Raw genomic sequence first — 57,671 nt, 5'->3', positions numbered from 1 at the left:
AACAGGTAGGGTCGCCAAACAAACAATATGGGCGTGCTGGGAATTGACCAGACTGATACCCATTTTGAATACTGGCGTAAACATTAAGGTCATTTTCAAGTCTGTAGCTTACCGATAAATCGTAACTTAGTTCGTTCCAAGCATCATGCGCTGAAAAAGGGCCGATACCGACATTAGCGGTAGCTGATTTTTTATCTTTGGTATAACGTAAGCCGCCTGAAACTCTTAGTTCATCAGAGACATCATAGCCCACGTTTACAAATACCGCGCGACTAGTGGTTTCTTGATCAAGGGCTAATAAATTAGGGCCACCATTAAAACTTGAATCTTCACCTTGGTAGTTACTACCCGTTTCATTAAACCAATAAAGGCCCGAAACAAAGTCAAACTCGTCGAAATAACCGTTTAACTGCAATTCTACAGAGGTTTGATCCGCATCACCTTCTTCAGGGTAATGATCTAAAGCGAAAATTGTGCTGTCATCATCCAAGCCTGCTTTATATTCTGAGGTACGGTGACTTACAACAAGTTTAGTTGAATAAGTATCTGACAAGTTGTAATCAGCAGTGATAGAGACACCATTAGCACTGTTACTTACCGTTGAAATTTCTTCAGTGCCAGTAGCATTATTGTATGGGTTGGCGGCTACATCAGAATTTCTTAGTGGGCCTGAGGGCGTTGGAGAACCAAAACGCTCACCGGTATAATATGCACCCGTTGGTATTTCATCAATTAACGTCGTGTAAGGTCTTAAACCCCCTTCACCATCATTAATATCTGCAGTAAGTACAACATTAAAATCTTCATTTGGCTCATACTTTACTGATAAGCGGCCATATAATTCTTTAGTTTCACCAACATCGTATTCTGCATTAGGCAAGTTAATGAATGTACCTAAACCATCACGATGGTTATAACCTGCATTTAAATTGAATGAAACAGTATCGCTAATTGCTCTATTGATAAACGCATCAGCTTTCAATCTACCGCGCGTACCTACATCTAAACCCAGTTTTGTTACTGCTTCAGCATCAGGCTCTTTAGTTATAATATTTATTGCACCACCGATAGAATTTCGGCCATATAGCGTACCTTGTGGACCACGTAAAACCTCAATTCTTTCAATGTTATTTAGGTTCCAGTTTTGGCCAACTTGTCTGCCTAGATAAACACCATCTACATAAACGCTAACGCCAGGATCTGTGGTTATCAAATGGTCTTGTAAACCAATACCACGAATAAAAGGGTTAGCTGAAGAAGTATGCCCGGCTGAAAAGCCTGTAACATTTAGGTTTGGTACAAATTTACCAACATCAGTTAAATCTGAAATTCCTTGTTTACCTAGTGCTTCACCACTAAAAGCACTAATTGCAACGGGTACTTCATAAATCACTTGTGAACGTTTTGTTGCCGTTACGGTAATACTTTCAATTTTACTCTCTACTTTTGTCTCTGTAGCTTGTTCATTTGCATATAAAGGTGTAGCAATTGCTAGTGAAACGGCTGCAGTTATTAGGTTGTAGCGAGAAAATAAACGCGCATTGGCATTTTTATTTTGCTTATTATTCAAGGTTGTTCTCCAGTGGTGATTTTCTTTGTAGTTTTGAAATTTTTAGCTGTACATTTATGTATGCACACTTAGCACATGCATACAGTGCTGTAAAAATCTACCCAACGTACATTATTTAACAAATTTTTGTTATTATAGTGGAATCATTAGCTTATGTATAATCTAGATTGACTTTAGATTAGTTCATAGCAATTTTAGGCACGCCGCTGTGGAATTTAAAGTCTGAGTCTTCACTTGTAATTAAGCTGGCCTCAATATCTGCAAAATAAGCAACGCGGCTCTCTACTTTGTCACTTTGATCTGGACCTGCAATTTCTTTCGCCAAGGTTAAATAATCTTGATAATGACGAGCTTCAGACCTTAATAATGATAAATAAAAGTCACCTAAGCGTTTATCTAAATGGGGTGCTAGCATTGCAAATCGTTCGCATGATCTTGCTTCGATAAAAGCACCGACAATCAACTTGTCTATTAGCGCATCAGGTTCGAAGGTTTTAACATGTGTTAACATCCCTTTTGCATAACGACAAGGCGTAATACTTCGATACTCAACACCATATTCATCCATGACTTCTAGTACTTGATAAAAATGATGAAGCTCTTCTTTAATCAACAATACCATTTTATCAATTAAATTTTGTCCATAGGGCGAGCTAGATTTCGGCACGACTGATTTAGTCAGTTTATTTTTCGCCGCTAATAACCGCCAGTCGCCTTCTCGTTTATATATAAAGGCTTCAAAAGGTTGTAACCACGCTAACAATGCATCACTACCCGCTTTATCAACTGCATATTTTCGGATCATGAACATCGCTGATTGTGCGGCCTTTAGCTCACAAACATATTGAGTGTGCAAACTGCTATTAAAGCAGGTTCTTCATAGAACCTCAATTCGTTTAACCTATATTTCTAAATAAAATTTCTAAGTTAATTTCAATCTTTATTAGGTATACCACTGTGGAATTTAAAATCAGTGTCAGGAGTAGAGATCAACTCAGCTTCCACTTCACCAAAGAACTTGATTCTTTCGGAAATATCTTCGCCAGCGACTTGTTCAGCTAGTGCCAAGTAATCTTGATAATGCCTTGCCTCTGAACGCAGTAAAGAAACGTAGAACTTATTAAGTTCATCATCTAAATGTGGGGCTAATTTTGCAAATCGTTCACAAGAACGAGCTTCGATATAAGCACCGCAAATTAACTTATCAATTAAAATTGCTGGCTCATGAGTCCTCACATGCTTCATCATGCCTTTAGCATAACGACTAGCAGTAATATTATCGTAAGGTATACCTCGTGTAACCATGATTTCTAGAACTTGGTAAAAATGGTGTAACTCTTCTTTAATAAGAAGCACCATCTTATCTATCAAATCCTGTCCGAAGTCAGAATCACTCTTAGGAACAATATCCTTTGTTAATTTGTAATGCTCTGCCAAAGACTCTAAAGAACCCTCTTTTTTATAAACAAATTTCTCATAAGGTTGAAACCACTCAAGCAGTGCTTCACCACTTTTTTTATCAGCAGCATATTTACGAATTAACCACATCGCTGTTTGTCCAGCTTTCAATTCACATATCAAATGGTCCAAGAGAAGAACTGGCAAGTTTTCAGCCTTTTTAGCTTCTATAACCCATTCGTCAGGGGTCTCGCATTGTAAAAAAGATCTAATAGGGGCTAATAATTCTGTATACGGCACGTTGCTGAATCTCGATATTCAAACTAAATAAAAGAGATTTTACCATATATAGAATAAAAGGGATGTTGTTATAGATTAAACTATCAAGTTATCGCACGTTGATGTGTATTGAATTTTTTAAAACTATCACCATATATATGCTGCTTTTTGTACCTAGCACCAAAACCACCAGATAAAAAACCATGCATTTTTAAGTATTCAAAATAAGCCATTAGCATTTTGTAAGGAGTAACAAATGGCATTTCAATTCCTTTGGCTTTTAGAAGTTTTGACTTGTACATTAAGTCCTTATATGGACTTACTAGATCTACGCCTAGTTGTCCTAGCCTTTTAGCTGAAAAACCAACTTCAACACCATCATTGTTAACCCAACAAATATCCCTAATCAATATCATCTGCCATAGTTTAGGTTGGCAACCATAAATCCAGTTAGGATCTATATCTTCCCAAATAAGCAAATTTAAATATTCTTGTTCAAAGCCTTTATTGACTAGATCTTTAAAGTATCTCACAGATAAATTTTTAATTTTATCGTAGTCCTGACTAATAACCTTTTCAGAAGTCGATATTAATACTTCAGCACGCTCTAAACTTTGATCTAACCGCTTCTGTTCAAATTGCTTTCTCTTAGCTAATTCTCCTTCGATAATGCCATTACACTTTTCTATATAGTCTAAAGCAATTTTGTTTTTACCCCATTTGGCTCTAATAAGCTCTGGCGGTTGATTCAAGCTTTCAATATCAAATACCAATAAATTTGGGGTATTCGTCAAATTCTCAGTGTCAGTCACATTATCAAATTGTTCATCAATTAAAACACCAATAGGCTTTAGCTCACTTCCTGATTGAGCAACCAATTCAAAGTTCATACCCTTGGTATGCTGAAAGCCTTTGACTCTAATCCGTTTATCTAATTGAGGAGGGCTAGGAAGCTTAGATTTTATTATTTCACCAAACTTGTTTGTTGGTATTTTTTGAAAGATGAATTCATAGCAAGGTAGTTTAAAGCCACTTTGTAAAAAGTACCGCTCTACTAGATTAATCCATTGTCTTAACCCATTATTAATACAGTCAACCTTCCGATCTAGTTGCTCTGTAAGGTGCCGATTTACATGATTAATGAATTGGTTTGTTAAGTTAATAATTTTTTGATTATAGGCTTGTTCAAGTTCTTGTTTTACTTCTTTAAAACCTATATCCCTCTCTTGGAGTAAATTCGAGATATCAATTTCAACCGTATTTAGCTCAAGTACCTTAAGCTTATCTTCTTTGGCATCATCTACTTTATGCCAAACCTTTATTTCAAAATTAATATCAAGATCAACACCTTCATAAACCGCAGAAACAAAAACATCAGACCTAACTGTACCGATTGTTTTTTCTACTTCTGCGCTTTTGAGTTCAATCTTTTTTTTACCGAATAATGATTTATTTTCTGTACTGTAACTTCTACCTAATATGTCTTTACGCGAATAGGTTTGGTTATCAAAGTCAATAAGAGGGATTGTTTTAAGCTTTGATAAGACATACTTTCCTAACAAATGAAGAGCTGTTTCTTGGCACGACTCACTTTCATTTCCTCTATAGTGAGCAAAATGCCAGACAGTCTTGTCCCCCATTCGTGCCACAAGTTCAGATTTACACTCAGGGCATATACAGTTGCTCTTTAACCCCCTTTGTTCCTCAGTTAAATCTTCGATTAAGATTAGCTCAGAGGTGTCTTTATCTATCCCAATTGGAATTTTCATTACATAACATCCTTGTTAGTAAAAGTTAGATGGATAACTGAAAGTGGGTTAAGACAAAATCTTTCATCATCTCTTCACGCTGTTTTATGTAGCTTTTTATGCTTTCTACATTCCCCCAATCACAAGGGACACCATCTATTTCATTTTGTGACATCAAAGGCGCTAATTTAAAGGCTTCTAACTTATCTGCTGTATTCTTATTTCCTTTGCTTGAATTAGAAGCGGCATAATCAATGACTAAGTTTCCGATATTATGCTTGTAGGACTCATGAAACTCATCATCATACTTAACATTTTTAGCCCTTTGGGCTGATATATGCTCAATACTCAGTTTTTCCCTTTCTCTTGTTGTGAAATACTCTTTCAAGGTGAGTTGAGGAAAACCTTTAGCGTGACGCAATTTGTTCTCATAAGAAAACAAAACATAACGTACAGAGTTTTTGCTTAACCATTCATAATGGTTTTCATAATGAACTGCTTCTAATGCTCTACTATTTATATTCCACCAATTACTTTGAGTAAAATCTTGTACAAGCCCTATTACATCTTCATTTCTTCTTAGTCGTGTATATAGGTAACTTTCACCGTTGCTACGAAGCCCTACCAAAGATGCCCTAAACGTAAACTGGTTTATCGCTTGCAATAACCTATCTAAATCTTCTTTTTTGTCTCTGTAGATTTTCATCAGTACAGGGTAAAAAGGGGCAACTCGTCCAATCATGAATAACTGCGCTAAATTACGATTGATTTGTTTTTCATCTTGAATACTTGAGTAAATTTTAAAACTATTTTTAAGGCGTGTTGCATAAGATCTAATTTCTTTCAGCGCTTCACTTTTAGTTTCTGGGTTATTAACCAATTTGGCTATTTTTAGTTTGATATACTCTTTTGGCTTTTCTTGAAAATCTGCGGGACAATTCTCAAAAGCAATATTATGATAACGAAGTACGTCCCTATCGCTAATCTCATACTCTTCAGCTAGTCTATAAATTTCAGCGAATTCGAGTTGAATATTTCTGATGATTTGATCTGGGTTTTGAGATACTAATCCAGCGTTATACATCAAAAAGCTCTTAATTGATTCAAGATCAGTTAGCTTTCTTCCCCTATCATTTAACAATTCAAATATTTGTGTTGCCGTATTGATTTGATCAACGACATAGAGCAAAACATCTGCATTAGTTGCTGTGTTATATATTTTCTCTAAATTTACAATATCAAGTTTATCTAATTCGGTATTGAAGTAATTTTTTGCTTCTAACAAAAGTCTTTGAGAATTAGTTTTAATGTCAATTATTGATACTTTCTGATCATCCAATATAACGCTATGCAAAAATACAGAGTCTTCATTATCTGTTTGAAGTTTATAGAACTCTTCATCTTTGATGAATTTTCTAATTGTTCTACTGGAAACCAAACTAGATGAGTTGGAAATTAACTTTTCTATGAGTGCATTTATAAAAATTATAAAGGTTGTGAGCCTTTGCTGCCCATCAACAATATCAACGATTGAAAACTCGTTTTTATTCCCATTTATATGAAAAAGAAATGAGCCTAAGAAGTAACTCCGATCTTCATGTTGATTAACAATATCTGATAAAAAATCTTTTAAGTTTTCTTCAACTTCCCAAGAATAAGCCCTTTGGTAGACGGGTATATTAAATATTCTGGTGTCACCAAAAATATCTTTTATCGTGGATTTCCCTGTTTGCATTAATTTCTTCCAATCTATTTGAAATGTAAAGTAATGTACGACTGTAAGCAAGTTACAGTCGTATTAAGTACTTTTAAACTATTTGATTAGCAAAACTGTCATAATCTTTAGCTTTTAAGAATTCAGCATTATCCCCAATCGCTTTAAAGTGCTCTTTACCACACTTTATTTTCTTATTTTCAGCTTCTCTAAGATCAGAGCTGAGCATTGAACTCTTGGTTTCAACAACAAAATATAAGTGTTCAGAACCATCCTTTTCAATGAGTACAGCCCAATCAGGGTTATAAGTACCTAAAGGTGTATCTATCTTAAACCAACGGCTAGGTAGTTTTGCATATAGCTTAACTTCATCACGCTTTTCTAACTCTTTAGCAAATAACTCTTCCGTTTCAGAGTCATAAACAACGTAATCATGTACACAACGTTTGGCTTCAATCATATTTTTATTCAAGTAACCAAATAATTCGTTATTCTCAAACAGTTTTTGATCAAAGAAAGCATGATCACCTATTTTTTCATACTTAATACCATTAACAATAAACAACTGTTTTTTCTTAATAATAATATCGCAAGCTTGCTCTATAAACTTTTGAGGATTCTTTTTAAAGTGGTCTAATTTACCACTTTTTTGAAGGATTTCGACAACAGCTCGTCTAGTTAAATTAGTCTCTTCTTGGAGATAAGAAACGATATCAGGTAGTGGAAAATCACGATATTCATAAACGTAAGATGCTATTTTTTCATCAGTAATATTTACGCCGCTACGTTCAATGGCGGTAAGAGCTTTCTTATATTCAAATTTAGAAAAGCCACAAACTAAATTATCTTTAATTTCTTCAGCACATTCATCAATCAGTTTTGCTTCATCAAAATTAAGTTTAAAGTTAGTTTTGTACTTAATTCTTTCCCAAAGTTCTTTAAATTCATTACTTAAATAGACTTCCTTATTAAGTTTTACTTGTTCTTTTTTATCAGCAGGCTTAATTTTTAAATTACGTCCAACAACCTGTTTTAGTTTGTCAAAAACAACGTTTTGAACATCTTTAAATTCTTCTGGTAATGGTAAATTATTATCCTGTATTGCAGATTTTAATTTATCTTCAACTTTACCTTTTTCAGTTATATAGCCTTGCTCTTGTATATATTGAAATAGCTGCGCTGACTTTTCGGTTCCTAAGTATTCGGTTGGTTTACCATCTTCAGCAACATTAATATTGGCAAACAAATGATCTTCAACAATACCAAATTGAACATTTTCTTCTTCTTCAATTTCTTTTTGCAAACCAGACACAAACTCATCATAAGATTCATTTGCCATAACGGTTAACGTATTAACATCAAAACCATGTACTCGTTCCCCATTCTGATCAACACAGATGCGTAAACCGCGACCAATTTCTTGTCGTTTTTTAATGGTTGAGCCACTTTCGTTTAAAGTACAAATTTGGAAAACGTTTGGATTATCCCAACCTTCTTTTAATGCAGAATGTGAAAAAATAAAGCGTAAAGGTTCTTTCAAATCAAGTAGCTTTTCTTTATCAGTCATTATCAGTTTATATGCATCAATATCAGCGGCTGACTTTGCTGAAGCACCTTGGGTTGATGTTGATTCTTTATATACATCAACCAAGTCACCATTAGAGTTTTTCTTTTTATCAGCAGCGAAATAACCGTTATGAACCTGAGCAATTAACTCATCTAAAGCAACAGTATTAATTTGACCATTTTCTAAATATATTGAAGGATATATTTTTTTATACTTAGGACTTTTAGTTAATATATCTCTGAACTCTTCTTCAAAATATGTACAGAAAACACCAGCAGAACGGTTATTATTTTTGTCATAAATTCTATAGTTAGAAACTTTATCTATAAAGAATAAGCTCAATACCTTTATACCTTTAGAGGTTAAACGCATTTCTTTATCTAGGTGCTCTTCAATCGTTTTTCTTATTTGAATACGTTTCTGTAAAAGCTCATCAACTTGACCAATTGCTTGTCCTAAAGAAATGACATCACTTTTAGAATGAAAGTTAATGTATTCACCACCTTCTTCAGTATAAATATCAAGAACATCATACCCTTCATAAACAGGGTTCTTAGTTTTTTCAAAAAGATCTTGGTTTGGCGTAATGGTTACTTTTTTTCTAGTAACTTTACCTTTACTCATAACATCCACTTCAATTGATGCAGACCTTGGCTGAGGTTTCACAGAAACTAACTTGATATACGCTTGGTTATGATCGTTTTTAATACCAACACTAGCGACTTCAATTTGCTTAACTAACTTTTGTTCGTATGCGTCAATAGAATCTAACTTATAAAGCATATTGAGTTTGTCTATATGCGTTGCTGAATAGCGCAAAGTGCAAAGAGGGTTTAAGGATTTAATTGCGTCTTTTGACTTGTCTGTAGTTGCTACAGATTGAGGTTCGTCAATGATAACTATAGGGTTGGTTTCTTGAATTAATTCAATAGGTTTTGCATCATTTAGGTCATTCCTACGGGTATGCATTCTTACTTGACCTGCTTCACCTTCTTTTTTAGTGGTTTTTTCTTTAAATGCATCAATATTAATAACCATAATCGAAAGGTTGTCATTAGTTGCAAAGTCACGAACAGCGGTAGGTTTGGCGGAGTTATAGACAAACCAATCGGCATCTATGCCATAGATTTTTTTAAAGTGCTCTTGAGTTATATCAAGAGATTTAGCAACACCTTCACGTATAGCAACAGACGGAACAACTATAACAAACTTAGTAAAACCGTAATTTTTATTAAGTTCAAAAGCAGAACGTAAGTAAACATAGGTTTTACCTGTTCCCGTTTCCATTTCTATGGTGAAGTCAAAATCAGACAATTTATCTGATTGTTTTAAGCCGTTTTTAAGTTGAACCTTTTTAACGTTATCTAAAACTTCATCATTTAATAAAAATAGTCGATTTCCAACCCCTGTGTCTGAAAACGTAGAAGTCGAAAATAAATTACCTTGTTGTGCTATTTGGCCTTTAACCTGTTTGTAGGTGTTCACAACTGTAAATTCACTTTTACAGACTTCCTGACCTTCAAAAAGGTTTACTACTGCCGATATAGCCTCTGACTGATGTTGTAAGTCAGATTGAAATTGAATTTTCATCTAACCTCCTAAATGCACTTAACGTCAGTAATGCCATATTGTTTAAGCGTTTCAATGGCGTTTAACTTTTCACAACTATCTTCATAACCAGCATCTTTAATAACTACACGCGTAGATTCAGAGTCTAGTTCTTTTTTAAGTTCGCCAATGCCAACAATCGTTTCATTCGTAATTTTATTATCTAAACAGACAATTAACGAACCAAAGGCAACATCAAATACTCGTTTTCCTTTAATATCATGTTCAGAAATTGGATAGGTTAAATCAAGACCGTACTTCAATAAAATTTCAAATAGCACATCATATTCGGAACGTTTGGCCTTAATACTATCAACACTTTGATCAACCATATCTTCAACAGTATCGAATGTTGCATCCCAAGGTTTAATATTACTAGTGTCTAGCTTAAAGCTTTTAAATCCCGCATCAGGATAAGTTTTACAAACTTCAAAAATGCGTTTTTGTGTTAAAGATGAAATTTTTGGTGATAATCCTTTCTCTTTACAATATGAATGAGCAGCTTTTTCTGACGAGTTGATTGGTTCGGGCAGTTGAACAGTAATAAATTTTCTATTCTTCTCGTCTTCTTGGTTTTGCTTTAATACAGCATGGGCAGTAGAGCCGCTGCCAGCAAAAAAATCCATTACAATTTCATCTTCTGATACTATTTTCATTAAAAACTGAATTAAACCTGTTGGTTTAGGGTAATCAAATACGCCTTCCGAAAGGATAGCTCCTACCTCAATGCCACCTTGCTTTGTCGTATAATCATTAATGATTGTTTTAGGGTGCTCTGTTCCCCGCTCCTTGACATACTGTAATACACCATTTGTTTTAAAAAAGAACTCCGTTACCTTTTGACCTTTCGTATCATATGTTTCTTGACCACTAAGCCAGCTTTCAATTTGATTCTTCATCGTCCAGCCAGCTTTTACAGTTACATCATTAGCTAATTTACCATCTTTACATTCAAAAATACCTTGTGTAATTTCAATGACCTCTTTATCACCAAAAACACTAGGAAAAACCTTATCTTCACCTTCAAACCTAATACCTTGTTTGAATTTGATTTCTGAAGCAGGGTTTTTAACACCTATTTTTTTGATTGCTCGATCTGTAATTTTAGAGTCTGGTCCAGAATATTTAATATGGTTTAAAATATTTGTATTCTTTGCATAAGCAATGATGTACTCATGCTCTCTTGTATAAACTGAAGATGATGTTCTTCCGCTTTTCCAAATAAATTGCTCAATGAAATTCTCAACACCAAACACTTCATCACATACTTGAATTAAATTTTTTGCCTCGTGGTCATCTATAGAGATAAATATTATTCCATCGTCTTTTAATAAGTTTCGAGCAAGCTTTAAACGTGGATAAATCATATTTAACCAATCTGTATGATATTTTCCTGACGTTTCAGGATTATTTGATTTATTGAAGCCATCTTTGTCAACCTGCGATGTAATTTCTTTATAATTGGCCAAATTATTCTGAAAGTCGTCCTTATAAACAAAGTCTTTACCTGTGTTATAAGGAGGATCGATATAGATCATTTTCACTTTTTTGTTGTAAGACTTCTGGAGTAATTTAAGTACTTCAAGATTATCTCCTTCAATGAAAAGGTTTTGGGTTGTATCCCAATTTACGCTCTCTTCTTTACACGGGCGTAATGTACCTGTTGAAGGTGTTTGCGCTAATTGTCTTGCTTTATTCTTTCCATGCCAAGTAAAGTTATAACGTTCATCTGCATCTTCAATATGCTCGCCTAAAACGGCTTTCAGCACTTCAAAGTCAACTTTTCCCTCTCGAAATACATCAGGAAATAGTTGCTTTAATTGTTCAATATTTTGTGCTTCTATATCTAAGCTTTTTCCATCTTCAGGTGTTAACTTCTCTACTTGTTCTGTCATCATACATTCCTAGTTAATTCTGTTTTCATCGTAATAAAAATAACTACTACGACAATTAAAATTCTTATTCTTAATTTTCTGCCACTTGGTTATTAAGCACTTTTACCTGAGCATATAATTGATACAGGTGTTGGGCGGATAAATCTAAAATTGGTTCATACATAAATGAGTTGAGGTGAATATTTTCTGGTGTCATTAGGTTTACTTGATCTAACAGAACAATACTGTCTGTTTCGGTATCACCAAAATCATTAACGAATCGTTCAAATAACTCTTTTGTTTGTGATGTTTCAATTGCTTGCACAAATTCATGATCATTTATCATTCCTATCATAAATTTTTCAGCTTCTAACCTTATCGCTATTGATAAAATTATTTTGTCTTCTAGCTCGGCAACGTCTTTCGACTCATCAACTAGTGCATCACAAGCATCTATTAAGCTTATTAGAACTAATTTAGTGCGATTAGGTAGTACAACATCACTTTTATCGCTAAATACTTTGTGATAAATAGTTTGAAGATCTGAGATACGAATATCGCTAGTGTTTGTTTTCAAGTGAAGTAATGATGTTAAGTCTTTATATTCATCTTCTAATCCGCAGTATTCAGCTAAATTTCTAGCAAATGGAATACATGCTAAAACACATTTTTCATCCCTAGCTAACTGACTTTTCCAGTAATTTAAAACATCTTTTTGATACTTTTCTCGGATTAACTCAACTTTATTATCAGTTTTAATGGTAAATAGTCGCTTATTGCCATAAACACCTACTCGACCACATACGGTTCGGTGAAAGTCAAAATTATGGGTTAATATTAAAAGTTTGAAATAACTGGTATTAGCCAAAATTTGCAAGTATTCAACAATTGAATATTTATTTTTATAGTCAAAAGAGTCAGCAATATCATCAATGATAAATAAGGTAGGCGTTCTCTCTTTTAGCCTTACTTCGATTTCAAATAATAAATTCAAAATATAAAGTGCTCTTTTTTCTCCTTGGCTAAGTATGTCAATCAATGTCGCTCTATTAACATTACGATTTTCTCTACCATCTTTAAAATCGAAAGCTATGGTTGGTTGAGCACTTTGTAAAATTACATCTTCTTGATTATCCACTCTTAGAACAAAAGGCACGTTAAATCGTTTGTTAAAGCTGTCAACTACCTTCTCCCAAGTAGTTTGCTGCTCTTTAGCTTTACCCGTTATGTTAGCTATTAACTGCTTATTGGTTTTGTAGCTTTCTGCAAAGTCCTTTAGTATTTCAGGTTGTTCTGTTAAATAAGCTAACCATAGCTTCTTTTCAAATTCTTCATGATCTTTAAGTTCAGGTAATAACGTTTTATGATCTGTTATAAACTCCCTGAACTTTCTGGTTTCGGCATTCGAAAGCTTTTTATCAATGGCGGTAAACTGTTTCTGTAACTTAGGATCAGCAATTACTTTATTTTGTTCTTCTTCAATTAGTTCTGATAATTCTGCTTGAGAAGATATTTCTTTTTTTCCATCAGGTAATTGAATGTTAATAGTATGAGCAGCACCAAAAAAGCCAGTATCGTGAAGACTCTTGGATATTGTTGCTGCATTTTGATGATTAAATTCTCTTGATAATACTGGCGATTGAGCAACTAATTGATCATAAGTTTCAATATAGTCTTCTAACTCTTTACTTAAATCACCAGACTTTAATAACTTAAGAACTTTTTCGTTGAATATATCCCCATATTTAATCTTTGAAAAAGCTGAAAAATCACCTTCTACTTCTTGAAGCTCCACAAGTAAGTTAAATAACTCTTTGTCATTTTTTGCAAAGGCTTTACAAAGTAGCGACTCAATTGAAACATTTTTTGAATTAATACCTGATAAAGATTTTAAATGTTTTAGTAAGGCATTTTGTTTTGTGTCTATATCAGAAAGTGCTTCATCGTACTGCTTCTTAAGATCTTCATTAACCAATAATAATGACGTTTTTTCTGACGAATAAGACTCATTATAAGGTTTAATCACGAAAATGTTTTCTGGTTTTACAGCCTCGCCATCAACTGATATATCTCTAACCGTTTCGCGTTCTGGAAATACAATATCCTGACTGCTTTTACCTTGTTGAATATCTTCAAATGTCCTTGCAAATGAACTTTTCATAAAACCATTAGGTGCGTAAATCGAGTAAACCCCTTTACTTTTACCTCGAAGCTCTAAATCAAATGTGTATTCAAGTTTTTTAATGCCATAGCAGTTTTCTAGATTGACTTTTAATTCATTCACTATTCGTCCCTTATGATAGTTCTGCTGTTAACTGAGTTAACTTTTGTTTAATTTTTTGCGCCTGAATATTCAGTTCTACCTTTCGGTTAATCTGACCTTCTTGCTTTATTTTTTGCCTAATACCAGAAAGCTTGGCTTCTAGAGATGCTATTGAATCCAACACACTGGCTTGTAATTTAGCTTGTTCAATATCTACAGATTGACTTTCACTTTCAGAAAACTCGTTAGTATGTTTTGATTTTTCAAGGGCTAAAAATTGTTTTACCCAACCCATGTAGAATTCATAAAAATTCACGAATGATTGCTTTTCTACCGTCAGCGATTTCAGAAAAACCTCTTCAATTGAACCTGAAGTTAATTGCTCAAGAGTAAATGCAGGAGATTGATAAAAACGTTCAACTTTTAATTTACTATGATCAGCTTTGCTTAACCGTTTTGTAGCAAGGTTTAATGTGATACTCGGTTCATTTTCTTCCGTTACATGCTTAAGGTGTAACACGATAAAAAGTGGGTAAGGGATAGACCTTTGAATGAGTTCAGCTATTTTTTTAGCTCTTTTGGTTGAACGAATAGTTATTTCAATAACTGCGACTTCATTGTACTCAAGAACGTAAGATTCTGAGTGACTGTCTTTATCCAAATTGTTAGCACTAGATTCAACAACTTCATGATAAGGAGAAATATTTACCGTAGTATTTTTTAAGGTATTGCGCCAAATAATAGCTTCTATATCTTCTTGTACTGCCTTTTTATCAGCACTAGTTAGTTGGCTATTTTCAATTAGTTGTTTTTTGGCAACTCTTGAACCTAGATATGTTTTATCAGGTAAATTTAAATACTCATAAAATTTAGATAACAGCATGTTTAAAACTTCCTTTTATTTTCTGCGCTAATATTCTGCACTAACACTTTTATTTCCATATTTCTTCACACCTTTTTAAATCAAAACCATGTAGCTAACTACTTCAAAGTCGTTAACTGATTGTGATGATTCTTGTGAAAGTACCGTGCCGCCACGGTTAAACAAACTTTCTACGCCTTTCTCTTCACTCTTGCCTGCAATATTGGTTACAGCAATCTCTAGTAATGATTGGTAATGCTCAATTGGCTTAGTGGTTTTAGTTTGTATTGCTTCATGATTAAGCTCGGTGTTATGTAAGCCTACCGACTTAATAACATCGAGTATTTTTTTCGCCTGAGTAAAGCTAAATACAACTTCTGCGTTGTCAGCAACATAAACTAAATAAAAAGGTCTTAGCGGATAATTATCATCAACTTGAACTGTGTTATTTATATCTTTTAAACAAAATATAACGCCAGATTTCAATTTGTGTTCTGAGTCGAGTGACTGATTAATATTATTTAGTGAAATAGCACTGAATAAACCAAGGGGGCTATTTTCTAGCGTAGCTTCACCTTGTTTTTTCTTTTCTTCTTTAAGGTAAGAGGAAAGATCCATTCTAAAATCATTGAGCGTTAAATCAGTGATTGATACACCACCAGAAATATCTTCTAGATCCATTACTGAATCTTGCAATTGCTTAAGCTGCTTACGTCTATATTCCAGATCGTTCATCTGTTTAGCGTCTTGCTCAATAACGTTCTCTTCACCTGTAGCTGAAATATCTAACAGCACCATTCTGCCACTTACGCGAGCTTCAAGGTTGATGTATTCATCAAGCTCCATGTTAGGCCAGAAGTTAACTAACTGAATAACATTGTTCGTTGAACCTAAGCGATCTACTCGCCCAAAACGCTGAATAATTCGAACAGGGTTCCAATGAATATCATAGTTAACTAAGTAGTCACAATCTTGAAGGTTTTGACCTTCAGAAATACAGTCGGTGGCTATTAAAATATCTATTTGCTGTGTTGCGCTTGGTGCGACTTTATCTCGTTCTTTTGATACTGGTGAGAAGTGAGTTAATAACATATTTAACTCGTTGCCAGCATCTGGCATGGTCGATTTATTAGTGCCACTACCTGTAATTAATGCGCTGTGAATATGTAATGAATTTTGCGCCCATTGGCTAACATTTTTATATAAATATTCAGCAGTATCAGCAAACGCAGTGAAAATGATGATTTTCTTGTTTTTAGAGTCGGTTTGTCCGTCACGCAAAATTTCATTTATTGGGTTTTCAACTTTGTTGGCAATAATGCTTTTTAAATCTGCTAATTTGGCATCTTTATCCGATGTAACTTGTTGTGACTCTTCAACAATACTCTCAAGGAAAACTCTATCTGCTTCTAGGTCTTGTCTGAACCTGATTAAATCAAGATCTTGCAGTAATACTTTAACTTTGTTGCCTATTAAAAACGGCTCATATTCTGGTGATTCTAAAATCAAGTCTTCAATATTTAGCTCTTCAAATTCGCCATTTTCATGAGCTGTAATTTTCGATAATAAGCTATCAACCTGATTTAATATTTTGATTGAGGTTAATCTAAATGAATGGATAGAACTTTCCATTCGTTTTAATAGGTTAATACGCATTAAGTGAATTAAGCTGTCTTGCCGATCAACCTGCTTAAATACACCTTTACCACCACCAAGATCCATATCATAACGTCTAGCGTACTCACCTTTTTTCTCCATTCTGACGTACTTTAACGGTGCATAACCAGCTAATGATAATCGCCTAATGGTTTTGTTTATTTCTTGCAGTGGTGGAAAGCTATTGTTGATATCAATATCTGATTTGATATTCAATGGCTGTAAACGTTGAGGAAACTTTCCTAATGCGGTTGTATCATAGTATTTTTCAATGTGTTTACGAGAACGGGCAATGGTTAGCGTATCGAGCAATTTGAAGTAATCAAAGTTCATCGAGTCGATAAGTTGTTCAACTTTACGCTCATCAGCCTCTTGTTTATTCCATTGATTAAATCGTGTTTGAGCGGTTCTTAAGGTGTTTTCAATGTTATTAATACCTTCATCAACCAAAGCAGAATCATTACCTTCAGTAATAAATGCAATTTGATTTTTTAAATCATTCATTCTGTTATTAACAGGGGTTGCTGAAAGCATTAATACTTTGGTTTTAACACCAGCACGAATGACTTGTTCCATAAGCCTTTCATATCGGCTTGGTAATTTTTTATCTGACTTGTTTGGTTTATTTCTGAAGTTATGAGATTCATCAATAACGATTAAATCGTAGTTACCCCAATTTAATGTTTCTAAATTAATTTCACCTGAGTAGCCTTTAACACGGCTCATATCGGTATGGTTTAGCACATCGTAATTAAAACGATCTTTAGACAGTAAGTTTCGTTTATCATTGATGGTGTATACAGACCAGTTATCTCTTAATTTTTTAGGGCAGATTACTAAAACACGGTCATTTCTTAATTCGTAATACTTAATTACTGCTAGAGCTTCAAAGGTTTTACCTAAACCAACACTGTCAGCAATAATACAACCGTTGTATTTTTCAAGCTTTTCAATTGCGCCTAAAACACCATCTTTTTGAAAGTTATAAAGCTTGTTCCAAACCAGTGTTTCTTTAAAGCCTGTTTTAGATCTAATGATTTTTTCATCATCGAGGTCTTCTACAAAGTCTTTGAAGAGGTGGCATAAGGTTAAAAAGTAGATGTATTGCGGTTCATTGTCTCTACTGAGTTTTTCAACTTCTTTTAGTAGCAGCTCTTTAGCTTCAACAAGTTGATGATTGTTATTCCATACAGAATCAAACCAATTAAGCATTTGCTGAGTTTCGTTAACATCATTAGAACTATTGATCATGTCTAATGTTTCAGATTCTGTTAATCCTAATCCTGCGCCAGTAAACTGAGCACCTGTATAGGTTACAGGCTCATTTGAATCTAAATGGATAACGTTTTGTGCCAATGCACCTTGTTGCTTAACCAGCTTAATATCAGCTTTGTCTTCTAACCATTTAGCAAAGTCTTTTGCTAGTGATTGTTGGTTAAGTTTGTTTCTAAATCTAGTTTCAAATTTAGTGCCTGTTAGCTCACCAAATGGAGAGGTATTTACGTCTGATGTAGCTGAAAAACCTTTAAATTGAGAAAATAAAATACGGCATTGCTCTAATGAATTTAACTCAGTTTTTAATTCATCAAACGCATATAAAGAGAATAAACCCGTTAATATTGAAAGCTTGTTTCCAGCTTTAATATGTTGGTTTAAATCTTCATGTAACTTTTTTGTTTTATTATCAATAATCAATTTATAGCCCTTCCTAGCTATTAGTTCTTCTACTTCTAATGTTCTAAGTCTTTTTCATCGAAGCCTGGTGCAAGTATTAAGTTTTCAGCACCATACAGTGTGATTCTATTTCTTAACCACAATTGATACTCACCACCTTGTAACTCTGCATCTTTTGAACAATCAATATTCCAACGTCTTAACAAATAACCAACTAACGCAGCACGAACTTTTAGTTCAAGAACACCATTTTCCATACCGTAATCCATCATGATGGCTTGAGGATACTGAACGTTATTAGGGTGTGGCACTATCGAAAGATCCATCATTCGCACCCACTGGTGATCATTTATTTCTTCTTCAAATGATTCAACTTCGGTATCTTTAATAGTTACTTTAGATATGCGAGTAATTACAAAGTCTCTGAATGAACCTGACTTTCTATCAAAACCTCTAACATGCCACCGTAATCCATTATCAACGATTGTATGCGGAACGATTTCTCTCGCCTTTGATCCAGACGATAATGATGTATAAATTATTGAAATAGCTTTACCTTTCAAAATAGCCTGTACTATTTTGGCAACAATAAAAATGTCTGGCACATTCAATTGATGTGGCGCATCTACTGGAAAAGCTATTTCTAAAACACCATCAAAACCATCAGATATTTTATTCGCTAATTTGGTTAATGTTTGTTTTGAATTGTAATTAAACAGAGGAGAAAACGTTTTAGACTGCAAATAGCTTCTATCTTTGGCATCAAAATCAATATTCTCAGGCACTAATTCTCTATATAGAGCAAGATCTCTAGTGGCATTTGCCATACCCATTTCAAATTTTTCAGTTAACTCTTTTCGGTTAATAGAGCCTTTAAACAGCAAACTAAAATCAATAAAAGACAACCTTTGCTTTTGTGCAAAAGTTAACTTTTCAACTTCTTTACTGTTTTTATGCTTCTCTGAAATATTACTCATTTCAAATCCAAACCATCACTATAATCATTTTGATTATAGTAATATAACCTTTTTGAATTTCAGGTCAAGAAAATCTAATTAAAAACAGTAAGGTGTTTTTTTAATTAATAAAAAATAGCAAAAAAACGGAGTAGTTCTACTCCGTTTAATAGACTGGTTTTTATAAATTATTGCTCTTTCAATGATTCATTTACCGCTACTAATTGAGCCATCTGTTTCATTAGCTCTATTGCAAATTGACGCTCGGAACTCCCTTTCCAATGAGACATACGTACTTCATCAAATGTATAGTCTGGATGGGGATGCCCTACGAATTCAAAGTAGTTGTAGATTTTGATCGCTCTTGCATAGCCTTGATATCCTTTAGCAAAACTTCTGGCTTTTCGAATATGTCGGTTATAATTTTGCTCAATTTGATTTGACTTACTCATGATCAATGCTCCTCACCACTGTTATTTGCTTTTTCTTCGAGAACTGATTCAATAATAGTAATTGTGTTTCGTGTAGCGCCCCTCTCCCCCTCGGTTAGAGATACTTCAGGATTGTTTAAATGCAGCATGTATAAGATTTTTGTTTGTAGCAAAAATTCTTCTTCAGCCATCATCAAGGTTTCCATAATAGCTAGCGTTTTTTGGACACGACACATTGAGTAATCTGTAAGAGTGCTTTCGACTTCGCCCATTAATTTAAATGATTGCCACAAGTGCGTTGAAAGCAAGTCATTACTATGGATTTGTTCTTTGAAAATTTCTAAGTTCATTTATTCACCTCATTCATTCAATATTTAAGTTTTTACGACTGTTCTATAACACTGGTTCAAGAGAGTTCTATGACCCAGTAAACGGTTAGCGTAGACAATATAAATATTGGAATTGCAGATGCTTTCAATGTGGCGAAATACTTTTGGTTGTTGAAAAAAGAACCAAAAGTCGCTTTGTTTTCTAACAGAACTTTGTTTTCAAGCGATTCACAAACTATTTCCTTTGCTAATTTTTTAACATCACTCGATTTTATTGCTTTCTCATCCAATTGACTAATTAAAGTAAGTACTTGTTCAACGTCCTTAGTCGCTTCATATATTCGAGCAACTTGCTCTAAGCCCGTAACATTCTTTAAATTAATCTTCGCTTTGGGATAGTTAATATCTTCAATCATTCTGACTATTTTTAAGTATTTCCAAAGCGTTGAAGGTTTAGTGTCGAGCTTTTCGCTCAATGAATTAAGCCAAGAAGTGAAGCTTTTGTGGTGGCTTTGTTTGTATAATTGATCATGCTCAACGATAAATAATCGCTCACCAACAGTAAGCCAGCCTTGGCGAAGCATTTCAGACATTTGATTGATCTCACTTTCGATAGTTGTGAGATTTGCAGGGGGGTGGACTAATTGTAAATTCATATAGATCTCCAAATTTTTTAAATAAAAGGAGGCTATAGATCACAATATTAAGTGTTGTAACACCTCCTACTCAGGACTAATTTCACTAAGATTTTGCTTTTCATATTTTTTCCATAATTGGAATTATTTATTAAGGTGCTATAGCACCTATTAGAATCAAATTAAGGCAGGGTTAGTACCTCTATTTCACCACCAGTATATATAAACACTATTCAAAAGTCAATAAAAACCTTATTTTTCATACATTTAACACACTTAAATCAAAAAATGTCAAATGTGAATCAATACAACAAGGCACTTCTGACTCTTTGTACCGTATTTTTGGCTCTACCAGTTTGACGTGCGACTTCACGAATACTCAAATTTAATTTGAGTAATTCAACAATTTCTGGATATTCATTTATGAGTTCTTTCCTTGTTTTAGGTCTGCGTCCCGAATCCTTTTTGTAACTAGGAAGCTTAATTGAATTGTTGCGTCTAATCTTTAGTGGGGTTAAAGAAGATTGTTTATTAATTACTTCAAATTGTTCAACCAATTGAGATTCAATCTCAATATTAAACAGCTCCTTAAATGTTGCTAAATAAAATCTATCTTTTGCATAATAATGATGTAACAACGGCTCAACTCGCCCTGCATATTTGGCGTAAGACAAAACCTCAGCTTTAAGGACTTTTACATGCTTATTTAAGTCACATGTTACTTCACTCAGCCTTTCTTCTGCGGTACGGGTAGTCATTCCGATTTTGATAAAGGTCACTTCATTGTGATCAATAACGGCTTTGAATTTAAATAGGTATAGATGCTGTGTTGAAAGTGCTTCAATCTTCTTTGAAATAAGCTTGGTATATTCAGGATTTAAACGGCACTGCTTATCATAATGAGCCTGAAGCCAAAACGTTTGAGCACTCAGAAAGTCGCTAATAGTATGTTGTTTATTAAGTTTGTTCTGGTGGTAGCATTTATTTATACTCGTAGTAAGCCTTGTTTGCTTTAGCCAAATATCTTTAATATCTATATTGATAAAACCCCTTAACGCATCACCAATTGCTAGCAAATTTTCCGTTGGGTAATACTCATCATCAAGGAAGGTTGGATCAATCCCTGCTAACATGTTTTGACACTGGCTAAGTTCTTGAGATATGGATTTTTCAACCTTCAGCAACCCCATAGCCTCAAGATCAGATATCGCGTCATACATGCCCGTGAAGCTGTAAATATTGTTTGATGAATATCGCTCTCTTCTATCCATATATTTTTGCTCTTTAGCATTCAGCATTTCAAATTTATCAACGGTAGGTAGAGTTGCAGCTTTTGCTGCTTCGACTGACTCAAGACATGTGTCAAATTGATGTGCAAAGTGATGTGCATTTACTTGACCTTTTTTTGCCAGTAAAGCTCCACCACAAAAAGGACAAACTAAAGCTGTTTGACCACTGTTTACAGTTGATACGTGTTGCCACTCTCCTTTTTCATTTATTCCAAAATTTAAATACATTGTTTTCTCCAACAAAGTCTCACGACTAATTTCGTAAGACTCTATTAACAAAACCATATCTAAATTAAAACTCAAGAGCTAATTTAAAAATAAATCATTGATTATATTATACTATATTGAGTTTTTTCGTTTCTTGTTTGGATTACTTTTCAAGTTTTCGACTGAGGTTTCAGGGGTATTCGACTCCTGTTTCACCTGTAATTTTTGAGAGCTAATATCAAATAAATTAATGGATAAATGTTCTGGCAGCAATTGTGTTTTAACTCGTTCAACAACCTGTTCAATATCTGCTTTTGCATAACCGACTTCTTGTTTCATAAAGTGATCAAACTCTAACCAAAAATCTAGTGTACCTGCATCACCAGTTTGATCGGTGAATGAAGTAAACAACTCATTTGCTTTGTTTTTAATTAATACAGCATTATAGGAAAGTTCTAATGATACAGGCGCGTTTTCAGGCAAAAACTTGAGTGTGCGAATGGCATTGGTAATATCAAAATTATTTTCAACACTCTGCTTAAACGAGTCGTATTGCTGATCAATATATTGGCATGCCTCACTTCCTTTCTTACAAGCGATACTTAAAAAATCTTTATTACCTTTATTATGTTGTGTCTTAAGCCATGAGTGAATGTATACTGCACTTTGTTCATCTAGTACTGACGGAAGATTAAATTGCTTCATTAATTGAAGACTGGATGACTCTGCGACAAGCTCTTCAAAACCATATTGCTTTGAGTCCATATTACCCACTAACTTACGGTTTAAACGACTTTTATGTCCTGTGGCATGCGACAATTCATGAGCATAAACACCAACGTAAGCGAGCAATGCATTTTCTCCAGTAAATTGGTCTATATTGACCATAGCAATTTCATCTTTTGCTGGTACGTAATAACATTGAGTCGCATGTTCTTTTAATGCAATTCCTTTCTCAGTACGCACTGCATCCAAATAGTTTTTTGCTGCTAATATGTTAGGTTCAAAAAGCTTTTGTCGTTCTTCATCGGTTTTACAATCCATTAGCTTTGCAAGTAGGCTTGTTTCATTATATCTAGCTATCCATTTTTGGTAGAGATCTACGTTTTTAAGAGAGTCTTCAAATTGACTATGGTGGTATAGTGGGAAGTGCCTTACCGCTTTTTTAAGCTCGTAGTTTTCTTGCTCTTTATACGTCAATGACTTGAATTTCTTTGTAGAAATCCATTTAAGCTTATCACCATCATTTCGGCTTTTATCTAGATAACGCTCAACCAGTTTTTTTCCAATTGCTATTGGAAAATCAGGCATAATATCAATAATACCAAGCTCTTTTAAATCCGATTCGTTAAGGAAATAAGGTAAATCTAAGCCTTTTGTTTCTTGAATCAATGATAAAAGTTGAGCATTTGTTGCTTGATATGGTCGTCCTGTATTGGCATTTCGTGGTACTCCCAGTACCTGTTTCTTTTGCCAAGGTACTTCAAACGCAACTTTTTGACCTGATTTAAATTTATCTAGATATGATTTATAAATATCAAGAACTTGGTTTAAGACAACATTCTGCTTCTTAGTGTATTTTGTCTTTTTGTTTGTCTTACTTTTTTGATGCTCCATAGCTATTTCTCCAATGATTTCAGCTATGAAGTTAAAAGTTAATTGAGTTCTTTTTTATTCGAGCCTTACAATTAACTTTCCATATAAAAAATATTTGTCAAATAACTTGATGCGCTTGCCCTGCAACTAAAAAGGTAGATCAGAGCCATCATAAGGCTCACCAAACACACGATTCCCATAGTGAATATAGTTAATTCCAGTATCATCTTTAACTACCATGAAGCTATCATTTTTAAAGACTTTATTTTTTTTATCTTTGAATTTATTGACCATTTCAGACTTGAACCAAGAAACTTTGTGTTCCTGTGTTGACGAGTAGCTCAGTTTACCCACCTTTCGTTTGCTACCATCCTTCTTTTTGGTATTAATTTTAAACTCTTTTAGAAAACCAACTGTAACTAACTCTTTATAAGATTTTCTAACCTCTTTATCTGCTGCTGCATCTGAGCCATTTAAATTAAGCAATGATTTTAAAAATTCTAAGGAATGTGTGTTAAAGCGTGAGCTATGACTACTTAAAAAGCGCATTAACGCTTGAGCACGTTGTGTTTTTAACACACTCATCCAGTCCAAATTTACAAACGAGTACCGCTCTTTCCTGAACTCAAGCAAAATAAAATCAGGAATAATAGCCACAATATTTTCTGCTACTTCTTGAAGTTGGCTACCATCTGACAAGAGATGATAAAACGTGGTTAACTTTTTTTGCTCGTCATGCAAATTCACTTTTACATCTGTAAGTCTATCTATTGAGTCGTGAAAACGCTTTGCTGCCTTTTTCTTGTCTTTTTTAATATACGCTTCTGTCATACCAAACAGGTTCGCTACTTCAGCAAATGGTACATCAATCTGATTAACATATTCTGGCGCTTTCTCATTTACTAAAAGCCACTTTTTCAAGATATAGACATAAAGTAAATAATCATTCATGTCTAAGTAACGATGCTTAATTGTGTATGTATATTCTCCGAAAGAGTATTGCTCTGCATCACGCGCTTTTTTAATAATTTTGTTATCGTAGCAGCTAAAAACACTTGTTCTGTTTAATAAATCTGTTACCAGTGTTGTTTCAGCGTCTTGAAACATTCTCACCGTAAACTTTTTCTTCTTTGCCATAACCTACCTTTTTAGTGTGTATATATACATATATCGAAATTTCAAGATAGTTCAATAGCTAATCGTAACTATTTTCACCGACCCGAAAAGGTACGCCAACAACCCGAAAAGGTAAACCTAAAATTTTCAAAACCACAAGCCCCTAAAACCCTATGAAATCAAGCTAGAATCAAAGTTTAATTTAAAAAATCTGGAGGGTATAGACTGACAATATTAGATCACAGTAACTTATACTTAGTTTTCAGTGAATATAAAGTAATGTGTATTAAAAAATATGTCAGTGATGAGAATATCTATTTACTGATTAAATAGCAGCTCAAAATTACATCACTGATATGAAAACGATAAAACAACCTTAGATCTCAGTAAACCTTTCTGGTATTTATTATACTCCAATCTCAATATGGTACTGCAATAATGGCAAGGTTGTTATTCCTATAAACTTGCTATTTTTTACTTCTGTTGTAAATACTCCTTTTGTTATTTGAGTTATTTTTTGAATGGTTTAGTTTTGCATTTAAATTTTCAAATTCTGAATCTATAACTTGGCTTGGTACATCATCATTAACAATCAAATCATAAAGTAACTTCACCATTGGGTCTTTTTTCTGAATTGGCATTTTAATTTGAAAATGCACATTACATTTAGCACCAGACAGATTTGGTTCTAAGTCCAATATTTCACCAGCACCTTTTTGGTTGTTTTCAAGCCTTTTATGAGCGTGTCTGAAGGTAAACCCTAGCATCAGCAATAGCAATAGTGTTTCTTCAATTCGATAATCATCATGGGATTTGATGAATTTGAATATTTGTTCTTGTTTCAATTTTCGTCTATTGTTTTTTTCTTTAAAATACTTTTCTATTACACAGATAACTTGATTCAACGACATTTTATCAATGTTAATACGTTCTTTGATTTCTGGGTGTGCCTTTAAAACACCAATAATTGCATCTATTAGCCAGTCATTTTTTAAATACTTATAAGCATCTAAATCACCTAATGCTTCAGCTCTAAATTTTTGCTCTATTAGCGTTGCAAGAGTTATATCATTCATTTTTTCTTCCTTGAGTTTATTTTTTGTTTTATATGATTAGTGATCAATTCCTCATCACCAATTTGGGTAATTTTTGTCTTGCCTTGAACTTCCTGTTCTAGTTTTCCTATTGCTTCTTCTGTACTTTTCAGAATTTGAGCATTATCAATATCTAGTACTATTTCAGCACTAATACTTGCTTCAGTTTTCGCTGATTCTTGATCTAAAATTTTCCTAAACCATTTTTCTAAGTATTCACTTAACTCATTTTTCTTTTGGTTAAGTTGCCGTGTTAGTTTTTTGTATTTAGTAAATGATGCTTGAAGCTTTCTTTCCAGAAATTGATGCTTAGGTAAGTACTTCGACATCGTTAATAGCTTGGATCGACCACGCGAATATTTAAGGCGTTTAAAGCATTCATGGGCTAAGTCTTGTATTGCAACAAAATTGGAATTTAGTTCGTTGGTTTTCCCTGTGACATTACAATCGCCTTTTTTAAAAAGCGTTCTAAGATATGATTTTTTTGAATCGAAGTCGTAATTAAAAAACATCACATGAGCATGGATATTTCGTTTAAAGTTTCCATCGCTATCAGTAAACCCCTCATCTAAATGCAAAGCAAAACCACATTCAGTAAATTTAAAACTCTCTGCATACATTTTTGAGTATGTCTTGAGACATTTAACTATTTCTCTTTTAGCTCTTTCTTTACCCAGTTTATCTTCAAGCTTTGCCGTATGCTCTTCAGAGAGCACTACAATATGCTCCATTAATGTGTTCATATCGTTGCGACATTTGCGCCCTACAGTTTTTTTATATCGTTCAAGGTGCTTATAATAAGCGTCAAGAGGAGAGCATGTTTCATCAGGTGAAACCATGACATTATCATTTGAATATTTATCAACGACATTAATTGAGTTAGTGCTTCCAGTCCTCAGTACATGCTCAAACTCAGCAATGGCAGATTTATAAGATTTGTCTGTAACTTTGGTTTTAATAACTGATCTTATTGAGCCGTCATCTTGTGATTGCTCGACAATATGTTTTGATTTAACTTGTTTAGTTAATTTATCGTGTTTGTAATACGCGGCTCTAACTGCTACAAAATTCTTTCTCATCCTTGAAATCCATTTGTTCTTATTTCATCAAACCACAGATTTAATTTTTTTCAAGCGTAGATTTCCATTCGATATTTTAATAACGATTAACTCACTAAAGCCTAAGCTTCGTTAGGCGTGAGTTTTCAGGAGACTGAAAAGTTGAGATATCTTAAGATTAATTAACTTAGAAACAATAAAATGAGCACCGAAAAGTTACAGTCAATTACAAAATTTTTTTGTGATTTGAAGTAACACTTAATTATCTTGACCAACCAAATAATACAGCAGAACATCCAGCACGTTTTTCATTTCCTTCTCTGATAAATAACCGAATATTATAACTATGTGGATTTTAATCATATTAAGGAAAAACGGAGTTAATTCACTCCGTTAAAAAGAGTCAATTATTTTACTTTTTTGCAGATATCAGTGGTTTTTAAAAACTCTGTAATCTTAACTTCTTCATGTGGCTTTTCAGAAAGCTCTCGCATATATTGCTGATAGGGATCATCTGGATCATTACTTTCAAGACTACCTTCACCATCATATAGATCAGCATATTTATGTACAATTTCAGGATTTGACAGATCCTTTGATATGATCAAAAAATTCCTTGTTATCTGATATCCTTTTTCTCGTTGCGAGTAGCCGTCATAAGTAATTTCATAGCGGCTATCACTTTCAAAAAACACAGTTTTATCTTTAATGATTATTTTCTTCTGAAGTTGATTAAAGTTTAAATTTAGTTCTTTAGGATTTTTTTCAAGCTCCCTGATGTCATCATCTATATAGGGAGGTCGGTCATCTAGATTCTTTTCTAATTGATTTTTTCTAGTTTTCAACTGTTTTCTCTTAGTCGATAGCTCAGACATTAAATCAGTTATAGCATCGTCATCACTATCATCATCTAAATTTAACATTCGATCTTTCAGCTTATTATATTTTTTTTCTGCTGAACTAAGCTGATGTTCAATTTTATTTAGTTCTTGTTCTTCTATCGGCCGTAAATTTTGTTCTGATAGCATTCCTATCATTTCGTTATATACAATATTTTCATACAAATAATAGGCAATAGAATATGGATAAGTAGATTTAAAACCACAATGTTGTTTTCCATATCGGGCTTGTCTTGAACATCTTAAAAGTGGCATACCATTTTTATGATAACTCTTTTGAACTGTAATCCCCCCACCACAGTGACCACACTCTAGTAATCCATGCAGTGCCATATTGGAGTCTGGTTTAATATTTTTATAATGTCGATGAATATTAATTGAAGCAGCTTTATAAAATATCTTTAACCCTACCGCAGCTTCAAATACTTTATATTCTCGTTCATTTTCCATTCCTGCAAAGCGAACCCAGTAACCGATTGCACTTTTACTCTTAATCCATCTAATTACTGTCGATGGAGCAAGGTTTTTGAAAGGTTCATAGTCAGGATATTGCTCTTTTAATCGTTGATAGATCCTTTGCTGTCCTAGCCCTTCTCTTACATACCAATTAAAAATATTTTTAATTATGTATTTCCCATCATTAAGTTTTCCATCCTCATCAAGCCAGAATGGTTTTTTTATTTTTATTGTTTTGCCTTCCTTTGCTTGGCTCTCTCTCCTGTCATAACTCCCTTTGATCCTCTCAGACCTAATTTTTGATTCTAAATATGCACCATTAACTTCAACCAAAAGCTGGATTCTCAATCCAAAATTACTTTCAGTATCGGGTGGATATTCCTGACCATTTTGAACCGTGACAATTGTTATGCCTGCTTTCCAAATCTTTCTGAGCAACTCTTCAGTTTCAGGTGTATCTAAACGAGAAAGACGAGAAAAACCCTCAACTAAAATATATGAGCCTTTCTCTACCTTTCCTTGTTCTATTTCACTTACAAGATCTCCTAGCTCCCCACGCTTAAGGTGTTCACCTTTCGATGCTGATTTAGATTCATCTACGTATTCACCTTCACATTCAAATTCAGGATGTGCCTCAAGCCACTGATGTTGCTTGAACGATTGCCTATAAATAGAACTATTACCAATTTGCTGATCACTACTAAACCGTTGATACAGATATGCCTTTTTCTTCATGATGAATACCTTTTCCACTATACTATTGACTATAAATCAAGCCGTATGTGTACTCAACATGTTTGTTCACAAATAAGATGATCAATTAAAAGCACAGGTAAGTTTTTTTCAGCTTTAGCTTCTTCAAGCCACGAGGCTGGTGTAGGTACTTTCAGAAAGTTGTTGATCGGGGCGAGTAATTTGGAATAAGGCATAGAAAAAGCTATTAATTAATTTTCTCTATTTTAAAAGCCTAACGCTTGAGTTGCCAGTAAAACTATTACTTTATCGGTTTTACATTAGTAAGGCCATATACTGATTACTACATTTTGTTATGCAGTAATTATTTCATGAGTTTATAGCCATGTTGTTGATACTCAGCTTTAAACTCACCAATTAAATGAATAAAGTTGAGCAATTTGTTATGATATTGATAATCCAGTTACATTAAATTGTCTTTAACCTTTGTTATCAAAACTTTTGTTGAAGCTTTTTATTAAGACACAGTGGCCTAGCAATGAAAAAAACGGAAGCAAAATCACTAACAGATAAACATAAAGATTTAACGCATAGTGAACACCAAACCGTACTTTCACACGTGCAACGTGAAGTCGATGAATGGTACCTAAATACCATTATGCTTAAGGGCATTGACGTACCTTTTAAGTATCGTAGAAAAAAACTTTATAAGTCACTGCAAAATCAGCAAGTCAACATAACCTATTACCCGACGGTTGAAATGGTTGCAGGCTTTGAATTAGAAGTGATGAAAATCGTTCGCATTAAAGTCTCCTAAACTATATTTTCATCAAATTTGCACCTAATCAGACTGATAGATGGCTAAAAAATAGCTTTTTACGCTGAAATATCAAACAATCCTTGACGAATCCCTCGCCTTCTTACATAAATAGTATATCGACAAAAATAAAAACAACGTTGATGACTATGTAGGGTCGCAGAATTTTACTTATATCTGCATTACTTTTGGGGACAGAGAGAGGTATTTAACATGATCTTAAATCATATCTGGGGGCTTTACACTGCACCTAAAAAAGAATGGCAAACAATTGAGAAGCGTCATGAAAGTTTAACTTACTCACTGGTGCACATACTGACTATTGCATTAATTCCAGCTATTTGTGGTTACTATGCAGCAGCCCATATAGGTTGGTCAATTGGTGCAGGTGATCCTATTAAGCTTACTGAGTCACACGCACTATTCATGGCAGTGGCCATGTACTTTGGCTTAATTTTAGGTGTGCTTTCTTTAGCAGTTTTAATTCAATGGATGGCAAAAACTTTTGACTCTAAGCCTGACTTTACTCAATCGTTAGAATTAGCCGCTTATACAGCAACACCTCTATTAATGGCGGGGTTAACCGCATTATTTCCGGTACTTTGGTTTGTGGTAATTGCAGGCTTAGCAGCATTATGCTATTCAGTTTACCTGCTTTATTCAGGTGTACCTATTATGATGAATATACCTGAAGAAAAAGGTTTTATTTACTCAAGCTCGGTCGTAACTTGTGGATTAGTCTTAATTGTTACTTTAATGGCAGCTAGTGCTATCGTATTTAACTCTGGCTTAGGTGTTGAATACATCAGTTAAATTATTAAACAATATAAATAGTGATAAAAAAACCGCTTCATTAAGCGGTTTTTTATTACTCTAATTTTTATACATAAATGTCGTGAAAAAACTATTCAGAGCCTTCATTATGCATATCAATAATTGAGTCTGCATTTTTGTCTGAAGTTTCTTTTGTGGTGTTATTACGCAATGCGTCTAGTCTATCTAAGTAGCCTTGATTTATGTCATTTGTAACATACTCACCATTAAAGACTGACGTTTCAAACTCTGTAATATCTGGATTAGACGTTGAAACAGCTGACACTAAATCTTCTAATGTTTGGAATATTAATTTGTCAGCACCGATAATTTCACATATATCGTCAAGTTCACGACCATGGGCAATTAATTCATTGGCACTTGGCATATCGATACCATAAACATTTGGAAAACGAATTTCTGGCGCTGCTGAGGCAAAGTATACTTTTTTAGCGCCAGCGGCTCTAGCCATTTCGATTATCTGTCCAGATGTTGTACCACGCACAATAGAGTCATCTACAAGTAAAACATTCTTCCCCATAAACTCTGTGCCAATGGCATTTAGTTTACGGCGAACTGACTTCTTACGTTGTTCTTGTCCTGGCATAATAAACGTACGACCAATATAACGGTTTTTAACAAAACCTTGTCGATATGGAATATTAAGGTGACGAGCAATTTCTAATGCGGTATCACACGATGTTTCTGGAATTGGGATCACAACATCTATATCAATATCGTCCCATTCTTTAGCAATTTTATCACCAAGTTTTTTGCCCATATCAACACGAGATCCGTAAACAGAAATCTTATCGATAGAAGAGTCTGGACGAGCAAAGTAAACATATTCAAAAATACAGGGATGAAATGAAGGATTTTCAGCGCATTGTTGACTATGAATCTGGCCTGATTCAGTAAAGAAAATAGCCTCTCCTGGCGCAACGTCACGTACAAATTCAAATTCGTTAGCATCTAGAGCAACAGATTCAGACGCTACCATATACTCAACGCCCGATTTAGTTTCACGCTTACCAAATACCAGAGGACGAATACCGTTAGGATCACGAAATGCGACCATGCCATAGCCGATAATTAAAGCTACTGTTGCGTAAGCACCGCGAACACGCTTATGAACATTGCTAATAGCAGTAAAAATATCACTTGGATCTAATTTATGCTGTTCGGAATTTTGTAACTCATGACCTAAAATATTAAGCAATAATTCAGAGTCTGAAGTAGTGTTAACATGACGACGAGCTTCGGTATTTAACCATGACTTAAGCTCGTCAGCATTGGTTAAGTTACCGTTATGCGCGAGGGAAATACCAAAAGGAGAGTTCGCATAAAAAGGTTGAGCTTCAGATGAACTAGAAGTACCTGCCGTTGGGTAACGAATATGTCCAATACCCATATCACCTTGTAGACGCAACATATGACGAGTATGAAAAACATCTTTAACTAAGCCGTTACCTTTACGCAATCTAAAGGTGTTTTCGTGAATAGTCACGATTCCGGCAGCGTCTTGTCCTCGATGCTGTAAAACCGTTAAACCATCATATAATGCTTGACCTACGGGGGATTTACCAACAATACCAACAATACCACACATGCACTTATTCTCCGACGAACTAAGTTTAAATACTAAGCTAAAAAGCTTGAAGATTGTTTGAGATACTCAAAAAACCATTCAACAATTAATGTAAATTCTGGAACCAATTGAGAGTTTTGCCACCAAGAAGATGAGGATGCAGGTGTAAATGCGTCCATAAAAAATAAAACAGCAGCAATGATAAGTACGCCTCGTAGCGCACCAAAAACGATACCTAGAACTCTGTCTGTCCCAGACAAACCAGTTTTACTGACCAGCTGACCAATAACATAGTTAACAAGTGCGCCTAGGATTAACGTAGAAATAAATAAAATAGCAATTGATGCTGCATTTCGCAGTAGCTGATCAGAAATATTGGTAAGTAATGTCGACAAGTTAAGGTAGAAAGTACTCGCGACAAAAAAGGCACTGATCCAAACAATTAAGGACACCGCTTCTTTAACAAAGCCACGTACTAAACTAATTAAAGCTGAAATGCCAATAACAGCCAAAATGGCATAATCTATCCAAACCATAAATCGAATATTCTCATTGATTAGTGGCGCGCATTCTACCAGAATCCGCCTAAGATTTGCTAATGATTTTATTATTTAGCTGGATAGAATCGGGCAACTTTTCCTTGCACATTTGTAAGCTTTTTCAATGCAGGGAGCTTTTCTTCTAACGAAGATTTTATCAATTCAGGTCCAATAAAAACTTTGGTCAACTTCCCTGATTTTGTTTTTATTGGCTTAGTAAAGGTAGTGTAGCCTTCTTTCTTAAGTTTGTTGACCAACTCATCAACATTATTTTGGTGGCGAAAGCTGCCTAATTGAATAACCCAAGCTTGCTCTACTATCGCTTTAGCAGGGGTATTTTTTTTCGCTGTATCAATGCTTTTTTTCGCGACTGAGTCTGCTTTATCTGTTGAGAAATCTGTTTCTTTCGCTAATGTCGTAACAGTTACGTCTTTTTCTTTCAGTAATTTGTCAGCATCTATGACATTTTGATCATCAAGTGCTAATTCTTCAGATGTCTCTTCGGTGGGTAAACTGGTAAGTTTATGCTCAGGAAAACTGTTATCTGTTTGAGGAAAGCTTACTTCTGGCGCAGTTGGAATTGCCTCAAAGTTATCTTGATATGTTTTTTTGTCGCCATCAAGTACATCAGGTAAAAATATAATAGCGATAGCCGCGACAATAATAGTACCAACTAAACGATTTTGAAATGGTGTAGACAAATTAAACTCCAAACATTGTTAAACAAGTAAACGTCTTATTTCTGCAACGGTAAAAAATGATCCAAAAACTAGAATAAGATCAGTTGCTTTTGCATTGTGTTTTGCCATTCTAAATGCCTGAGAGACATTGTCAAAGCAATTTACTTTCGCAGTGTCTATTTGTGTAGACTCTAAGATGTTTTTTGCTTTACGCCCTCTTGGAACCTCTAACGTGCCAATATACCAATGCGAAACAGTTGGTAAAAGTGGCGCAATGGTATTTGTTGCATCTTTATCGCCTAGCATGCCTAATACGGCATGCACTTTCGGGTAGTTTAATTGCTCTAGCTGCTCGGCTAAATATCTTGCAGCTTGTGGGTTATGGCCAACGTCTAAAATAACATCGCAATCGAGCGAGAACTTTTCCATTCTGCCAGCAACCTTTGTTTCAGCAATAACTTGATTGATAAAAGCACTATTTAACGATAAGTCGAGTTTGTCTGCGAGCAGATTTAACACCATGATTGCAGTAGCGACATTGTCTTGTGGTATATAGCAGTTAGTCAGGCCAGAAAAATTAGTATTGCCACTGCGCCACAACCACTGCTTATTACTCGTTTGTTCAATGATAAAGTTTTCATCACGAAAAAATGGTTTAGCGCCGATGCATTTTGCGTGCTCAACAATTGTAGCCGGCGGGGTTTTATCACCTATTACAGCCTGTTTATCGGCGCGCATTATACCCGCTTTTTCAAAACCAATAGCTTCGCGTGTATCACCTAGATATGCTTGATGGTCGAGATCAATAGTGGTAATTACCGCAATATCTGCGTCAACAATATTGGTTGCATCTAAACGACCACCTAAACCTACTTCAAGAATAATAACGTCTGGTTGCGCTGCGGTTAATATTAATAACGCAGCTAAAGTGGTGTATTCGTAATAGGTTAAAGATATATCATCACGAGTTTGTTCGATAGTTTCAAACGCATTAACTAAGCTAGCATCGTTTACTTCTACTTTATTAAGGCGTAAACGTTCATTAAAGCGTTCAATATGAGGAGATGAATATACTGCGCAAGTTAAATTTTGTGCTAAAAATGCATTCTCTAAAAAAGCACAGGTTGTGCCCTTACCATTTGTACCCGCAACGGTAATAATAGTGGAAGTAGGAAATACAATATTAAGCTTATTGGCAACAGCATTAATGCGTGTTAAACCCAGCTCTATTTCAACTGAATGAATACTCTCTAAATAAGAAAGCCATTCAGTAAGATTATTTCTTGCTGAATGGCCTTTAGTCATTTTCGACATGAATTTTCCGTTATGCTACTGGGCTATCTTGTCCCATAAATTTAGCAAGCATTCTTGCCAAAGTACTGCGCATTTCACGACGATCAACAATGAGGTCAATCGCACCTTTTTCTTTTAAGAATTCACTACGCTGAAAACCTTCAGGTAGCTTTTCGCGTACTGTTTGTTCGATAACGCGAGGACCTGCAAAGCCAATTAAAGCTTTAGGCTCGGCAACATTAATGTCACCTAACATTGCCAAACTTGCAGAAACACCGCCCATAGTTGGATCAGTTAATACTGAAACATAAGGTAGACCTTTCTCACTCATTTTGGCTAATGCGGCACTGGTTTTTGCCATTTGCATTAATGAAAACAATGCTTCTTGCATACGAGCACCGCCACTGGCAGAAAAACAAACAAAAGGTACATCATGCTTTAAACAGTATTCAACACCTTTAACAAAACGAGCACCAACAACAGATGCCATCGAACCGCCCAAGAAGCCAAATTCAAATGCAGCTACAACAATAGGCTGACCATGAAGTTCACCTTTCATTACCACTAATGCATCTTTTTCACCGGTACTTTTTTGTGCCGCTGAAATACGATCTTTATAGCGTTTAGAGTCTTTAAATTTAAGAATATCTTGTGCTTCAAATTCTTCACCGAGTTCAACTCGCTCGCCTTGGTCAAGAAAGCCATCAATACGTTTGCGTGCCGAAATACGCATGTGATGATCACACTTTGGACAAACTGACATTTGTCTGTCTAGCTCAACTTTATAGAGCACCGCGTTACAGCTAGAACACTTACTCCAAACGCCTTCTGGAATATTTCTTTTTTGTGTTGCTTTTGCTTTTGGGAGAATCTTTTCAATCCAGCTCATAATATATTTTTGCCTATACACGAAAAAATTTAATAATTGTTTAAAATACAACCACTAAATATAAAATTTTAGCTAATTCGTTGAATTAGACCATAGAACACCTACACAATTATAGGAAAAACTGGTCTGTTTTCTTTGTTCTGTCTGTTTATATAATTAGCTTCGCGGCTTTTCGCCAGTAATATTGTTTAATCACAGGGAAAACAATCAACTTGTTTTAACTTGATTATAGTAGAAATAACGGCCCTGGGCTACGCTTTGGAATACCGAACTCTTCTGGGTAATCTACATCAACAAAATATAAACCGGCAGAAGGAGCCGTAATACCAGCAACACAACGATTCTTTGCTTCTAGCACTTCTTTGAGCCAACTTACAGGTTTTAGTTCCTGACCCACTTTCATTAAACTACCCGCAATATTTCTCACCATATGGTGTAAAAATGCATTGCCTTTAATATCAATAATAACGAACTCACCTTGGCGAGAAACATTACAATAATGCAACGTTCGAGTTGGAGAGTTCGACTGACAATGCACAGTTCTAAATGAGGTAAAATCATGACGCCCAACTAAATACTGTGCGGCTTGATGCATTAAATTTTCATTCAAAGGATAATGACAAAAGCTAATGCCTGAGCTTAAAATTGCCGAGCGAAGTCGATTATTGTTAATAATATAACGATAACGACGAGCAGTTGCACTAAAGCGAGCATGAAAGTCTTGATTGACTTCTTTTACCCAAGACACGGCAATATCTTTAGGTAAATTAGTATTAACTCCCAACGTCCAAGCAACATCTTTACGCATTTTATCTGTTTCAAAATGAATAATCTGGTTGGTCGCATTAACGCCAGTATCTGTTCTACCGGCGCAGACAACTTCAATAGGTTCATTGGCAATTTTTGACAAAGCCTTCTCTACACATTCTTGAACGCTAATTACATTCTTTTGTCTTTGCCAACCGTAGTAGTTGCTACCATCGTATTCTATGCCTAAAGCGTAACGCATTGTATCCTCCATTGCTAAGGTGAGACATTATCCATTATTTTGCGCGTTATACCAATTGAATTAATAGATTCAACACTTTGCATTAATTTTGAAAGCTCTAAAAGTTAAAAGGCTGCAAAAAGCAGCCTTTAAATTTAAGAGATAAAAATATCTTAATCTTTAAGATTATCCAACAACTGTTGAGCATCAAACTGTTGCTGCGCATCCCCTTGTTTTACTACATCAAGTAAGATCACTTCGGCATTCTCTTGGTCACCAATTTCGATATAAACCTTAGCTAAATCTAATTTGGCAGCAATGCCATTGTCGTCGTCATCAATATCTTCGTCAGTAATATTCCCTGAAAATTCTGGGAACTCACTTAACCCGACATCTATTTTCATTTTTTCATAAGGCTCAGTTGGTTTACCATCTAACAAGCTATCAGATAATAAAGAGTCGACTGAAATAAAGTCTTCTTCGTTATTTTCTTTTCGAGAATTATTACTTTCTGATTCAAGATCTTCTTCAACATCAGACTCAAAGTCATCGCCAATATCAAAGCTCTCGCTGAATTCAAATTCATCACTGCTTGCTTGTCCACTTTCTTCTTCAATATTTGCCAACAAGTCATCAAAATCAAGGTTATCAAGCTCTTTAATGCCTGCAACTTCTTCAGCGTTATCGGCAGCTGACTTTTTACTCTCTTCTTCTATTGGACTATCATCATCAGAAAGTAAATCAGCCAGCACGTTACTGTCAGTAAAGTCTGGAGATAATTCTACTAAGTTGTTATCTGTTTTCTCATCATTTAATAAATTAGTTAATGTAGATTCGTCAAAGTCACCGGATATTGCCGCTAAAGTTTCATCATCCAAATCAGTAGCGTCTACTATTTTATCCTCAAGCTTTTCGTTAGATGAATCAGTGTCGTGTAATTCTGTATCGAGAACATCATCACCTATTTCTAAAGTGTCTTCATTTGATGGCTCAGGGTGATGATTAACTTCCTCAATTAAAGCGTCAATATCAAAGTCATCTGAAATATCTTCATTACTATCACTTGCTGCATTATTTTGACTATCGTTTTGACTGTTACTTTGATCGTCACTTTCAGTCTGCAACGATTTTTCAGCATCTTCATTAGCAATTTCACTTAAATCAGTGTCTATAAATGACTGTACGTATTCATCAGTAAAATTATTAATGAGTGCCGTATTTTCGCTATCTATATTATCTAAAGACTCTGACACATTATTATTTTGGTCAATGTTTGCATCAGGAGTGTTTTCATCAGGAGTACTTGAATCAGGAATGTTTGAATTAAGGCTAGCATCAACATTGCTGTCCTTATCTGCTGTAGGCTCATCTGCACCGTTAATTGAGTCTAACAGTGCATCAATGTCGTCAGGGTCTGCGATATCGAGATTACTTTCAGCATCTTCGATACTTTCGTCAACACTCGCAATAGTATCATTATCTGACGAAGGCTCATCCACACCGTTAATTGAGTCTAACAGTGCATCAATATCGTCAGGATCTGCGATATCGGCATTACTTTTAGCATCTTCGGTATTGTCGTCATCAATTGCATTCGTATTATTATCAGACGAAGGCTCATCAGCACCGTTAATTGAGTCTAACAGTGCATCAATGTCGTCAGGGTCTGCAATATCGGCATTACTTTTAGCATCTTCGGTATTGTCGTCATCAATTGCATTCGTATTATTATCAGACGAAGGCTCATCCGCACCGTTAATTGAGTCTAACAGTGCATCAATGTCATCAGGGTCTGCGATATCGACATTACTTTCAGCATCTTCGATATTTTCGTCAACACTCGCAATAGTATCATTATCTGACGAAGGCTCATCCGCACCGTTAATTGAGTCTAACAGTGCATCAATGTCATCAGGGTCTGCAATATCGGCATTACTTTCAGCATTTTCGGTATTGTCGTTATCAATTGCCTTGATATTATTATCTGACGAAGGTTCATCCGCACCGTTAATTGAGTCTAACAGTGCATCAATGTCGTCAGGGTCTGCGATATCAGCATTACTTTCAGCATCTTCGGTATTGTCGTTATCAATTGCCTTGATATTATTATCTGACGAAGGTTCATCAGCACCGTTAATTGAGTCTAACAGTGCATCAATGTCGTCAGGGTCTGCGATATCAGCATTACTTTCAGCATTTTCATCAACATTTGCATTGGTATCATTATCTGTTGCAGTTGAAGGTTCATCTGCACCGTTAATTGAATCTAATAATGCATCAATATCATCTGGATCTGAAACGTCAATAGAAGCTGGGTCATCTGAACTATCTTTTGTTTCACTTACCGCATCAAGTAAGGCATCAATGTCATCAGGCTCAGATACTTCACTAATATCAGTTGTAGGATTATCATCTATGTCGTTTGATTCTGCAGCAGCATCTAATAAGCTATCGATATCTTCGTCATCATTCAACACAGTTTCAGCGCCAGCATCTGTTTTTTCAGATTCACTGGTTTTTCCTTCAGATAATAAAGTATCTAATTCATCTAACGCAATTTCATCTGAGTCCAGTGCAATTTCTTCACTGTTATCTACTTCATCTTCTAAACCAGCAAATAAAGAATCTAAATCGCTTTGATCTAATTGCCCACCTTCTAATGGCTCACCTTCAATTTGATCGTCATCTAGCGCAATGGTTTCCTCATTATTATCTAAAGCAATATCTTCAAGCTCGTCTAAATCATCTAAATCGTCATCCAATTGAATAACGTCTTCATCTAATGCGTCTAAATCATCAGAAAATAGATCCTCGTGATCTTCATCATTTTCTGATAAATCTATTGAAAGTTCATCGTCGAGTGACAATTCATCTTCAAGTGATAATTCGTCATCAAGGCTTAATTCATCTTCTAAAGTTAATTCGTTATCTTCTGCTTCTTTCGTTGGTGGTGTTTTTTCTTTAACTTCAACACTTTTTTCTGCTTTGTCTGGGACTACGTCTTCGTTACTGTCTTTATTATTTTTACGTCTAAATAAAATAGCGACCAAAGACAAAACTAACAGCGCAGGTAAGGTGGCCATTAGTGCAATAAACCATGAACTCGACATTAAGTTGCCTTCTTCAAGTTCGGCTTTTTGTTTTTCAAGTAATAACGCTTGTTCTCTTGCTTCAGCTTTAGTTAAAAGTTCTTGTTGCAGTGAGATCATATCGTCCATCTGCACTTTAATTTCTTTGCTTTTAGCCACTTCGCTTTGCATTATGCCGAGCTGATCATTAAAGCTTGTTAAACGCTCGCGTAAAGCTTCATTTTCTTTTAATAAACTTTGCAGGCCGTCAATAGAATCTAAAACGTCATTTTGAATAGTAGCTAACCGTTGTTGTTGCGTGTTATCAATTGTTTGTAATTGAGTATTAATTTCAGATTTTGCTGCATCTAAATCTTTTTTATTAACGGAAGCTTCTTCAGGATTAGGTATTTTCTTAGGTGTAACTTTAACAACTTTTGCAACTTTTTGTTGCCAAGCCTTATCATCGCTGCGTGACTTTTGTTGTGCTATGTTAGGGTTAATTGCTCTAATAACATCAATCGACGGAAGTTTTAAATACTGACCGCTGATCATGTGGTTTAAATTATTTTCTTTAAAAGCATTAGGGTTATTTTCATATAGTGCTTGCATGACTTGATAAACAGACAAGCGAGGATCTGGGCGAACTTTTAATGCGATGTTCCATAAAGTATCTTTGCTGGTAATTGGTCCATAACGGTCGTAAGGAAATGCGTCTGTAGATTTCGGACCACGAATACGTATTCCGTCATCTTCAGCTGATGTTGGGAGACTAAAGCAGCAAATGCTAATAATAAGTGCCTGCCATAGGCACAGGCGTAACAATGTGTGCATTAAAATTTCCTATTTATAATGATTATTCGCCAATACAATGACGGGCCCAAGTCAGGAGATTGCGAAGCAAAAATTATTCCAGTTATTAAATAATTACTGCCAAATACTTGGATAAATGCCTTTACAGCTTTTTAACTGCGTTATTAATTTAATACTATGGTTTCTTATCTTATCCTTAATTTGCGTTAAGTGAAATAAAACAAAAAAACCCGTCGCTTATTATAACGACGGGTTTTCATTTTTCTTTAATAAATCTACAACTTATCGACTATTAATACTCGCTAAGGTGATCTTTGATTAATAACTCGGCAATTTGTACGCTATTCGTCGCTGCACCTTTTCGTACATTGTCTGCAACGATCCACATATTAATACCATTGTTGTGGCTAATATCTTCTCGAATACGGCCAACAAAGGTTTCATCTTTGCCGCTAGCATCGCCAATTTGCGTAGGAAAGTCTTCATCATTACGGCAAACCACTATGCCGGGAGCTTGGCTTAAAAGATCTTTCACTTCTTCGGCTGAAATAGGTGAGTTTGTTTCAATGTGCAGTGATTCACCATGGCCGAAAAATACCGGTACGCGAACCGCTGTAGGATTTACCATTACCGTATCGTCACCAAGTATTTTCTGTGTTTCCCACACCATTTTCATTTCTTCTTTGGTATAACCATTTTCAAGAAACACATCGATTTGCGGAATAACATTAAAAGCGATTTGGCGAGAGAAGTTTTTCGACTCAACAGGCTTACCTGACAATAAATCGGCCGTTTGCTTTGCTAACTCATCCATTGCAGCTTTTCCGCCACCAGAAACAGACTGATAAGTAGAAACATTAACACGTGAAATGCCTACAGCATCATAAATAGGTTTTAAAGCTACCATCATCTGTATGGTTGAACAGTTAGGGTTAGCAATAATATTACGATTACGGTATTCAGCTAATGCTTGAGGGTTTACTTCAGGTACTACTAATGGAATATCAGCGTCGTAGCGAAACTCAGAAGTATTATCAATAACGATACAACCAGCATCTCCAGCGATAGGAGCATACTTTGCTGATGTAGCACCGCCAGCAGAAAAGAAGCCTATTTGCGCTTGGCTCCAATCGAAATTATCAGCGTCTAAAACTTCAATGCTTTCACCATTAAAATCAATAAATTCGCCGGCAGAGCGGGCGCTGGCCAATGGGTATAGTTTATTAATTGGAAAATCACGTTGTTCTAATATTTCAATAATTGTTTTACCAACTAATCCTGTTGCACCTAGTACGCAAACATCAAATTTCTGTGCCATGATCCTCTCTCTTTTATCCAGTTTATTTATTAAAGCCAAGCCGATGTGGCACATCTGAGCTCAACACATTATTCAAGTTTACCGTTACTGAAGAAAACTCCCGGCGAGTCGGGTACGTTTTTCGAATATGGTCAAATCCTTGAGTATTAATTTGCTGACGAAAAATTGCATCGTCACGTCTAACATCGTAAACCATTTTTACCAGTTGGTTTAGCAGTATTTCATCAAAGTCTTGATTAATTTCAATCGCACTAATAGCCGGTATCGGCAAAAAGTCTGCAAGTTGCTTCTTTGGTAAAATATCTAACTGTTGACATAATGCCCGATACAGAATCTCTGTGCCACGAGCTTTTCCTTCTAAGCTATAACCAGCAATGTGAGCTGTGGTAATTTCACAATGCTCGATCAACTCAGTTAATATAGCTGGTTCGTTTTCCCAAACGTCGAGTACCAGTTTTACACCGTGGCCTTGCTGCTTCATTTTCAATAAAGCTTTATTGTCTACCACCTCACCGCGACACGCATTAATCAAAATTTGATTATGGCTTAATATTGCAAGTCGGTCAGCATCTAACAAATGATATGTTGCATGCTGTCCTTCACGAGTTAATGGCACATGTAAAGAAATTACATCACAAGCGAGTGCTTGTTCTAATGTTGAAAATTCACGATTATCATTAGGGTTTTCAGCTTGTAAAGGGTCACAAATAACATGCTTAATGTTTAAAGCTGTTAACTTTTCACTTAATCTTGTGCCCGTATTTCCCCCACCAACAATACCAACGGTTAAGTTGGATAAGTTAAATAAATAACGTTCTGCAAGCACAACCATAGCACTTAACACGTACTCAGCTACCGATACGGCATTACAACCAGGTGCCGAATGAAAATTAACATTTCGTTCAACTAAGTAGTTTTGATCGATATGATCAACACCTATAGTTGCTGTACCTACAAAGCTCAGTGCATTGTTGTTCTCTAGCAACGCTTTATTTACTTTCGTAATTGAACGCACCAACATTACATTTGCGTTTGCAACCTCTTTAGCTACCAAAGAGCGGCCAGAAAAGGCAGTTAAAGTACCTAAGTCGGCAAAAAACTCCTTTGCGAACGGCATGTTTTCGTCGTAAAAAATATTCATTAATGTTCTCAATTATAAAAAGTAACAATTACGTTTAAACAGCTATTAGCAATGCCCAGATAAATTTAGCTTTGAGCCGGTACTGTCGATTTTTTAATATAACTTTCTTTTTCGGTTTGCGTTACTTCAACAGTAATTATGGCGTTTTCAATACCTAAGCGCTCAAGTTGATTATAAACATGCTCAGTGAGGTTTTTTCGTTGGGTTAAATCGCGACCAGATAATATTTTTAAATTAACATGTAAGAACACTTGTTCTGCACCTGGTAAGTAAAAATCATTATAAGCACAAGCACGTACTTTGATATCAGCAGCGCTAAATAATTCACTTTGGTTTGCACCTTTATATACAGCGTGCATTAACTGCTCTACAGCTAAGTTTTCGGTAATTTTTGCAGAATATTCAATAATACAATGAGGCATGATAGCAGGGTCGCCAACAATAAATAATTAAGGAGGATATTGTAGCTAAATTTAGCGACAAAATGACATAAAAAAACCGCTAAATTTTTAGCGGTTTTTAAAATTAAATGAAATTATCAGCTATAAATACTCATAATTTCACCAAACAGCATTTTATTTATATTTTTGCATAACAAGCGTAGCGTTAGTACCGCCAAAACCGAAGCTGTTAGACATAACTAAATTAAGTTCCATATCGCGCTTTTCAGTGACAATATCTAAACCTTCAGCTTGTTCATCTAAGGTATTAATATTAATCGAAGGAGCAACAAAACTATGCTCCATCATTAATAATGAGAAAATTGCTTCGTGAACACCCGCCGCACCAAGTGCATGACCTGTCATCGCTTTTGTTGCACTAATTGCAGGTGAGTCTTCACCAAATACCGCTTGAATAGCACCAAGCTCTTTTACATCACCCACTGGGGTAGAAGTACCGTGAGTATTTAAGTAGTCAACTTTAGCATCAACACCTTGCATGGCTTGTTGCATACAACGAATAGCGCCTTCTCCACTTGGAGCAACCATGTCGTAACCGTCTGACGTAGCACCGTAACCCACAATTTCAGCATAAATATGTGCACCACGCGCTAAAGCGTGCTCAAGTTCTTCAACAACAACCATACCGCCGCCGCCTGAAATAACAAAACCGTCACGGTCTGCATCATAAGTGCGCGAAGCCATTTCGGGTGTTTCGTTATATTTAGAAGACAAGGCACCCATGCCATCAAACATCATCGCTAATGACCAATGAACTTCTTCACCACCACCAGCAAATACTACATCTTGTTTACCCAATTGAATAAGCTCAGCTGCATGACCAATACAATGTGCACTAGTGGCACAAGCTGAGCTGATTGAATAGTTAACACCTAAAATTTTAAATGGTGTCGCTAAACATGCTGAGATAGTGCTCGACATGGTTTTTGGTACGGCGTAAGGACCCACTCTTTTTACGCCTTTCTCGCGTAAAGTATCTGCTGAGTTAACGACGTTTTCAGATGACGCGCCACCAGAGCCAGCAACAATACCAGTACGGAAGTTTGATACTTGCTCAGGCGTTAATTTTGAATCTTTGATTGCTTGATCCATGGCTATATAGGCAAAAGCTGAAGCTTCGCCCATAAAACGTAGTGCTTTACGGTCAATGTGATCTTTTACTTCAATTTCAGGTTTGCCCCAAACTTGACTGCGCAAACCCATTTCAGCAAAACTTTCAGCACGGGTAATACCTGAACGCCCTTCTTTTAAAGACGTTAATACTTCTTCTGCATCATTACCAATACTTGATACAATACCTAATCCGGTGATAACTACACGTTTCATATAAATAACCATATTCAATTAAAAAATCTGGGCGTATCATACATACTTTTGCCCCCTATACTGGTCTGTCCAGCGTACACTTGTACACTGAATGTTTTCATTTTTATGACAGCCTATTGTAATAACATGTAAAATAACCTTTTTTTACTAGCAACGGAAGACGTTAATATTGTGATTGATCAAGCTAAGATTACCTTTCAAGAAGACGGTTCGCCTTTTTCAAGCCAGTTTGAAGATATCTACTTTGATACAAACCAAGGCACAAGCCAAAGCGAGTGTGTATTTATTAACGGCAATAATATTAAATCAAGGTTAGCAAAACTCCCCGAAAAATTTGTTATCGCAGAAACCGGCTTCGGCACCGGACTAAATTTTTTATTAACACTTGCAGCTTTTGATCAAATTCAACAAAGAAAAATTCAGCAACAAACCAAGCACCAAATTGAGCTTGAATCAGAACTTAAATCAGAGCTTGAATCAAAACAGGCTTTGCACTTTATCAGTGTAGAAAAATACCCATTATCAAAAGCGCAACTGGCACAATCGTTAAAAATTCTGCCTGAGCTTGAACATTACAGTCAGCAATTAATTGCACAATATCCAAACTCTCCAGAGCAAGATGTAACACTGAGTTTTTATTCCGGCGCAGTAACTTTGCAATTAATATTTAACGATGCAACATTAGGTTTAGCGCAATTAGCCAAGGATAAAAATCGTCGAAGTTCAGCATTAGTTGACGCTTGGTATCTAGATGGTTTTTCACCCAACAAAAATCCTGAAATGTGGCATTCAGGGCTATTCCAACAAATAACACGGTTATCAAAAGAGCAGGCAACATTAGCAACATTTACGGTTGCAGGTAATGTAAAGCGCCAATTAATATCAGCCGGCTTTCGAGTTGAAAAACGCCCAGCGCATGGTAAAAAAGATGAAATGCTAAGCGCGGTGTTTCAACAAAACCCTCACTCAGGAAAAGGCTATCAACAACGCCCAATAATTAACAAGCCACAACAGGTCAGTATAATTGGTGGTGGTATTGCTTCAGCGTGTGCTGCTTATGCGCTAACAAAAGCTGGGGTGAAGGTAAACGTATATTGTCAAGATTTTAGCATCGCGCAAGGGGCATCAAGTAATAATATTGCCGCGCTATATCCACTTATTCACCAGCAAGCTGATGACATTAGTGTTTTCTATCAACAAGCGTTTGAACAAGCCGTAGGGTTTTATAAGCATATTAACGAACAAGGTTTTAAGTTTGATCACGACTGGTGTGGTTTGCTAGAAATCTCATACAAAAAAGCTTTAGATCTTCGCCAGCAGCATTTTGAGCACTCGCCAGTGTGGCCAAAAAGTTTAGTACAAAGCATAGATAAAACCAAAGCCAGTGAGTTAGCCAATATAGCGCTCGAACATGGTGGCTTGTTTTTTCCTAAAGCGGGTTGGATTGCCCCGGCTCAATTAGTAAAACAAGTTTTTAAAGCCGCAGAATCAACTAATCGGTTGCGAGTCGAAACTGGCTGTAAAATCAATAGTGTAAGCCAAAAAGTTGATGGTAAATGGTTACTGCATACTGACAAAAAAGATTACCAAACCAATGTAGTGATCTATTGTGGCGGTGCACAAGGCATACCACTGAACTTAATAGAGCAACTACCACTATCATCAGTACGTGGCCAAGTTAGTAATATGATAAGTAATGATAAAATAGCTAACCTATCTACCGTTATTTGTCATAAAGGTTACTTAACACCAGCTAACAATAACTTGCATTGCATTGGCGCAACGTTTCAAAAAAATAGTTTTGATACCGAAAGTAAAGCCGAAGACGACCAATTTAACTTGGCTATGCTTGATAAATGCTTACCAAATGTAACGCAATGGCAAACTACTGACATTGTTAATAGTAAAGCACGTTTACGCTGCATGACCCCTGATCACTTACCTATGGTAGGTGCTATGCCAGATCTTGAAGCTCATAAGCAGCAATATCCACATTTAAGTAAAGATAAGCGTTGGCGCTATAATGAATTAGCACCGGTAATTTCAAATCTATATATGTTAACTGGATTGGGCGCACGCGGACTTTGTACTGCGCCATTATTAGCCGATATTTTAACCGCCGACATTTGTGGTACGCCTTACCCTCTAAACAACGAACAGCTATTTAACTTAGCGCCTAACCGCTTCATTATTCGAGATATTATTCGTCGAAAATTTGATTAAACTTACTATAGAACATAAAAAAGCAGCCTTTAACATAAGCTGCTTTCATTGGTTTGTTAATCGCTATTTAGTTAAATTGCTTAGTTAACCTGAACTCTGGATAAGCAGCACTTGCTCAATGCTCCATTTTAAGCCATTTTCTGCGTTAAAACGTCGATAAATAGCCCGCTATTCATAAACGTTTTGCCTTGAAAATGGCATAAAATGAAGCATTGATGATATCTATTCGTGATGTTCAGCTGGCTATAGCATTTACTTTATTACCTAAGCTTTTGGTTCACTTGAATTTCAAGCACTCATTATCCAGAGTTCAGGTTAGTTACTTTACTAATCGACCACTCAGCGTAGTTGAGCTATCCAATTAAGCTATCCAGTTAAGCTATCTAGTTAAGCGCTGAAAGCTGTTTGCAAAGTTAACCAATAGTCTTGCACTATTTGACGATCTTGTGGACTAAGCTCTGTGCGAGCAGCTTGTAGCTTTTCACTGATATTTATCGCTAAAGCTTGTGTTAAAGGCTGTGATTCATCGCCGTATTCGCTGCCAGCTAAGCTGATAAAGCCTCTTAAATAACTACCGGCGAATAATTCATCAGCACTAACGTCTTGTGTTACTTGCTCATCTAAAAAATGATATAACGCGGTAAGGTTTTCAAATTGCATATTTAATTCCATATTCAATAAGGCAAGTTTTTAAACATTGCCTGTTCTCTAATATTAATAATGATTAATTTTTATTTAATGTACGTTCTATTGCACGTTATCAACGGGATATAACACTTGGTCATTGTAACCTGTAGTCACGGCTAAATAACCTGATAGTTCCAGATCAAGTTCGCTATCGCCGGTATCAGCAATAAGAGGCCTTGCTTCTAGTGCATTCAGCTTAGTTTTAGTCGCAATAATAATAATATTTTCTTTGCCAATAGCACGAATTATACGTGGGCTTAACTGTTGATTACCACGACCAAATATATGCCCTTGACCGCCAATTAACGTGATTAACAACTTAACCTGCCCAGCTTGATAAGACTGAATTAGCTGCCAAAGTTGCATCTCAGTTAAGTCACTTGCCATTAATGTTTGCTGACAAATAGCATCAACACCAAGCAAGGTATTATCTAGCCCTAACTCTTCCATAACAAAAGCGGTAGTGGAACCTGAGCCAATAATAAATAATTCGTCATCCATTTTAGCGATAACATCCGCAGCAATATCTTGTAGTACTAACTCATCAGATTCTTTACCACCTGACTTAACCGCTTGAATATAACGTAACTCTGATGGCACTTGCATTTCACCAAAACGCTTTGCTTTTACAACGCCTTGGCGAAATAAGCTTTCATCAATATCCATTACATCTGCATCGGTTAAACTTACTAATTGATTAGTGATCATTAACTCTACGACGCGACCGGCGGCTTTAGGTGTAATTGCATAAACGCCAGAATGAATTTTACAACCCGCAGGTATACCTAATACAGGAAACTTATCTTCAACAATATGGCAAACATTGCGTGCTGTACCATCACCTCCGGCAAACAACAACAAATCAATATCGTGGTTGATCAAAGTGGTTACCGCTTGCTCTGTATCAAGCGCTGTGGTCGTTTCACCTGAAAGCTCATGCACCACTACAGTATTAAAACCTAAGGCTTTCGCTGAATGCTCGCCCATGTCAGCAGCGGCAGTATAAATAACTATATTGTCTTTGTAAGGCAATAAAATTTCTAATGCGAGTAATGCTCGTGCATTAGATTTAGCGGTCGCTCCAAGTGCTAGAGCTTGTTCAGCAATGCCTTCACCGTCACTCCCTTTTAAAGCTACACTGCCACCAATGCCTGCAATGGGGTTAATGACTAAGCCTAATTTAAATTCTTTCATTGGTTAATCTCATTTATATCCAGCAACAATTTCGTCGCAATACCAAGTAGCCACACCAAAAACTTCTCGCGCCCTACAGTTGAAAATGCTTAATGGCTAAAGGCCAAGCGGTTTGATAATGTTTTGCTAAAACAGTCATAAAAGTTTCGGCGTCTTTAGGGAAGCCGTTGGCTAAATAAGTCAGTACTTGTTTATATACCAAGGCTTTAAACGCCACTCTATCGGTTTCGCCTTCACCTAATAAATTATCCGTAGAAACATCAAAATGCTTTCCACTGGCAACACAAAGTGCCCACTCTATCGCTTGAGGTTTTATTTCTACACTTTCAAATTGGGCTTGCTGTTGGTGATCTCTGCCATCTGGAATATACCAATAACCATAATCTTCCAATAATCGCCGTGACGACCCCGCCAAGCACCAATGTGAAATTTCATGCAATGCACTGGCAAAATAACCATGAGCAAAAACAATTTGATTATAATTACAATATTCACTGCTCGGAATATAAATAGGCTCGTCTGTGCCTTTTATTAAGCGGGTATTATACAAAGCGTAAAAAGTAGTATCGAATAACGTGATCAAATCACGATAGTGAAGCTCGGGAATATTATCCGCCGTCTCATCACAAATGCTTAGAGGCTTACACATAGACATGAAATAAACTTTTTCAGGTGAATAGGGTTATGCTAAGACACTGTTTGGTACTGTGCAATTGCCCTTTAAAATTGACGCTATTCTAACGAAAAACGACGATTATTACATCGCCGTTTTAAAAAAACTTTAACTCTTCGTATCAAAGATAACACGATTGTCTAAGGTTTTGCTTGCAACTTATAGCCGATAACAATGCAACTTACAACTAAGTGCTGCCTTATTGATATTTTGCATTTGCTCAGCAAATAAATTAACTTTCATTGACCGAAGCATCGTCAGATTCTTTCATATTTTTTACGCCACCTTTAATAACAAAGTAGCCAAAAACACCTGAGATTAATGATCCAATAACGATACCTAATCTATCTTGGAAAATAAGATTAGCGCCTTGACCTTGCTCGAAGGCTAAAGAACCAATAAACAAACTCATGGTAAAACCAACACCACATAATATTGCAGCGCCGTACAGCAAACGCCAATTCACATTTGTTGGTAATTTAGCCCAACCGAGTTTTATAGCAATAAAACAAAAACCAAATACGCCAAGTTGTTTACCAACGATTAAACCAACAATAATCCCCATTGGTACAGGTGCCATTACTTGTTCGATACCCACACCGGCAAAGCTTATTCCTGCGTTTGCAAAGGCAAACACGGGTAAAATAATAAAAGCGACTAACGAATGTAAGTTATGCTCTAAAGATTTTAACGGTGAGGGTTCATCTTCTTTCCCTTTTATTGGAATAAAGAAGGCTAAAACGACCCCCGCTAACGTAGCGTGCACACCAGACTTTAATACAGCAACCCAAAGTACAATACCTAGAAAAATATAAGGTGCTGTGCTAGTCACACCGCGTTTATTCATCACAAATAATATCGCGATGATACTTGAAGCAAAAACTAAAGATAATAACGACAGTTGGTCAGTATAAAATAACGCGATAACGATAATAGCGCCTAAATCATCAAATATAGCTAACGAAGTTAAAAACACTTTCAGTTGTAGCGGCACTTTACTGCCTATAACCGACAAAATACCTAAAGCAAAAGCAATATCGGTGGCGGTTGGTATCGCCCAACCATTTATCGCGTCAGGATCATTGTAGTTAAATGCCACATAACATAAAGCCGGTATTAACATGCCACCTAAAGCACCAATAGCCGGTAATGTAACTTGCCCAGGTTGCGATAAATCCCCCTCTAAAAACTCACGTTTAAGCTCTAAACCTACCAAGAAGAAAAACAGCGCCATCAGGCCGTCATTTATCCACAACAATAGAGGCTTAGCTATTTCAAAAGTTCCCACAGCTACCTGCACAGGAATATTAAGCAACATATCGTAATACACCATAAAGGGTGAGTTAGCGATAATCATGGCCGCCACAGCAGCAAACATTAAAATAATACCGCTGGCAGCTTCAAGCTTTAAGAAGTCGTTAACACTTTTAATAATCATTGGTTCTCATAATTTTATTTACGTGACGACATAATATGTCACAAAAACACTTTTTTCAAATTAACCAATGTAATCATTTGTAAAAAATTTAATGCTAAATAAACACTAAATGATAATAATTCGGAAAAAAGTAATTAATTCGATATTAGTTCAGATTATTGATTTATTAACTGGTAATATTGCATTAAATAAGAACAGTACTTACTGCTTAAAAAACAATATTTCCATCAAAGGCAAAAACGCATGAAAAAACTTGATGACATAGACTTACGTATTCTTACCTTGCTTTATAAAGATGCTGATATCACTAATAAAGAGTTAGCCTCACAAATAGGTATTGCACCCTCAACCTGTTTAGAGCGCGTAAAGCGTATGAAATCAAATGGTGTTATCAACAATGCATTTATTGATATTAATTTCAAAAGTATTGGAGGGAATATTGAAGCAATAGCAGCAATTAAATTGCAACCTTACTCAGAGTTAATCGTAAATATGCTTAGAGATGATTTACTCAAACTACCTGAAATTGTCAGCTTGTATCATATGGGCGGTAGCTACGACTACTTTATTCATATGTCTGTAAAAGATAGCGAGCACTTACGTCAGTTTGTATTTAATGCGATTACTTCTCGTGAAGAAGTTACCACCGTTGAAACTTCACTTATTTTTGAACATAGCCGTAGCGGCGTATTACCAATTTTTGAAGACGAATAAAGTTTGTTGCAATAAAGCGTCGAATTTTGCTTTAAAACCCCAAAGAAAAAGAGCTGGAATAGCTCTTTTTTTATTAGTGTGTCGCAATGAGTTAATGCGCTACAAAGTCTTTTGTTTCAAAATATAGCGGTTTCATCGTGCCGCAATTCAAAAATTTATACTGTAGTTCAGACTCTTTTGGTACAGGCGAAGAGGTAGTAAATTTAGTTAAACAACCCGCCTGTTGATCAATACTTATAATATGGTCAAAGCTTGGAGCCTGTGAAATTCTATGAATATAAATTTTAATATTCTTTTGAAGTGAAACCACGTCATATTCTTGTTTGCTACTAGCAGGTTTAATATCGTCAAAGGTACGCATATAAATTTGTTTTTCAAAAACCATAGGAATATTCTCATAAACTAACATGCCATCTCGTTCAAAATGCCCAGCATACAAGTCTACGTTGATAGCCATTCTCTCTTCACGCATTAAGCGTTGTAAATTAAACGGTTCAGGTTTAATCGTTATAAGGTCGCCGTCTCTAACCGATTGCAAAACAGCCAAGTTATTATTATCTAATTTATATAACAATTGCACATCATGTGGCTTATGATATAGCGGCATATGAGAAGCATAAATACTTGACCCCTGAGCAAATAACACCATGCCATGAACGCCCATATAAGCAGGGTCTAATGGTGGTAGCTCTTTAACCTCGTCCTCTGCAAAACTTATTTGGCTTAACAAAATAAACATACCAATAAACAATTTTTTCATACAAGACCTCAATAAATAGAAAATAACAGGCTAACGAGTCAAATGGGTAACAGCATATTGGTTTTACACAAATTTCAGTGGTCTGAAAATCTAAACCGTTTACCAATTTATTTAATTTCGTATCACATTATAGCTTTTTTAAATAAAAAAAATCCCACAACATAGTGTGGGATTTTTATCTTATTATATTCTTAAGCCATGTTAGCTTTTAAGATCATCAAAGAATTTTTTCACGCCATCGAAAAAACCTGTTTCTTTCGGGCTATGTTTGCTGGTACTTTTACCCATTTTTTCTTCTAACTGGCGTAATAAGTCAGCTTGATCACCCGATAAACTTACCGGTGTTTCAATCACAACCTTACACATTAAATCACCTACTGAATGGCTACGAACTGATTTAACACCTTTGCCACGCAAACGGAACATTTTACCTGTTTGAGTTTCTTTTGGTATTTTCAGCTTAACTTTGCCTTCAAGTGTAGGTACTTCAATTTCACCGCCTAATGCTGCGGTTGTGAAACTAATAGGTACTTCACAATATAAATTGTTTTCGTCACGAACAAAGATTTTATGGTCGCGAACATTAGCTTGTACGTATAAATCACCTGCTGGTGCACCATGTTCACCGGCTTCACCTTCACCTGACAAACGAATTCTGTCGCCCGTATCAACACCTGGTGGAATTTTAACTGATAAGGTTTTGTTTTTCTCTACACGCCCTTTACCACGACATGAAGTACAAGGGTCTGAAATAACTTTACCTTGGCCAGAACACGTTGGACATGTTTGCTGAACCGCGAATAATCCCTGGCGCATTTGCACTTGGCCATGACCATGACATGTTGAACATGTTTTAGCACTCGTACCTTTTTTAGCACCACTACCATCACAAGGTTCACAGCTAACATAGGTTGGTACTTTAATTTCTAAGGTTTTACCTTTAACCGCTTCTTCTAGCGTTAGGTCAAGGTTGTAGCGTAAATCGCTACCTCGACGCTGGCGAGATTGACCACCACGGCCACGACCACCGCCGCCAAAAATATCACCAAAAATATCACCAAAAGCATCGCCGAAGTCTTGACCGCCGCCGAAACCACCGCCACCATGACCACCTTGTTCAAACGCCGCATGACCATATTGATCATACGCCGCACGCTTTTGATCATCGGTTAATATTTCATAAGCTTCTTTAACTTCTTTAAACTGTTCTTCTTTTGATTTATCACCTTGAGTTCTATCAGGATGAAATTTCATTGCTAAACGTTTATAAGCTTTTTTGATATCTCGCTCAGCTGCATCTTTTGATACACCAAGCACTTCATAATAATCGCGTTTTGACATAGGTTTTATTTCTTTACTTCAAATTTATGGATACTAATTTGTTTAACTTCTTTCTTAGACGCGGTAAGAGTTATCTTCAACATCTTAAAAATCTAAGCAAATTAACATCAAGTAATAATTACGTTTCGTTGCTGTTTACATAGTTTTTGACAAAGCAAAGCGCCGATGATTATCGACGCTCTAATTTGTTTGAACTAAACCACAAAGTTTAATTGTTTTTTGTTGCCACTGTATCGCTCTAGAGCAAGACGGTCACGCGAAGCATACAAGTGTATGGGAGCATGTCCAACGCAGCTATTGAGCGTTACAGTTACAACCTAACAACTAATTATTTGTCGTCCTTAACCTCTTCAAACTCAGCGTCAACAACATCATCGCCACCAGCTGCAGAATCAGCTTCTGGTGCTTCACCTTCAGGTGCGCCGCCTTGTGCTTGAGCTTTCGCTTGAGCGATTTCCATCAACTTAGCTGAAGCTTCGATAACGGCTTGAGTTTTAGCATCGATTTCTTCTTTGCTATCGCCTTTAATGGCAACTTCAAGTTCAGATAATGCTGCTTCAATTTTCTCTTTATCTTCGCTTGGTAAATCTTCGCCAGCTTCTTCAACTTGCTTACGAGTTGCGTGAACCATGCCATCAGCTTGGTTACGAGCTTGTACAAGCTCTTCAAATTTCGCATCTTCGTCAGCATTTGCTTCCGCGTCACGTACCATTTGCTCTACTTCATCATCTGATAAACCAGAAGAAGCTTTAATGGTAATTTTTTGCTCTTTACCTGTGTTCTTATCTTTTGCTGTTACATGCAAAATACCATCAGCATCTAAATCGAATGTTACTTCAATTTGTGGCGTACCACGTGGTGCTGGGTCAATACCTTCAAGGTTAAATTGACCAAGAGATTTGTTGGCAGAAGCTTGCTTACGCTCACCTTGCACAACATGTACAGTTACAGCAGCTTGGTTATCGTCAGCTGTTGAGAATGTTTGAGATTGTTTAGTTGGGATAGTGGTGTTTTTGTCGATAACTTTCGTCATCACGCCGCCCATAGTCTCAATACCTAGTGATAAAGGCGTAACATCTAAAAGAAGTACGTCAGTTACGTCACCAGAAAGTACACCTGCTTGAATAGCTGCACCAGCGGCTACTGCTTCATCAGGGTTAACATCTTTACGTGGCTCTTTACCAAAGAATTCAGTAACAACTTTTTGTACCATTGGCATACGTGTTTGACCACCAACCAAGATAACATCGTTAATGTCGCTAATTGAAAGGTCAGCATCTTGAAGCGCTTTTTTAAGCGGCTCTAATGTTGCTTTAACCATGTCTTCAACTAAAGATTCTAATTTTGCACGTGTTACCTTAATGTTCATGTGCTTAGGACCTGAGGCGTCAGCAGTGATGTACGGTAAGTTAACATCTGTTTGTTGTGCAGAAGAAAGTTCACATTTTGCTTTTTCAGCCGCTTCTTTCAAACGTTGCATAGCTAATGGATCTTGCGTTAAGTCCATGCCTTGATCTTTCTTAAATTCAGTTACTAGGTAGTTAATTAAACGGTTATCAAAATCTTCACCACCTAAGTGAGTGTCACCGTTTGTCGCTAATACTTCAAACGTGTGCTCGCCTTCAACTTCATCAATTTCGATGATAGAGATATCGAATGTACCACCACCTAAATCGTATACTGCAACAACTTTGTCGCCTTCTTGCTTGTCCATGCCGTAAGCAAGAGCAGCAGCAGTTGGCTCGTTAATAATACGTTTAACATCAAGACCCGCAATACGACCAGCATCTTTAGTTGCTTGACGTTGTGAATCGTTAAAGTAAGCAGGAACAGTAATTACGGCTTCAGTTACTTTTTCGCCTAAGTAATCTTCGGCTGTTTTTTTCATTTTTGCTAAAACTTCAGCAGAAACTTGTGGAGGAGCGATATTTTTATCACGTGCCGTAACCCAAGCATCACCGTTGTCAGCTTTAACAATGCCAAATGGCATAATTTTAATGTCGCGTTGAACTTCTTCGTCTTCAAAACGACGACCAATTAAACGCTTAATCGCGAATAATGTGTTTTTAGGGTTAGTAACTGATTGACGCTTAGCTGGTTGTCCAACTAACGTTTCACCTTCTTCAGTGTAAGCAATGATTGAAGGAGTTGTACGATCGCCTTCTGCATTTTCAATTACACGTGCTTTACCACCATCTAGAACAGCAACACAAGAGTTTGTTGTTCCTAGATCAATACCAATAATCTTGCCCATTTTGACGATCTCCGAATACTTAATTTAATAAAAATAAAGATTAAATCTTTTGATGAACAGTTAGTGGGGGCAGGAAAAAGTCTTTTCAACTATTTTTATTCAATTAAATTAAAAAATATTAAATTTATTTGCTCTACTCTTTATTAAAGCCGATTAAGCGCACACTTTAAGCATTTGCAATTTATAGCAAAGTGAGTAAAACACACCACCAACGTTACTTTTTAAGTAGATAAGAAAAACAAGATAATAATTGTACGTATCAATCACTATACTTTTTTAATTCGCAATACGATTGAGGTTTCACACGATCCTGTATCCTAAAAATAGCTTCTCGGTACAGCGGTGGTAGAAGCCCTTAATCTATTAATGTCTGACTAAAGAGAACCCTGTAGGAAAGCATGAAACCAAGCACACAACTTAAAAGCACAACAAAAAAATTTCACCACCGAGGCACCGAGGGACTTCGTCCTACACCGAGAAGTGCAAAAACATGAAAGTAAGATCTTACCCATATTCACTTTCTTATCACTACTCTCTTCTCGGTGTAGCGCGCAGCGTCTCGGTGCCTCGGTGGTAGTAGCCCTTAATTTTTTAATCTCTTAGCCTTTAAATACATAGAGAACTCATTAGTAAAAGCGTGAAACCAGGCACAACCTAAAAAAACACAACAAAAAAATTTCACCACCGAGGCACCGAGGGACTTCGTCCTACACCGAGAAGTGCAAAAACATGAAGGTAAGATCTTACCTATATTCACTTTCTTATCACTACTCTCTTCTCGGTGTAACGCGCAGCGTCTCGGCGTCTCTGTGGTAGTAGCCCTTAATCTTTTAATTTTTTAATTTTTTAATTTTTTAATTTTTTAATTTTTTAATTTTTTAATTTTTTAATTTTTTAATTTTTTAATTTTTTAATTTTTTAATTTTTTAATTTTTTAATTTTTTAATTTTTTTTAAAAGGGAACTTACTATACCGAAATCTGCTTTTATAAATGTTTGTCCACATAGACAGAGAACAAATTTTGCACATAAAAAAACCAGACATTAGCCTGGTTTCTTAGGTTTAACTAACTACAGATAATATTATGCAGTAGTATCAACACTTGGCTTAGCTTTAGATACCATCACCATAGCAGGGCGAATTAAGCGACCGTTTAACTCATAACCTTTTTGCATCACAGCAATAACTGTATTGGCTGGCACACCTTCAACTTCTTGCATTGACATCGCTTGATGTAATTCAGGGTTGAATGGTTGGTCTTGCGGGTCAATTGCTTTAATAGCAAATTTCTCTAACGAAGCAAGTAAACCTTGATAAGTAAGATCAATACCTTCAACAATAGCAGTATTGTTTTCATCTTCTCTATCAATATTTTGTAATGCACGCTCTAAATTATCAACTGTTGTTAACATCTCAGCTGCAAACTTTTCTAAAGCGAATTTACGCGCTTTTTCAACATCTTGAGCAGCACGACGACGAACATTGTCTACTTCTGCTTTAGCACGGATAACAGAATCTTTTTGATCAGCAACCGTAGATTTAGCCGAGGCTAAAGCCAATTCAAGCTCGTTTATTTTTTCTTGTTCAGGGCTGATACTCTCAGCAGCAGCGTCTAGTTGAACATCAACTTGCTCTTCTGCTTGTTCAATAACTTCAGCGGCTAATTCTTCTGCTGCAATTT

The 57,671-nt window shown here is 35.8% G+C and carries 44 protein-coding genes (2 of these 44 only partly in view); 4 read left to right on the top strand and 40 right to left on the bottom strand.

Going from position 1 to position 57,671, the window contains the following annotated elements; all coding sequences use genetic code 11:
- The 21 genes from B6A32_RS06155 to miaE (B6A32_RS06055) form a co-directional block, all read right to left on the bottom strand.
- Window positions 1-1,570 carry the 5' portion of a TonB-dependent receptor gene (locus B6A32_RS06155; protein ID WP_085302030.1) on the bottom strand. It extends 638 nt beyond the left edge of the window, so the window shows 1,570 of its 2,208 coding nt (coding positions 1-1,570); its start codon is at window positions 1,568-1,570; the stop codon falls past the left edge of the window.
- Between the two features lie 178 nt (window positions 1,571-1,748).
- Window positions 1,749-2,426 carry a tRNA isopentenyl-2-thiomethyl-A-37 hydroxylase MiaE gene (gene miaE / locus B6A32_RS06150; protein WP_101685916.1) on the bottom strand — a complete coding sequence of 226 codons (678 nt, stop codon included), beginning with the start codon at window positions 2,424-2,426 and terminating at the stop codon, window positions 1,749-1,751.
- Window positions 2,427-2,503: 77 nt separating this feature from the next.
- Window positions 2,504-3,268, bottom strand: coding sequence for a tRNA isopentenyl-2-thiomethyl-A-37 hydroxylase MiaE (miaE, locus tag B6A32_RS06145; RefSeq protein WP_198946870.1), 765 nt, complete (start codon window positions 3,266-3,268; stop codon window positions 2,504-2,506).
- An 83-nt stretch (window positions 3,269-3,351) separates the two neighbouring features.
- Window positions 3,352-5,016, bottom strand: coding sequence for a competence protein CoiA family protein (locus B6A32_RS06140; protein ID WP_085302026.1), 1,665 nt, complete (start codon window positions 5,014-5,016; stop codon window positions 3,352-3,354).
- Between the two features lie 25 nt (window positions 5,017-5,041).
- Window positions 5,042-6,730 carry a DUF262 domain-containing protein gene (locus B6A32_RS06135; protein WP_085302023.1) on the bottom strand — a complete coding sequence of 563 codons (1,689 nt, stop codon included), beginning with the start codon at window positions 6,728-6,730 and terminating at the stop codon, window positions 5,042-5,044.
- A 73-nt stretch (window positions 6,731-6,803) separates the two neighbouring features.
- Complete coding sequence (locus B6A32_RS06130; protein WP_085302021.1) at window positions 6,804-9,866, bottom strand: type III restriction-modification system endonuclease; 3,063 nt, start codon at window positions 9,864-9,866, stop codon at window positions 6,804-6,806.
- 8 nt (window positions 9,867-9,874) lie between these two features.
- A complete protein-coding gene (locus B6A32_RS06125) occupies window positions 9,875-11,782 on the bottom strand; it encodes a site-specific DNA-methyltransferase (RefSeq protein ID WP_085302019.1) in 1,908 nt (635 codons plus the stop codon).
- A gap of 67 nt (window positions 11,783-11,849) precedes the next feature.
- The gene (locus B6A32_RS06120) at window positions 11,850-14,042 is read right to left on the bottom strand and encodes an ATP-binding protein (protein ID WP_085302017.1); all 2,193 of its coding nucleotides are present in this window, start codon (window positions 14,040-14,042) and stop codon (window positions 11,850-11,852) included.
- 10 nt (window positions 14,043-14,052) lie between these two features.
- Entirely contained in the window at window positions 14,053-14,904 is an 852-nt protein-coding gene (locus B6A32_RS06115) for a DUF4391 domain-containing protein (RefSeq protein WP_085302015.1), read from the bottom strand.
- A 75-nt stretch (window positions 14,905-14,979) separates the two neighbouring features.
- On the bottom strand, window positions 14,980-18,234 hold the full coding sequence (locus B6A32_RS06110) for a helicase-related protein (protein ID WP_085302013.1): 3,255 nt from the start codon (window positions 18,232-18,234) through the stop codon (window positions 14,980-14,982).
- A gap of 35 nt (window positions 18,235-18,269) precedes the next feature.
- On the bottom strand, window positions 18,270-19,190 hold the full coding sequence (locus B6A32_RS06105) for a WYL domain-containing protein (RefSeq protein ID WP_085302011.1): 921 nt from the start codon (window positions 19,188-19,190) through the stop codon (window positions 18,270-18,272).
- A gap of 167 nt (window positions 19,191-19,357) precedes the next feature.
- On the bottom strand, window positions 19,358-19,621 hold the full coding sequence (locus B6A32_RS06100) for a hypothetical protein (protein ID WP_085302009.1): 264 nt from the start codon (window positions 19,619-19,621) through the stop codon (window positions 19,358-19,360).
- 2 nt (window positions 19,622-19,623) lie between these two features.
- On the bottom strand, window positions 19,624-19,950 hold the full coding sequence (locus B6A32_RS06095; RefSeq protein WP_085302007.1) for a hypothetical protein: 327 nt from the start codon (window positions 19,948-19,950) through the stop codon (window positions 19,624-19,626).
- A 56-nt stretch (window positions 19,951-20,006) separates the two neighbouring features.
- The gene (locus tag B6A32_RS06090; protein ID WP_085302005.1) at window positions 20,007-20,585 is read right to left on the bottom strand and encodes a hypothetical protein; all 579 of its coding nucleotides are present in this window, start codon (window positions 20,583-20,585) and stop codon (window positions 20,007-20,009) included.
- A 281-nt stretch (window positions 20,586-20,866) separates the two neighbouring features.
- Entirely contained in the window at window positions 20,867-22,081 is a 1,215-nt protein-coding gene (locus tag B6A32_RS06085; protein ID WP_085302003.1) for a competence protein CoiA family protein, read from the bottom strand.
- A 111-nt stretch (window positions 22,082-22,192) separates the two neighbouring features.
- Entirely contained in the window at window positions 22,193-23,677 is a 1,485-nt protein-coding gene (locus B6A32_RS06080) for a zincin-like metallopeptidase domain-containing protein (protein WP_085302001.1), read from the bottom strand.
- 126 nt (window positions 23,678-23,803) lie between these two features.
- Window positions 23,804-24,793 carry a hypothetical protein gene (locus B6A32_RS06075; protein ID WP_143327874.1) on the bottom strand — a complete coding sequence of 330 codons (990 nt, stop codon included), beginning with the start codon at window positions 24,791-24,793 and terminating at the stop codon, window positions 23,804-23,806.
- A 446-nt stretch (window positions 24,794-25,239) separates the two neighbouring features.
- The gene (locus B6A32_RS06070) at window positions 25,240-25,848 is read right to left on the bottom strand and encodes a hypothetical protein (protein ID WP_085301997.1); all 609 of its coding nucleotides are present in this window, start codon (window positions 25,846-25,848) and stop codon (window positions 25,240-25,242) included.
- Entirely contained in the window at window positions 25,845-26,945 is a 1,101-nt protein-coding gene (locus B6A32_RS06065; RefSeq protein WP_085301995.1) for a hypothetical protein, read from the bottom strand. The genes B6A32_RS06070 and B6A32_RS06065 overlap by 4 nt, the downstream gene beginning before the upstream one ends.
- 386 nt (window positions 26,946-27,331) lie before the next feature.
- The gene (locus B6A32_RS06060) at window positions 27,332-29,014 is read right to left on the bottom strand and encodes a recombinase family protein (RefSeq protein WP_085301992.1); all 1,683 of its coding nucleotides are present in this window, start codon (window positions 29,012-29,014) and stop codon (window positions 27,332-27,334) included.
- 53 nt (window positions 29,015-29,067) lie between these two features.
- Window positions 29,068-29,208: a tRNA isopentenyl-2-thiomethyl-A-37 hydroxylase MiaE gene (gene miaE, locus B6A32_RS06055; protein WP_085301990.1), complete on the bottom strand. Its 141-nt coding sequence runs from the start codon at window positions 29,206-29,208 to the stop codon at window positions 29,068-29,070.
- 302 nt (window positions 29,209-29,510) lie between these two features.
- On the opposite strand from miaE (B6A32_RS06055), the gene B6A32_RS06050 reads away from it, so the two are divergent.
- Together B6A32_RS06050 and B6A32_RS06045 are read left to right on the top strand one after the other, a co-directional pair.
- A complete protein-coding gene (locus B6A32_RS06050; protein WP_085301988.1) occupies window positions 29,511-29,789 on the top strand; it encodes a hypothetical protein in 279 nt (92 codons plus the stop codon).
- 213 nt (window positions 29,790-30,002) lie between these two features.
- Complete coding sequence (locus B6A32_RS06045) at window positions 30,003-30,602, top strand: Yip1 family protein (protein WP_085301986.1); 600 nt, start codon at window positions 30,003-30,005, stop codon at window positions 30,600-30,602.
- A 91-nt stretch (window positions 30,603-30,693) separates the two neighbouring features.
- Here the strand turns inward: B6A32_RS06045 and purF are convergent, their stop codons facing one another.
- From purF to fabB, 11 genes are all read right to left on the bottom strand, one after another.
- Window positions 30,694-32,211, bottom strand: a complete 1,518-nt coding sequence (purF, locus tag B6A32_RS06040) for an amidophosphoribosyltransferase (protein WP_085301984.1) — start codon at window positions 32,209-32,211, stop codon at window positions 30,694-30,696.
- 32 nt (window positions 32,212-32,243) lie between these two features.
- On the bottom strand, window positions 32,244-32,726 hold the full coding sequence (locus B6A32_RS06035) for a CvpA family protein (protein WP_085301982.1): 483 nt from the start codon (window positions 32,724-32,726) through the stop codon (window positions 32,244-32,246).
- A gap of 71 nt (window positions 32,727-32,797) precedes the next feature.
- Window positions 32,798-33,430: an SPOR domain-containing protein gene (locus B6A32_RS06030; RefSeq protein ID WP_085301979.1), complete on the bottom strand. Its 633-nt coding sequence runs from the start codon at window positions 33,428-33,430 to the stop codon at window positions 32,798-32,800.
- 18 nt (window positions 33,431-33,448) lie between these two features.
- Entirely contained in the window at window positions 33,449-34,723 is a 1,275-nt protein-coding gene (gene folC / locus B6A32_RS06025) for a bifunctional tetrahydrofolate synthase/dihydrofolate synthase (RefSeq protein ID WP_085301977.1), read from the bottom strand.
- A 10-nt stretch (window positions 34,724-34,733) separates the two neighbouring features.
- Window positions 34,734-35,591, bottom strand: coding sequence for an acetyl-CoA carboxylase, carboxyltransferase subunit beta (gene accD, locus B6A32_RS06020; RefSeq protein WP_085301975.1), 858 nt, complete (start codon window positions 35,589-35,591; stop codon window positions 34,734-34,736).
- A 226-nt stretch (window positions 35,592-35,817) separates the two neighbouring features.
- Entirely contained in the window at window positions 35,818-36,600 is a 783-nt protein-coding gene (gene truA, locus B6A32_RS06015; protein WP_085301973.1) for a tRNA pseudouridine(38-40) synthase TruA, read from the bottom strand.
- Window positions 36,601-36,752: 152 nt separating this feature from the next.
- The gene (locus tag B6A32_RS06010; RefSeq protein WP_085301971.1) at window positions 36,753-40,481 is read right to left on the bottom strand and encodes a FimV/HubP family polar landmark protein; all 3,729 of its coding nucleotides are present in this window, start codon (window positions 40,479-40,481) and stop codon (window positions 36,753-36,755) included.
- A gap of 271 nt (window positions 40,482-40,752) precedes the next feature.
- Window positions 40,753-41,778, bottom strand: a complete 1,026-nt coding sequence (locus tag B6A32_RS06005; protein ID WP_085301969.1) for an aspartate-semialdehyde dehydrogenase — start codon at window positions 41,776-41,778, stop codon at window positions 40,753-40,755.
- A gap of 22 nt (window positions 41,779-41,800) precedes the next feature.
- Window positions 41,801-42,919, bottom strand: a complete 1,119-nt coding sequence (locus B6A32_RS06000) for a 4-phosphoerythronate dehydrogenase (protein ID WP_085301967.1) — start codon at window positions 42,917-42,919, stop codon at window positions 41,801-41,803.
- A gap of 65 nt (window positions 42,920-42,984) precedes the next feature.
- Window positions 42,985-43,341 carry a 5-carboxymethyl-2-hydroxymuconate Delta-isomerase gene (locus tag B6A32_RS05995; RefSeq protein ID WP_085301965.1) on the bottom strand — a complete coding sequence of 119 codons (357 nt, stop codon included), beginning with the start codon at window positions 43,339-43,341 and terminating at the stop codon, window positions 42,985-42,987.
- A 153-nt stretch (window positions 43,342-43,494) separates the two neighbouring features.
- The gene (gene fabB / locus B6A32_RS05990) at window positions 43,495-44,706 is read right to left on the bottom strand and encodes a beta-ketoacyl-ACP synthase I (protein ID WP_085301963.1); all 1,212 of its coding nucleotides are present in this window, start codon (window positions 44,704-44,706) and stop codon (window positions 43,495-43,497) included.
- 171 nt (window positions 44,707-44,877) lie between these two features.
- On the opposite strand from fabB, the gene mnmC reads away from it, so the two are divergent.
- Entirely contained in the window at window positions 44,878-46,929 is a 2,052-nt protein-coding gene (gene mnmC, locus B6A32_RS05985; protein ID WP_233131335.1) for a bifunctional tRNA (5-methylaminomethyl-2-thiouridine)(34)-methyltransferase MnmD/FAD-dependent 5-carboxymethylaminomethyl-2-thiouridine(34) oxidoreductase MnmC, read from the top strand.
- A gap of 387 nt (window positions 46,930-47,316) precedes the next feature.
- On the opposite strand, the gene B6A32_RS05980 is transcribed toward mnmC, so the two are convergent.
- The 4 genes from B6A32_RS05980 to nhaA all read right to left on the bottom strand — a co-directional run bounded on the left by B6A32_RS05980 (window position 47,317) and on the right by nhaA (window position 50,921).
- The gene (locus tag B6A32_RS05980; RefSeq protein WP_233131334.1) at window positions 47,317-47,589 is read right to left on the bottom strand and encodes a YfcL family protein; all 273 of its coding nucleotides are present in this window, start codon (window positions 47,587-47,589) and stop codon (window positions 47,317-47,319) included.
- A gap of 87 nt (window positions 47,590-47,676) precedes the next feature.
- Window positions 47,677-48,810, bottom strand: a complete 1,134-nt coding sequence (locus tag B6A32_RS05975) for an ATP-NAD kinase family protein (RefSeq protein WP_085301957.1) — start codon at window positions 48,808-48,810, stop codon at window positions 47,677-47,679.
- 73 nt (window positions 48,811-48,883) lie between these two features.
- Complete coding sequence (locus B6A32_RS05970; RefSeq protein WP_408607659.1) at window positions 48,884-49,465, bottom strand: elongation factor P hydroxylase; 582 nt, start codon at window positions 49,463-49,465, stop codon at window positions 48,884-48,886.
- A 250-nt stretch (window positions 49,466-49,715) separates the two neighbouring features.
- Window positions 49,716-50,921 (bottom strand): Na+/H+ antiporter NhaA, encoded by a 1,206-nt coding sequence (gene nhaA / locus B6A32_RS05965; RefSeq protein WP_101685914.1) that lies wholly within the window; start codon window positions 50,919-50,921, stop codon window positions 49,716-49,718.
- 243 nt (window positions 50,922-51,164) lie between these two features.
- Here nhaA and B6A32_RS05960 point away from each other — a divergent pair, with 243 nt between their 5' ends.
- Window positions 51,165-51,635 carry an Lrp/AsnC family transcriptional regulator gene (locus B6A32_RS05960; RefSeq protein ID WP_085301955.1) on the top strand — a complete coding sequence of 157 codons (471 nt, stop codon included), beginning with the start codon at window positions 51,165-51,167 and terminating at the stop codon, window positions 51,633-51,635.
- A 91-nt stretch (window positions 51,636-51,726) separates the two neighbouring features.
- Here the strand turns inward: B6A32_RS05960 and B6A32_RS05955 are convergent, their stop codons facing one another.
- From B6A32_RS05955 to grpE, 4 genes are all read right to left on the bottom strand, one after another.
- Window positions 51,727-52,395 carry a hypothetical protein gene (locus tag B6A32_RS05955; protein ID WP_085301953.1) on the bottom strand — a complete coding sequence of 223 codons (669 nt, stop codon included), beginning with the start codon at window positions 52,393-52,395 and terminating at the stop codon, window positions 51,727-51,729.
- A 201-nt stretch (window positions 52,396-52,596) separates the two neighbouring features.
- Window positions 52,597-53,736, bottom strand: coding sequence for a molecular chaperone DnaJ (gene dnaJ, locus B6A32_RS05950; RefSeq protein WP_085301951.1), 1,140 nt, complete (start codon window positions 53,734-53,736; stop codon window positions 52,597-52,599).
- A 328-nt stretch (window positions 53,737-54,064) separates the two neighbouring features.
- The gene (dnaK, locus tag B6A32_RS05945; RefSeq protein ID WP_085301949.1) at window positions 54,065-55,990 is read right to left on the bottom strand and encodes a molecular chaperone DnaK; all 1,926 of its coding nucleotides are present in this window, start codon (window positions 55,988-55,990) and stop codon (window positions 54,065-54,067) included.
- 1,082 nt (window positions 55,991-57,072) lie between these two features.
- Window positions 57,073-57,671, bottom strand: the 3' portion of a protein-coding gene (gene grpE / locus B6A32_RS05940; protein WP_085301947.1) for a nucleotide exchange factor GrpE. Its footprint extends 37 nt past the window's final position; the window shows 599 of its 636 coding nt (coding positions 38-636); its start codon lies beyond the right edge, outside the window; it ends in the stop codon at window positions 57,073-57,075.

This window comes from Colwellia polaris (genome assembly GCF_002104515.1).
Classification (GTDB): Bacteria; Pseudomonadota; Gammaproteobacteria; order Enterobacterales; family Alteromonadaceae; genus Cognaticolwellia; species Cognaticolwellia polaris.
This window is presented reverse-complemented; position numbering and strand designations above follow the sequence as displayed.

What these genes read in the sequence shown, in the direction of transcription:
- B6A32_RS05960 (WP_085301955.1), top strand. Translation starts at nt 51,165, where the DNA reads ATGAAAAAACTTGATGACATAGACTTACGTATTCTTACCTTGCTTTAT.
- B6A32_RS06105 (WP_085302011.1), bottom strand. Translation starts at nt 19,190, where the DNA reads ATGAGTAATATTTCAGAGAAGCATAAAAACAGTAAAGAAGTTGAAAAG.
- B6A32_RS06085 (WP_085302003.1), bottom strand. Translation starts at nt 22,081, where the DNA reads ATGTATTTAAATTTTGGAATAAATGAAAAAGGAGAGTGGCAACACGTA.
- B6A32_RS06135 (WP_085302023.1), bottom strand. Translation starts at nt 6,730, where the DNA reads ATGCAAACAGGGAAATCCACGATAAAAGATATTTTTGGTGACACCAGA.
- B6A32_RS06100 (WP_085302009.1), bottom strand. Translation starts at nt 19,621, where the DNA reads ATGAGTAAGTCAAATCAAATTGAGCAAAATTATAACCGACATATTCGA.
- truA (WP_085301973.1), bottom strand. Translation starts at nt 36,600, where the DNA reads ATGCGTTACGCTTTAGGCATAGAATACGATGGTAGCAACTACTACGGT.
- B6A32_RS06050 (WP_085301988.1), top strand. Translation starts at nt 29,511, where the DNA reads ATGAAAAAAACGGAAGCAAAATCACTAACAGATAAACATAAAGATTTA.
- B6A32_RS05975 (WP_085301957.1), bottom strand. Translation starts at nt 48,810, where the DNA reads ATGAAAGAATTTAAATTAGGCTTAGTCATTAACCCCATTGCAGGCATT.
- B6A32_RS06080 (WP_085302001.1), bottom strand. Translation starts at nt 23,677, where the DNA reads ATGGAGCATCAAAAAAGTAAGACAAACAAAAAGACAAAATACACTAAG.
- B6A32_RS06010 (WP_085301971.1), bottom strand. Translation starts at nt 40,481, where the DNA reads ATGCACACATTGTTACGCCTGTGCCTATGGCAGGCACTTATTATTAGC.
- B6A32_RS06125 (WP_085302019.1), bottom strand. Translation starts at nt 11,782, where the DNA reads ATGATGACAGAACAAGTAGAGAAGTTAACACCTGAAGATGGAAAAAGC.
- nhaA (WP_101685914.1), bottom strand. Translation starts at nt 50,921, where the DNA reads ATGATTATTAAAAGTGTTAACGACTTCTTAAAGCTTGAAGCTGCCAGC.
- B6A32_RS06000 (WP_085301967.1), bottom strand. Translation starts at nt 42,919, where the DNA reads ATGAATATTTTTTACGACGAAAACATGCCGTTCGCAAAGGAGTTTTTT.
- B6A32_RS06060 (WP_085301992.1), bottom strand. Translation starts at nt 29,014, where the DNA reads ATGAAGAAAAAGGCATATCTGTATCAACGGTTTAGTAGTGATCAGCAA.
- B6A32_RS06140 (WP_085302026.1), bottom strand. Translation starts at nt 5,016, where the DNA reads ATGAAAATTCCAATTGGGATAGATAAAGACACCTCTGAGCTAATCTTA.
- B6A32_RS06090 (WP_085302005.1), bottom strand. Translation starts at nt 20,585, where the DNA reads ATGAATTTACAATTAGTCCACCCCCCTGCAAATCTCACAACTATCGAA.
- B6A32_RS06075 (WP_143327874.1), bottom strand. Translation starts at nt 24,793, where the DNA reads ATGGCAAAGAAGAAAAAGTTTACGGTGAGAATGTTTCAAGACGCTGAA.
- B6A32_RS06035 (WP_085301982.1), bottom strand. Translation starts at nt 32,726, where the DNA reads ATGGTTTGGATAGATTATGCCATTTTGGCTGTTATTGGCATTTCAGCT.
- B6A32_RS06005 (WP_085301969.1), bottom strand. Translation starts at nt 41,778, where the DNA reads ATGGCACAGAAATTTGATGTTTGCGTACTAGGTGCAACAGGATTAGTT.
- dnaK (WP_085301949.1), bottom strand. Translation starts at nt 55,990, where the DNA reads ATGGGCAAGATTATTGGTATTGATCTAGGAACAACAAACTCTTGTGTT.
- purF (WP_085301984.1), bottom strand. Translation starts at nt 32,211, where the DNA reads ATGTGTGGTATTGTTGGTATTGTTGGTAAATCCCCCGTAGGTCAAGCA.
- B6A32_RS06065 (WP_085301995.1), bottom strand. Translation starts at nt 26,945, where the DNA reads ATGAGAAAGAATTTTGTAGCAGTTAGAGCCGCGTATTACAAACACGAT.
- B6A32_RS06130 (WP_085302021.1), bottom strand. Translation starts at nt 9,866, where the DNA reads ATGAAAATTCAATTTCAATCTGACTTACAACATCAGTCAGAGGCTATA.
- B6A32_RS06115 (WP_085302015.1), bottom strand. Translation starts at nt 14,904, where the DNA reads ATGCTGTTATCTAAATTTTATGAGTATTTAAATTTACCTGATAAAACA.
- dnaJ (WP_085301951.1), bottom strand. Translation starts at nt 53,736, where the DNA reads ATGTCAAAACGCGATTATTATGAAGTGCTTGGTGTATCAAAAGATGCA.
- B6A32_RS06070 (WP_085301997.1), bottom strand. Translation starts at nt 25,848, where the DNA reads ATGAATGATATAACTCTTGCAACGCTAATAGAGCAAAAATTTAGAGCT.
- B6A32_RS05980 (WP_233131334.1), bottom strand. Translation starts at nt 47,589, where the DNA reads ATGCAATTTGAAAACCTTACCGCGTTATATCATTTTTTAGATGAGCAA.
- B6A32_RS06095 (WP_085302007.1), bottom strand. Translation starts at nt 19,950, where the DNA reads ATGAACTTAGAAATTTTCAAAGAACAAATCCATAGTAATGACTTGCTT.
- folC (WP_085301977.1), bottom strand. Translation starts at nt 34,723, where the DNA reads ATGTCGAAAATGACTAAAGGCCATTCAGCAAGAAATAATCTTACTGAA.
- B6A32_RS05955 (WP_085301953.1), bottom strand. Translation starts at nt 52,395, where the DNA reads ATGAAAAAATTGTTTATTGGTATGTTTATTTTGTTAAGCCAAATAAGT.
- B6A32_RS06045 (WP_085301986.1), top strand. Translation starts at nt 30,003, where the DNA reads ATGATCTTAAATCATATCTGGGGGCTTTACACTGCACCTAAAAAAGAA.
- B6A32_RS05995 (WP_085301965.1), bottom strand. Translation starts at nt 43,341, where the DNA reads ATGCCTCATTGTATTATTGAATATTCTGCAAAAATTACCGAAAACTTA.
- miaE (WP_085301990.1), bottom strand. Translation starts at nt 29,208, where the DNA reads ATGCCTTATTCCAAATTACTCGCCCCGATCAACAACTTTCTGAAAGTA.
- fabB (WP_085301963.1), bottom strand. Translation starts at nt 44,706, where the DNA reads ATGAAACGTGTAGTTATCACCGGATTAGGTATTGTATCAAGTATTGGT.
- B6A32_RS05970 (WP_408607659.1), bottom strand. Translation starts at nt 49,465, where the DNA reads ATGTCTATGTGTAAGCCTCTAAGCATTTGTGATGAGACGGCGGATAAT.
- accD (WP_085301975.1), bottom strand. Translation starts at nt 35,591, where the DNA reads ATGAGCTGGATTGAAAAGATTCTCCCAAAAGCAAAAGCAACACAAAAA.